Below are 57,671 nucleotides of genomic sequence, written 5' to 3'. Positions count from 1 at the left end.
CCCTCAGATTGGTAGAACGTCTTTATACGGTCATAAATCGCGTAAAAATGGAATTTTGGCTCGATGGGATGTATATCGTAGCTTAAAATCTGCACATCGATATTCTGAAAGTAATTCACAAGACTTGGGTCGTCGAGATAAACTACTGGCAGGACCACCGCCTTAAGTTGATTGTTCAAGAAAATTGGTGTCTCAGATTGTACCTCAATGGAAAACTGCCGGTCATCAAACGAAGGCTTCTTTGGATCGAGCGACAACTTGTGTAGTGCGTGAATCTCTGCATCAAGCGGCGAGAGTTCGAAAATCTCAAAGAACTCCCTGTCGGAAAGACCACGAAAGTCCATGTAGTTTTTCGCATTTCCAAAAAATGCTCCGATTATTCGCTGCGCCGCCTCTGAAACACCGGCAGCATCAAAAAATGATACCTCCATTTCATTAACAAACTGTGGCATTCTTTTTTTCGCAAATCCCCCTGAATCAAAGGGGAATAGCCGTTTAGCACGCACGGCATCAAAGTCAAATACGAATGCTGTGGGTAGCATCCAATGATCTGTGCCATCTTCTACATCGTACTTATAAGATGGTCGACCCACGAAGAAATAGTTTAGCTTCTCTCCGATGAATACATCACAGTCCTGAGCTTCAATACTCGATGTTTCAATGATTTTGCGAAGTCTAAAAGATCGGGTCGTGTGAACGAGCGGCAGCGTTTCGGAAGTTTCAATGGCATTGTGGCGTAAGAACTCTGTGAATGAATTCATATCTCAAGCCTCCCATCTCCTCACGTGCACCTTAGCGGTACGCGAGGGAGATGACGATCGCGATTTCCAATCTGATTCGCTAGGGTTCCGACTGGTACCCTCACTGCTCCGGCACCAAGATCTCCCGCTTGCCCACATGGTTCGCCGGGCTGACCAGCCCCTCTTCCTCCATCTGCTCCACCAGACGGGCGGCCTTGTTGTAGCCGATGCCGAGCTTCCTTTGGATGTAGGAGGTACTGACCTTGCGGTCCTTCAGGACCACGGCGACGGCCTGATCGTAGAGCGCATCCTCGCCGTCGGTATTGCCGCCGAGGCCGAGGACGAGGTCGATGTCGGCCTCATCCTCCTTGTCGGGGCCGTCGACGACGCCGGACATATATTCCGGCGGGCCGAAGGACTTGAGATGGGTCACGATCTCCTCGACCTCCTCGTCGGAAACGAAGGGCCCGTGGATGCGGGTGATCCGGCTGCCGCCGGCCATGTAGAGCATGTCGCCCATGCCGAGGAGCTGTTCGGCGCCCATTTCGCCGAGGATGGTCCGCGAGTCGATCTTTGAGGTCACCTGGAAGGAGATGCGGGTGGGGAAGTTCGCCTTGATCGTGCCGGTGATGACATCGACCGAGGGGCGTTGGGTCGCCATGATCAGGTGGATGCCGGAGGCGCGGGCCATCTGGGCGAGGCGCTGGATGCAGGCCTCGATCTCTTTGCCCGCGACCATCATCAGGTCGGCCATCTCGTCGACGATGACGACGATGTAGGGGAGTTTCCGGGGCTCGATCTCTTCGGTCTCGAAGATGGGATCGCCGGTTTCCTCGTCGAACCCGGTCTGGACGGTGCGCTTGAAAAGCTCGCCATTGTCGAGCGCCTCCTTCACGCGGCCGTTGTAGCCGTCGATATTGCGGACGCCCATCTTCGACATCTTGCGGTAGCGCTCCTCCATCTCGCCCACCACCCATTTCAGCGCGACGACGGCCTTCTTGGGGTCGGTGACGACGGGGGAGAGGAGGTGCGGGATGCCGTCATAGACGGAGAGTTCCAGCATCTTGGGGTCGATCATGATCAGGCGGCAATCCTCGGGCGAGAGCTTGTAGAGGAGCGACAGGATCATGGTGTTGATGGCGACGGACTTGCCCGAGCCGGTGGTGCCCGCGATCAGGAGGTGGGGCATCTTGGCGAGGTTCGCCACGACCGGCTGGCCGGAGATGTCCTTGCCGAGTGCGAGCGGCAGCTTGTGGTTGCCGTCGCCGAAGTCGCGGGCCGAGAGGATTTCACGCAGGACGACCTTCTCGCGGTGGGCATTAGGGAGTTCGATGCCAATGACCGACCGGCCGGGGACGGTCGAGACGCGGGCGGAGAGGGCCGACATCGACCGCGCGATATCGTCGGCCAGGCCGATGACGCGGGAGGCTTTCAGGCCGGGGGCGGGTTCCAGTTCGTACATGGTGACGACCGGGCCGGGGCGGACCGAGGTGATGTCGCCCTTCACGCCGTAATCGTCGAGCACCGATTCCAGCATGCGGGCGTTTTCTTCCAAGGCCTCGTCCGAGAGCTGGTGGCGCTGGATCGTGGTGGGCGAGGCGAGAAGCGAGAGCGGCGGCAGCTCGTAGGCCGGGCCTGCCGGTTCCTCGAACTTCAGCCGCGGCTGGCTTTCGGCCTCTGCCTGGCGCGACGGCGCGGGCTTGCGGGCGGAATGGCGGATGACACTGCGCTTGGCGTCGGCGGCGGCGAAGCCGCCGGGTTGCGCAAGGCGGGCGGGCGCGGGCGCGTAATCCTCGTCGGGGTCGATCGAGAAGGCATCCACATCGGCCTCGTCCCAATCGTCGAGCGGCTCGTCGATAATGGCGGGCGCGGCGACCGGTGCCGCGACGAGCGACTGCACGGCGGGTTTCGACAGCGGCGGCTCGACCCGGCCCGACGGCAGGGGCGCGCTGCCGCGCGCCTTGACCGCGTCGGCGATGCGCGAGCGGATACGCTCGGCGCTTGGTGCCTCGGTCTGCCAGATCATCTCGGATGGCGCCTGTTCGACCAGTTCCGGCTCCAGATCAATGTCATCGACCGGATCGGGCGCGGTGAAGCGGCGGAGAAGTCCGGCGAAAAGGCCACCCTTTGCGGGCTCCGGCAGGGGCGCGGGCGCCGCTTCGGCAGGGGTAGCGCCAAAGCGCGGTTCCGCGCGCAGGACGGACGCGCGGCGGGCGGCGGGGGCGGCGGGCGCGAATTCCTCGGCCTCGGCCTCGTACCCGGCCGCTGCGGAATAGCGGGCGAGTGCTGCGGCGCGCTCGGCTTCCTGTGCCTCGCGCCGGGCGCGGTGCCTGTCTTGCAGGCCTTGCGCGGTGCGGGCCGACATTGCGGCGCCGGTCGTCAGCGCGCGCAGGATCCGGTCATAGGTGAGGATGGTCGCGAAAAGGCTGCGGCGGCCGATCTGCAGGAGTTCGCGCCGGTCGAAGCCGAGAACGAACAGCATCATGGCGGTCGCCAGCGCCATCAGGACAAGCCCGGTCATCGCGAAACTGACGTTGCCCGAAGCCGGGACCACACCCATGAGCGAGCCGAAGACCGTATCGCCGAACATGCCGCCATAGCCGAAGACCTGGTTCCAGTCGGCGCCCGGTTCGCGCGCGGCGAAGGCCACCGACAGGACGGCGATGGCGATGGGCGCAAAGATCGCGCGGCCCATGGCGCGTTCCTCGCCCCGGTGGGTCATGAAACGCACGCCCCAGGTGACAAGCACCAGCGCCACGCCCCAGGCACCGCGCCCGGCGATGACGTAAAGCGGCGCGGCGATGGCGGCGCCGATCCGGCCCAGAAGGTTCTGCACCGGCTGGTCGGACGCGGTGAACCAGCTTGGATCGTCGGGCGAATAGCTCACCAGCATCAACGCCACGACAAGGCCGAGGCCAAGGAGGGCCGCACCCATCAACTCTTTCCCGCGCCGTTCGATCGCGGCCTGGGTCTTCTGGTCGACCAGAGGATCGCGCCTGCGTGCCTGATAAGATGCCATTCGAAACGTCCCTACCTGTAAATGCAATCGCGGAGCCGCGTGAGCCCCTGCCGCATCTCTTCCTTTGGCGCGACCATGGCCACGCGGATGTAACCCTTGCCGGGATTGTCGCCCGCGACCTCGCGGGCGAGATAGGCGCCGGGCAGCACCCGGACGCCGGTTTCGCGCCATGCCTTCAGCGCCGCCTGTTCGCCGTCCTCGACGGGCAACCACAGGAAGAATCCACCCTCCGGGCCTTGATAGCCCTGGATGCCGGCGAAGACTTCGTCGGCGATGCGGAACTTTTCCTGATAGAGCGCGCGGTTTTCTTCCACATGCGCCTCGTCGGACCAGGCGCGGGCGCTGACCCGTTGGATGGGCAGCGGCAGGGGCGCGCCGCCATAGGCACGAAGCTGGCGGAAGCGGCGGATCGCCTCGGGCCCGCCCGCAACGAAGCCCGAGCGCAGCCCCGCGAGGTTCGAGCGTTTGGAGAGCGAATGAAAGACGGCGACGCGTTCGGGGTCGGTGCCCATGCGCGCCGCCACGTCGAGGGCGCCGGTGGGGGGCGCGCTGCGCCAGATCTCCGAATAGCATTCGTCGGAGAGAAGGGTGAAGCCGTACCTGTCTGCGAGCCCGAGAAGCCGTTCGAGATAGGCGCGCGGCGCGACCACTCCCTGGGGGTTCGCGGGCGAGCAGAGATAGACGAGCGCGGTGCGATTGAGGATCGCGGGCGGGAGGCTTTCGTAGTCGGGCAGGAAACCGGTTGCGGCGGTTGCGGGCACAAAGACCGGCTCGGCCCAAACGGAAAGGGCCGCCGCCGCATAGGGCTGGTAGAACGGATTGGGCATCAGGACGGCGGGGCGGCCGCTCTTTTCCTCGGGGCACAGCGCGAGGCAGGCATCGAACAGCCCCTCGCGCGTGCCGTTCAGCGCCATGATCCGGTCGGGCGCGACATCGGCGCCATAGCGGCGGGCAATCCATTGCGAAATGGCCGAAAGCAGCTCCGGCGCGCCCTCGTTCGGCGGGTAGAGCAAGAATTCCGAGAGATGCGCGTTCAACACGTCCGCCACGAAGGGCGGCATCGCATGGCGCGGCTCGCCGATGGTCATGGCAACGGGCTCGCCGCCCGGGGGATGGGCGTCGATGAGTTTCCGCAGACGCGGAAAGGCATATTCGGGCAGGTTCGAAAACCGCTCTGGAAACGCCATTCTTGCCTCAATCGCCGGGGTCGTCGCGCCCCGTTTGACAGGGACCTTAGCCAATGGCCCGGTGCGGGTCCAGAAAAAGCGATGATTTCGCGGCGCCTCGGGCGGCGGCCTGTGGCTTTTTGGCCCCGGAAGGCAGGCCTCGTCGTTGCCCTGCGGGCCTCCTCGGCCCCTGCCCTCCTCTTCCGTTTCCAAATATCCCGGGGTGCGCGAGGGGCAGCGCCCCTCGCACCCGAGCCCGAAGTCCAGGGAAGACCCGGGCAGGGCCGCTCTCGTCGCCGGGGACCGCGCGAAGAGGTCGCTTCAGGGACCGATGAGCGCCCCCTCCGCCGCCGCCCCGAGCCGCAGGAGCGGCTCTTCCCCCATCGCCCGTCCCATCAGCATCAGCCCGCAGGCGGGCATGCCGGTGGGCAGGGTCAGCGCGGGCAGGCCCATCAGATTGGCGATCCGGGTGTTGCGCAGCGCCAGGAGGTTCTCGGCGGTGAAATAGTCCGGGTCGGTCTGAAGGCGCTGTGCGTCGGGCGGCAGGATCGCCGCGGTGGGGGCCAGGATGGCGTCAAATCCGGCACAGCGGGTGGCCCAGTCGGCGCGGATCGCGCGGAGGCGGCGCCAGGCGGCGACGAAATCCGCGCCGCTATAGGCCGCGCCGGAGCGGAAGCGCTCGCGCACCGGCGGATACATCTTCTCCGGCGCGGCCTCGATCACGTCGCGCCAGATACCGTAGGCTTCAGTGGTGAAGAGCACACCGGCGAGCGAGAAGGCCTCGGTGAGGGCGGGGACGGCGATGTGTTCGATGCGGGCGCCGCGGTCGGTGAGCCGGGCGAGGGCCGCATCGAAAGCGGCGCGCGGCCCGTCGCGGCAGTCCTCGAGCGCCACGGTTTCGATCACCGCAAGGCGGGCGCCCTTGAGGCTCGCGCCGCCAAGATCAGCGGGTTTCGTCCCTTCGAGCGCGGCGAGCATCAGGGCCGCGTCCTCGACGGTGCGGGTCAGGGGTCCGACCGTATCGAACCGCTCGACCAGCGGCACGACGCCCCCCTTCGCGACCCGGCCATGGGTGGTCTTCAGCCCGACGAGATTGTTCCAGGCCGCCGGGATGCGCACCGACCCGCCGGTGTCGGAGCCCACGGCGGCGGCGGCGAGGCCGAAGGCGACCGAGGCGGCCGCGCCGGAGGAGGAACCGCCGGGCACCAGGGCTGGGTCGTTCACATTGGGCGGCGTTGCCGTCATCGGGTTGAGGCCAAGGCCCGAGAAGGCAAGCTCGGTCATATGGGTCTTGCCAAGGCAGACGAGACCCTGCGCCGTGGCATTGCGCAGGACCTCTGCGTCGCGGTCGGGCACCCGGCCTGCCAGAAGCTGCGAACCGGCTTCGGTCGCCACGCCCGCCGTATCGAACAGGTCCTTCCAGCTGACCGGCACCCCGTCGAGCGGCGAGAGGCGCAGTCCCGCCCTTGCCCGCGCCTCGGCGGCTTCCGCCTCGGCCAGCGCCCTGCCTTCCGTCAGACGGGCGTAGATCCGGTCGGCGGACGGGTCGGCATGGATTGCCGCGAGATAGTCCTCGACCAGCCACATGGGGCTGAGGTCCCCCCGCCCGATCGCCCGGCCCTGTTCCGCCGCGCTCATCCCCCGCCAATAGGTCATCCGCACCTCCGTATTCGCCATGACGGTAGCGGCAAGGCGGCGCATGGACAATCCCGCGCGGGCCGCGCCATAAGGGGATATGGATCATGACGTGATTATCATCGGCGGCGGCCTGAACGGCCCGGCTTTGGGCCTCGCGCTCGCCCGCGCGGGCCTGTCCGTCGCGGTCATCGACGCCCAGCCCGCCCGCGCCCGGGCCGAGGCGGCGTTCGACGGGCGGGCCTATGCGCTGGCCGTGGCCTCGAAGCGACTCCTGACCGCGATCGGTGTCTGGCCCGCACTCGCGGACAAGGCGCCGCCGATGCTGAAGGTCGTGGCCTCGGACGGGCGGCCGGGCGAAGGCGCCTCGCCCCTGCGCCTGACCTTCGACAGTGCCGAGATCGAGGAAGGCCCGGTGGGCTTCATGGTCGAGGACCGCCATCTTTACGCGGCCTTCCTCGCTGCCATGCAGGCGACCCCGGGCCTGACCCATGTTCCCGGCACCACGGTTACCGGCCATGAGCCTGGCCCGGCGGGCGTCATTGTCTCGCTTTCGGACGGTCGGCACCTGACCGCACGGATGATCGCGGCCTGCGACGGACGTGCCTCGCCCACCGCCGCGCGGGCGGGCATCCGGCGGGTCGGCCATGCCTATGGCCAGACGGCGCTGGTCGCCGCCATCGCCCATGAACGCCCCCACAAGGGCGAGGCGCATCAGTTCTTCATGCCCGCCGGGCCGCTGGCCATCCTGCCCTTGACCGGCAACCGGTCGTCCATCGTCTGGAGCGAGCGGGAGGAAAGCGCCCGCGCCATCGCGGCCCTGGATGACGAGGGGTTCCTGAACCTGCTGCGCCCGCGCTTCGGCACCTTCCTCGGCAAGATTTCCCTTGCCGGCCCGCGCTTTTCCTATCCGCTGACCCTGACGCTGGCCGAACGCTATGTGTCCCCCCGGCTGGCGCTGGTGGGCGATGCCGCGCATGGCGTCCATCCGATTGCCGGGCAGGGGCTGAACCTCGGGCTGCGCGATGTGGCCGCACTCGCCGAAGTGCTGGTGACCGCCCGCCGCCGGGGCGAGGATATCGGCGCGGAGGATGTGCTCGAGCGCTACCAGAGCTGGCGGCGCTTCGACGCCACCACGCTCGCGCTTGGCATGGATGCGGTGAACGGCATCTTCTCGAACGACAATTCGCTTCTGCGCACCGGCCGCGACCTCGGCCTCGGCCTTGTGAACCGCATCGCGCCCCTGCGCCGCGCCTTCATGCGGCAGGCGGCGGGGTTATCGGGGCAGACGGCGAAGCTGCTGGCCGGGGAGCGGCTCTAGCGTCCCGGATTGCAGGAAGAAGGGGCTCCGCCCCTCCCCCGGATGAATCCGGGGTTCACCCCGGGATATTTGGACCATAGTGAAAGCGGGTCTTCTTCTTTGTCCAAGTACTCCACAGGGGGTCCGGGGGACGTGAAGTCCCCCGGCCTCTCAGGACAGATCGCGGGCCTCATCCACCAGCATGATCGGGATGCCTTCGCGGATCGGGAAGGCGAGCCTGGCGGCGGGGGAGATCAGTTCCTGCCGTTCGGCGTCATACTTCAGGGGGGCTTGCGTCAGGGGGCAGACGAGGGCCTCCAGCATGCGGCGGTCGAACTCGGGGCGGTCGGTCATTGCACTTGTCCCTCGCCGTCGGCGCGGAGCGCGAATTCGATCAGCATCTGCAGCGTCTCGCGCCTGAGGGGCAGGGTCGGCGCCTCGAGAAGCGCCTGCTTGTCCTCGGGGTCGAAGGGGCAGAGCATGGCGAGCGCGTTGATCAGCACCTCGTCGGGCGCGTCCTCCAGTCCCTCCCAGTCGGTGGCGAGCTTCTTCTGGGTGAAGAAGCGGCGCAGGAGGTCGAGGAAGCTTTCCCGGTCGAACCGTTCGTCGATCTCGGGCTGGCCGAGGTCACGCTCGAACCCTTTCCAGCTGACTTCGGCGCGCAGATAGGGGGTGAAGCCGGTCACCTCGCGGGTCAGGCGGAAGCGGCTGATGCCCGAAAGCGCGATCATATAGCGGCCGTCCTCGGTCTCGTTGAACGAGGTGAGGCGCCCGGCGCAGCCGATGGCGGACAGGCGCCTTTTCCCTTCGGGAGCGGGGCGGGGCTGGATGATGCCGATCAGCCGTTCGCGCGATTTCAGCACGTCATCGAGCATGGCAAGATAGCGCGGCTCGAAGATATGCAAGGGCAGCCGCCCGCGCGGCAGGAGGAGCGCGCCCGGCAGCGGGAAGAGCGCGATCACCTCGGGCAGGTCAGCGGGCTTGAGAAGCATGGGACCTCAGACGAAGACCATGGACGACAGCTTGCGGCGGCCTTTCAGCACGATCGGATCATTGGGTTTCAGCGCGTCGAATATCCTGAAAAGCTGGCTTTTGGCGGCGCCCTCGTTCCACTCGCGGTCGCGGCGGAAGAGTTCGAGAAGTTCCTCGACCGCGCCTTCGACCTTGCCTGCGGCATGAAGCGCCAGCGCGAGATCGTAGCGGGCCTGATGGTCATCGGGGGCGGCCAATGTCCGGTTCAGAAGCTCGGTCACCGGACCGGCGCTTTCGGCCTGGCGGGCGAGGTCGAGCTGGGCGCGGGCGGCTTCGACCTCCTGCGCTTTCGCGATCTTTTCGGGGGCGGCCTGCAAGAGCCCCTCGGCCTGGTCGAGATTGCCCATGGCGAGATGCGCGCGGACGAGACCGCCGTAGGCGGCGGCACTTTCGGGTTCCTCGCCGAGGATGGCGGCGAAGGTTTCGGCCGCATCGACGGCGGCGCCTTCGGCGAGCATTTCCTCGGCCGCGGCAATCGCATCGCCAAGGCCGCCGTCACCGGCGAGGCTGGCGAGTTTCGCCACGAATTCCTTGATCTGCGACCCGGGGATCGCGCCCTGGAAGCCATCGACAGGCTTGCCCTGCCAGAAGGCATAGACGGTGGGGATCGACTGGATGCGCAATTGCGCGGCGATCATCTGGTTTTCGTCGACATTGACCTTGGCCATGCGCACCTTGCCGCGCGCCGCCGTCACCTCGGCCTCGAGCGCGGGGCCGAGCGTCTTGCACGGGCCGCACCAGGGCGCCCAGAAATCGACGATGACGGGAACCTCGCGGCTGACTTCGATCACATCCTGCATGAAGGTCGCTTCGGTGACGTCGCGGATGAGGTCGCCTGCGGAAACGCCTTCGGGCGCGGCGGCGGGTTTCTGGCCGAATTCAAGCATGGCTGTCCCCTGAGAGAGTTCGCCCCCTATATGCGCATTCCGGCCGGAAAGGCCAAGGGGCAACGGTCAGGGTGTACAGCGGGCGAGCCAGGCTTTCGCGCGGTCCGACAGGGCAGGGCCGATGCGGCGGGCGATGTCGGCGTGATAGGCCTGAAGCCAGGCGCGTTCGTCCGTGCCAAGCGCGGCGAGGTCGAGAAGATCGGTCTGGAAGGGCACGAGCGTGAGCGAGCGGAAGGCGAGGAAACCGTCGGGCTCCTCGACGATCTCGACGGTATTTTCCAGCCTTATGCCGAAGCGCCCCTCGCGGTAGAGGCCGGGCTCGACGGTCATGACCATGCCGGGCTGAAGGTCCACGGGGTTGTATTTGCGCCCGAGCCGGGCGGGATGTTCGTGGACCGACAGGCAGTGGCCGACGCCATGGCCGGTGCCATGGTCGTAGTCGGCGCCGATGTCCCAGAGCGGGCGGCGGGCGATGGCGTCGATATGGTGGCCCTGTGTGCCGCGCGGGAAGCGCAGGGTGACCAGCGCGTGGAAGGCGCGGAAGACTGCCGCCCAGGCGGTACGGTAGCCATCGGGCAGCGGGCCGCCGAAGGTGAAGGTACGGGTCGCGTCGGTGGTGCCGATGTCATATTGCGCGCCCGCGTCCAGAAGGTAGGGCGTGCCGGGGCGGAGGGGTGCGCCGCCGGAGGCCGGGGCGTGGTAATGGCACATGGCGGCATTGGCGCCCGAGGCCGAGATCGTGGCGAAGCTTTCGCCGAGATAGCCCTCATGCGCCGCCCGGAAGGCGGCGAGCCGTTCGGCAGCTTCATCTTCGCGAACCGGGTTGCCGGTGGCGGCGCGGGCGGGAACCGCCTCGGCCAGCCAGGCGGAAAACTCGGTCCAGGCGATGCCGTCCGACATCTGGCAGGCGCGCATGCCCGCAAGTTCGGCCGCATGTTTCACCGATTTGACAGAGGTGATCCAGCCGGGTTCGGCCAGAACCTCGGCGCCCTGTGCCTGAAGGGCCAGGCGGACAGCGGCGGGCGAGCGGTCGGGGTCGATCAGGGCGCGGGTGCCGGGCGGGGTGGTCCCGACATGGGGCAGGAAGTCGGCGGGTGGCGCGAGGGCAAGGTTCTGGGGTAGGTGATCGGCCAGATCGGCGCCGATCTTGGCGGGATCGACGAACCAGCTGATATGGCCGGTCCGGTCGACGGTCAGGAAGGATTGCGGCGCGGGCAGGAAGCGCGTGTCGGCGCCGCGCACATTCAGGAGCCAGGCGATATTGTCGGGCTGGGTCTCGACATAAAGCCCAGCGCCGCGCGCGGCCATATGGGCGAGAAGCGCGGTGCGCTTGTCGGCGGCGCTCAGGCCCGCATATTGCAGCGGCATCGGCCAGACCTTGCCCTGCGGCGCTGCGGGCCGGTCGTGCCAGATCGCATCGACGGGGTTCTGATCGAGCGGGACCAGCGCGGCCCCGGTCGGCGCGAGCGCCGCCGCGAAACGGTCGTGCCAGGCGGGCGGCAGAAGCATCGCGTCGAAGCCGACGCGCCAGCCGGGCCGGACGGCGGCGGCGAGCCAGGCCTCCGGCGGCGCGGCCTCGATATGGTAATGCTGGAAGAGGCGCGGCGGGCATTCGGCCTGCGCCTGCACCCGGTAGCGGCCATCGGTGAAAAGCGCTACGGTGTCGGCAGTGACGATGGCCAATCCCGCCGTGCCGGTGAAGCCGGTGACATGGGCGAGCCTTTCGTCGCAGGGTGCCAGATATTCGCCCTGATGGGCGTCATAGCGCGGGACGAGAAAGGCATCGAGCCGCCGGGCGGCCAGTTCGGCGCGCAGGGCGGCAAGGGTCGCGGCGGTGCGCGCGGGCGGGCGGGACAGATCGTCAGCCATTGAGGGCAATCTCTTCGGCATGGTGGCAGGCGACTTCGCCGCGCGCGGCGACGCTGCGAAGGTCGGGGCGCGTCTTGCGGCAGATGTCGGTGGCGCGCGGGCAGCGCAAGTGGAAGGGGCAGCCGGGCGGGATATTGAGCGGCGAGGGCAGTTCACCCTGCAGCCGCGCGCCCCTGCCCCGGTCGGTAGGGTCGAGCGAGGGCGCGGCGGAAAGAAGCGCCTGCGAATAGGGATGAAGCGGCGCGGCAAACAGGCTTTCGCTGTCGCCGATCTCGACAATCCTGCCAAGGTAGATGACCGCGACGCGGTTCGACACATGGCGGACGAGCCGCAGGTCATGGGCGACGAAAAGGATGGTGAGATCGAGCCTTTCCTGCAGTTCGAGAAGCAGGTTCACCACCTGCGCCTGGACCGAGACATCGAGGGCCGAGACGAGTTCGTCGGCGATCAGCACCTCGGGTTCGACGGCGAGCGCGCGGGCGATGGCGATCCTTTGGCGCTGGCCGCCGGAAAATTCATGCGGCAGCTTGCCCGCCGCATCCTGCGGCAGGCGCACGAGGTCGAGAAGTTCGGCCACGCGGGCGGGAATTTCGGCGGGCGGGCGCATCTGGTGGACGCTCAGCGCCTCGGTCAGGATCTGGCCGCAGGTCATGCGGGGGTTGAGCGAGGAATAGGGGTCCTGAAACATCATCTGGACCCGGCGGTTGTACGTCCGGTCCCGGCGGTTTCCGGTGGCGAAGACGTCGTCGCCGTCGAAGCGGACAGTGCCCGAGGTCGGGCGGTAGAGCCGGACGATGGCGCGGGCAAGCGTCGACTTGCCGCAGCCGGATTCCCCGACGATGCCCAGCGTCTCGCCACGCCTGAGGTCAAGGTCGATGCCGTTCAGCGCGCGTACGGCGCGGCCGGGGCGGCGGGCGATCAGGTCGGCAAGGCTGCGACCGAGCGGGAAGGCAAGATGCAGGTCGCGGATTTCGAGGACCGGGGCGGTCATGCCGCGTCTCCCTTCGCGAGGCTTACCGGATGGTGGCAGGCGGCAAGGCGGCCGGGGGCGAGGCGGCTGAGTGCCGGATCGGCCGCGCTGCATTGGGCGCTGGCAGAGGGGCAGCGGGGCGCGAAGGCGCAGCCCATGGGCAGCGCGTCGAGCGCGGGCGGGGTGCCCGGGACGGAATAGAGGGAAGTGCGCGGTGCAACCCCTTCGGGGACCGACCGCATGAGGCCCATCGTATAGGGATGGCGCGGATCGGAAAGGAGGGGGGCGACCGGTGCCTCCTCGACGATGCGGCCTGCGTACATCACCGCGACCCGGTCGCAGGTCTGGGCGACGACGCCGAGGTCATGGGTCACCAGAAGGACGCCCATGTCATATTCGCGGGCAAGGCCGAGGATCAGGTCGAGGATCTGCGCCTGGATCGTCACGTCGAGCGCGGTGGTGGGCTCGTCGGCCAGCAGAAGCTCTGGCCGCGCGGCGAGCGCGATGGCGATCATTACGCGCTGGCGCATGCCACCGGAGAACTGGTGGGGGTAGTCATCGAGCCGCGCCGCCGCCGAGGGGATGCCGACATGGTCGAGCATCTCTACCGCGCGCTTGCGGCGCTCGGTGCGACCAAGGTCGGTGTGGGCCTTCAGCACCTCGGTCAACTGCAGCCCGACGGTGAGAAGCGGATTGAGCGAGCTCATCGGCTCCTGAAAGATCATGGCGATCTCTCGCCCGCGCACGGTGCGGAGCTGGCGTTCGGACATAGGCGCGATGTCGCGGCCCTTCCACAGGACCTCACCGGTAACGGTGCCGTAATGGCGCGACAGGCCGAGGATCGAGCGGAGCGTGACCGACTTGCCCGAGCCGCTTTCGCCGACGAGCCCCAGCACCTCGCCCCGGCCAAGGCTGAAGGACACGTCGCGCACCGCAGGCAGGACGCGACCGGCGCGGGTGAAGGTGGTGGTGAGGTTTCGCACCTCGAGGATCGTGTCGCGGGTCATCTCAGCCCCTCGGCCTGAGAAGGTCTGCCATGGCGTCGCCCAGAAGCGAGAAGCCGAGGCCGGTCAGAACGATGGCGATGCCGGGCATCAGGCTGAGCCACCAGGCGGTGGTGATGAAATTCCGCCCCTCGGCGATCAGCACGCCCCATTCCGCCTGCGGCGGCTGCGCGCCGAGGCCGAGATAGCCGAGCGAGGAGCCGAGGAGGATGGCGAGCGCCATGTCGGTCATCCAGTAGACGATCACGGGGGTGATGGCGTTGGGCAGAAGGTGGCGGAAGATGATGCGCCGGTCGGAATAGCCCATGACAAGGCCCGCGGCGGCATAATCATTGCCCATCTGGCCGATGATCTCGGCCCGCATCAGGCGGGCATAATAGACCCAGCCCACCAGCGTGATCGCGATATACATGTTGATCAGCCCCGGCCCCAGAACCGCGACGACGGCGATGACGAGGACGAGGAAGGGAAAGGTGATGATCGCATCGACGAAGCGACCGAAGATCATGTCGGCAACGCCCCGGTAGTAGCCCACAAGCGCGCCGACGGTCACGCCGATGACCAGCGCGAAGACGGTGGCAAGGATCGCCATCTGCATGTTGATCCGGTAGGCCCAGATCACCCGCGAGAAGGCGTCGCGCCCGAGCATGTCGGTGCCGAACGGATGGGCGGCCGAAGGCGGCTGGCCCACCGCCGTATAGTCGATGAAATTCGGATCATAGGGCGCGAAGAGACCGGGGAAAAGCGCCAGGAGCGTCGAGAACCCGATGATCGCCGCGCCCAAAAGGAAACCCGGTCGGCGCAGCGCCAGCCCGAGGCGCGAGCGGCTTTTCGGCAAGGATAGGGTCGTTTCGGTCATGTCAGCCGCATCCTGGGGTCAAGCCAGCTTTGCACGAGGTCGGTCAGAAGGAAGACCGCCGAGACGAGGACGGCGAAGGTGAGCGTCAGGCCCTGGATGAGCGGATAGTCGCGGGCGAAGATCGCCTCGAGCATCAGCCGCCCGACGCCCGGCACGGCGAAGACCGTCTCGGTCACCAGCGTGCCGCTCATCAGGTTGCCGATCGAGAGGCCGAGGAGCGTGACGGTCGAGATCAGCGCGTTCCTGAGCACATGGCGGCCGAGGATCAGCCGCGAGGACAGGCCCTTGGCGCGGGCGAACTGGACATATTCGGCGTCCAGAACCTCGATGATCGAGGCGCGCAGGTTCCGCATCACGATGGCGGAAGTGTAAAGCGCGATGGTCATCGCGGGCAGGAAAAGCTGGTGGAGGTTTTCGAAGAAACCATGCCCGATGCCGCCGACCGGGAAGAGGCGCGCGCGGGCGGCGAGGAAGGTCAGAAGGACGAGGCCGATATAGAAGACCGGCATCGAAAGCCCGACCTGAAACACCGCGCGGATCGCGGCGTCGGGCCAGCGGCCACGATTGAGCGCGGCGACGAAGGCCAGAGGCCCGGCGATGAGCAGCGAGAGGGTCACGGCGTAGAGCGTGAGGAAGGCGGTGGTCGGCAACCGGTCGAGGATCACGCCGAGTGCGGGCGCCTTCATCAGGATCGAGCGGCCGAGATCGCCCTGCAACGTGTTGGTGAGGAACAGCCAGAACTGCACGAGCAACGGTTCATTGAGGCCCAGCCGTTCGCGGATCGCCGCAAGGTCGGCGTCGGAGGCCTTGTCACCGGCGATGGCGATGGCCGGATCGCCGGGCAGCAGACGGACCAGCAGGAAGATGATCACCATCACGATGGCAAAGGTCGGCACCATCAGAAGGAGCCGCTTTGCTATGTAGGCCAGACTTTGCATGGAACCTCGGGGAAAGGGGGCGCCGCCGCGGGGGGCGTTCGGGGGAACGGTGCGGCGGCGCTTGCGGTCAGCCTCAGCGGCTGACCGTCGCCTCTTCGAAGACATTGGCGCCGAGCGGGGTCTGGACATAGCCCGAGACCTCATTCGACACAGCGACCGCGAAGGGGGTTTCGTACATGAAAAGGAGCGGCGCGGCCTCGGCATAGATCTTCTGCATCTGCGCGAATGCGTCGGTGCGCTTGGCCGGGTCCATCTCGGTCTGCGCCGCTTCATAGAGGCCGTTGAAGGTCGCATCCTCCCAGCCGGTGCCCACGGCGTTCGCGGTCGGCGTATGGCCGAGCCAGCCGACGACCTGGCTGGCGTCGTTCACGTCGTTGACCCAGCCGTAGGTGTGGATGTCGAACTCGCCCGAGCGGTTCTTGGCGCCGCGGGTCGGGCCGTCGACCTGCTCGACCACCAGATCGATGCCGAGGGGTGCCCACATCTGCTGAAGCGCGGCGAAGATCGTCGCATCGTCGGCGGAACCGGCAAGCGTGGTGAAGGTGATCTTCGTGCCCTGGGGCAGACCGGCCTCGGCGATCAGCGCCTTGGCCTTTTCGAGGTCATAGCCATAGAGCGGGTCCATGTTGACCGCATCCTGCGTCGCCGCCGCCATCAGGGGCGAGGACATCGGCTTGCCCGCGCCATGGAGGACAAGGCCGATGAGCGCCGCCTTGTCGGTCGCGTAGTTCAAGGCCTGGCGGACGCGGACATCGGCGAGCGGGTTGGGCGAACCGTCGGCGCGCGTGGCGCGGACGTTGATCGGCGAATAGATGATCCGGGTCGAGGGGAAGAGCTCCATATTGAGCTTTTCGTCGGCCTTGAGTTCCGCCACCCGGGCGAAGGGCACGAACTCGGCCACATCGACCTCGCCCGCCTGCAGCTTCAGGATGCGGGTCGCGTCATCGGGGATGACCTGGAAATGCACGCCGTCGAGATAGGGCAAGGGCTTGCCGTCGGCGCCCTGGCGCCAGTAGCCCTTGTTGGCGCAGAAATCCATCGTCGCGCCCTGTTCGAAGCCGCAGAGATAGAAGGGGCCGGAGCCGACGCCCGGGCCGCCCTTGGCGAAGATCGCGGCGGATTTTTCCTGGTCGGTCGCGCCGGGTGCAGCATCGAAGGCGGCCTTCGAGACGATGGCAGTGTTGAAGGTCGCGAGCATCGTCAGGATCGTCGGATCGGGGGTCTTCAGCGCGATGGTGATCCTGTCTCCATCAGCGGCCACGCTGTCGATCGAGCCGATGAGACCGGCCCAGGACGACAGATCCCCATTGCGCGCCCGGTCGAGCGAAAAGACGACATCGGCCCCGGTCAACGGGCTGCCGTCGGCGAAGGTCAAGCCGGAGCGCAATTTCAGCGTCACGCTCTTGCCGTCGGCGGCAAGCTCGTAGCTTTCGGCAAGGCCCGGTTCCACCGATTTGCCGTCGGCGCCGAGGCGCAGGAGCGTGTCGAAGAGGCTGCCGACCATCCAGATGTCGGGGTTGCGGTCGGCATAGATCGGATCGACGAGCTGCGATCCGTCATAGCGCGCGAAGTTGAGGATACCGCCGCGGTCCTGCGCGGCGGCAGGGGTGCCGAGGACGGCGGCAAGCGCGAGGGCCGAGGCGATGCGCCGGGTATTCATGGTGACCTCCCAGTCGTTTTGGTTGTGTTGATTCGACTTTGTGTAAGCCTGAATAAACGACTTCTGCAAAATACTATAATTTTTTTTAGTGTTGATACAGAAGAAGTCAGTGGCCGGGCCGGACCACCCCGCCCCGTGGCAGTCAGGCGCATCGGCTGGAACCGATTTCTTGAAAGAAATCGGACCGGAGCCTTCGAAGGCTCCGGACGGAGTTTTCGAAAACTCCGTCTGCCTTGTGGCGGGGTCGCGCCGGGCTCAGGCCTTCTGCGCGGGCCTGCGCACCGGAGAGGTGGTCACCCAGAGCTCGACCGATCCTTCATCACCGAGCACGATCGAATGATGCGGGCGGGTCGTGTCGTGGTGGATGCAGTCGCCGGGTTCGAGCAGATGGGTCTCGTCGTCCAGACGATATTCGAGCCGCCCGGAGAGGAGATGCAGGAAGGCCTCGCCGGTATGGCACATCTTCTCTGAGACGTGGCCGGCCGGGCGATGGACGATCTGGGGGTGCATGAGCGCGCCCGCGAAACCGGGGCCCAGCATCTCGTAGAACCGCCGCTCGGCCCCCAGAGTGAAGGTGCGGCGCTTGTCGTGCGGCACATGGGCGGCGAAATCCTCGGGCACGCTGACAAGCTGTTCGATCGTCGTCTGCAGCGCCGCCGCGATGGCCATGAGCGACGACAGCGAGGGCGCGGACAGGCCGCGTTCGACCTGCGAGATGAAGCCTGTCGTCAGTTCGGCGGCCGAGGCCACCGCTTCGAGCGTCATGCCGAGCACCTTGCGGCGGTGGCGGATCGCGCGGCCGAGCGGCGGCACCTCGGGCGCCTTGCGCGGGCGCTTCGCCGGTTTCTGGTCCATCTGCTCCTCCCCGAGCGGTCCGGCCAACAAGCAGGCCACTAAAACTGATTTTAGTATATCTAAACTGACCCTGGCGGAAAGGTAAAGGTGAAGCTGCGCAGACCTCTTGCGGGCGCAGCGCACTTCGCACAGGGTGCCGCGGCAAAGCGGGAGGGGACGATGGCGGCAGGTCTGGTGTGTCTGGTGGCGGCCTATGTGCTGAGCCAGTTCTTCCGCACGTTCCTTGCGGTCATGAGCCCGGTTCTCGGCGCGGAGGTCGGGGCGGGGCCGGACGATCTGGCGATGGCATCGAGCCTGTGGTTCATCGCCTTTGCCGCCATGCAGTTTCCGGTGGGCGCCGCGCTCGACCGGGTCGGGCCGCGGCGCACGGCGGCGGTGCTTCTGGCCGCGGGCGGCGGGGGGGGCGCGCTGGTCTTCGCGCTTGCGACGGCACCCTGGCATCTGTGGCTGGCGATGGTGCTGATCGGCATCGGCTGTTCGCCCGTGCTGATGGCCTCTTATTTCATCTTCGCGCGGGTCTATCCGCCGAAGATGTTCGGGGCGCTTGCCGGGCTGACGGTCGGGGTCGGATCGCTGGGCGTGATCATCGGGTCGGCGCCGCTGGCCTGGATCATCGGCGCAATCGGCTGGCGGGCGGCGCTTGGCGCGCTGGCGGTGATCGCGCTTGCGGTCGCGGGCGGCATCTTCCTTCTGGCGCGCGACCCCGAACCGGCGGCCGACGCGCGGGCGGAGACGGGCACCTTCGGCGAGCTTTTCGCCATCCGCGCGCTCTGGCCGGTGGCGGCGCTGATGTTCGTGGCCTATGCGCCGGCGGCGATGATCCGCGGGCTTTGGGCCGGGCCCTATCTGGGCGAGGTCTACGGCGCCGATGTGGCAGGCATCGGCTGGGCGACATTGGTGATGAGCCTCGCGATGGTGGCGGGCAATCTGGTGATCGGGCCGCTTGACCGGCTGGTCGGATCGCGGAAATGGAGTGTCGTGGGCTGCGTCAGCCTGTCGGCGCTGGCGCTCGGCACGCTTGCCTGGGCCCCGGCGGCGGGGTTCTGGACGGCGGCTGTCCTGCTGGCCGTGCACGGCTTCTTCGGCGCCACCTACCCCGCGATCATGGCCCATGGCCGCAGCTTCCTGCCGCCGCATCTGATCGGACGGGGGGTGAGTTTCATCAATCTCTTCTCGATCGGCGGGGCGGGGGTGATGCAGTTCGCCTCGCGCCCGGTCTATCGCGCGCTGGAGGGCGGCAGCGCCGAGGCGACCTTCCGGGGCCTCTTCCTCTTCTTCCTCGTGCCGCTTCTCGCCGGTCTGGCGATCTACCTTTTCAGTCGCGACGAACGGGTCTAGTCAGGGGGGATGCAAAGCCCGCCCCTCCGCGACATCGCCGTCATCGCCCCGAACCTGAAACGCCGCCTGTCGGGCGTGACGACGACCGTGGTGCGGCTTCTGCCCTTGCAGGCGGGCATGATCGGCATCGTGGCGACGGGCCCGGGGCTACCCGCCCAACTGCCGCATCTGGCGCTGTGGCGGTGCTTCCTTGTCCCGCGCGACCGCTGGCGTGTGTGGCACGCACGGCGGAATACCGAGATGGCGCTGGGGCTGATCTTGCGCCACCTGTTCCGGCGAAAGCTGAAGCTTCTCTTCACCTCGGCCGCCCAGCGCCACCACAAAGGTTTCACGAAATGGCTGATCCGGCGGATGGACCGGGTGGTGGCGACCTCGCCGCAGGCGGCATCGTATCTTGAAGTGCCCGCAACGGTGGTGATGCATGGCGTCGATTGCGGCGTATTCGAACCGGCGGCGGACAAGCGGGCCCTGCGGCGCGAGCTGGGATTGCCCGAGAATGCGTGCCTCATCGGCTGTTTCGGGCGGATACGCGCGCAGAAGGGTGTCGATCTGATGGTCGATGCCGCGCTCGCGCTTCTGCCGGAGCGACCCGATGTGCAGATGATCTTCACCGGTCGTGTGACGGACGATCAGAAGGGCTTCTTCGAGGAACAGCGGGCGCGGCTGACAGCCGCCGGTATCGCCGACCGTGTGCATTTTCTGGGCGAGATCGACTGGGACGCGGTGGCGAAACATTACCGGACGCTCGATCTGTTCTGCGCGCCCGCGCGCTGGGAAGGGTTCGGGCTGACGCCCTTGGAAGCCATGGCTTCCGGCGTGCCCGTCGTCGCCTCGCGCGTCGGTGCCTTCGAGGCGCTGATCAGGCCGGGCGAGACGGGCACACTGGTGCCGCCCGGCGATGCGGCGGCGCTGACCGAGGCGATCCGCGACTGCATCGACGATCGCGTGCGGCTTGCCGCCGCCGGACCGGTCGCGCGGGCGCATGTCGAGGCGAACCACCGGATCGAGAGCGAGGCCGAGCGGCTGGTCGCGATCTATCGCGAGATGCTGGCATGAACCGGCTGTCGTTCCTTCTGGCGCGCACGCTGAGGCAGGAGGCGCCGCTGAGGGCGCTGTCGGCGGGGCGGGCGAGCCTGATGGCGGAGCTTGACGACAAGCGGGTGGCGCTCGTGGGCAATGCGCGGTCGCTGGCGGACGCCACCTTCGGGGCCGGGATCGATGCGGCGGATATCGTGATCCGCATCAACCGGGCGCCGATGCCCTCTGCCGCCTCGCATGGCACGCGGACCGACTGGCTGGCGCTGGCGACCTCGATCGGAGCAGCGGACTTGGCCCGGGTGAAGCCCGCGCGCATCCTGTGGATGTCGCACAAGAGGAAGCGGCTGTCGTGGCGGGTGGCCTCCTCGCCGGGCTTCTACCTGCATCCGCTGGAGGAGTTCGGGCGGCTGAAACAGGCGCTTGGCGCGCCGCCGACGACCGGGCTGATGATGATCGACCTTCTGGCGGCGAGCGGCTTGGCGCAACTCACGCTCCATGGATTCGATTTCTTCGCCTCGCTCTCGCTGACCGGCAGCCGGACGGCAGATCAGGTGCCGCATGATTTCGCGGCAGAGGCGGCCTTCGTGGCCGATCTGATGGCCCGCGATGGACGCATTTCGCGGCAGGGTTCCCACGGGTAACTTCGCAAATGCCGCGCTGCCGCATCTTTCGCTTTTATTGCCCAAACTGATCGGATAAGGGGCCTCTTTGGAAGAAGGAGAACCCCAGATGGGCTACAAGGTCGTTGTCGCCGGCGCCACGGGGAATGTGGGCCGTGAAATGCTGAATATCCTCGCGGAACGGGAGTTCCCGGTGGACGAGATTGCCGCACTTGCCTCGCGCAAATCGCTCGGCACCGAAGTCAGCTTTGGCGACAAGACACTCAAGACCAGGGACCTGGACACGTTCGATTTCACCGGCTGGGACATCGCGCTCTTCGCGGTCGGTTCGGACGCGACGAAGATCTATGCGCCGAAGGCGGCAGCCGCGGGCTGTGTCGTCATCGATAACTCGTCCTTGTACCGCTACGACCCCGACGTGCCGCTGATCGTGCCGGAGGTGAATGCCGATGCGATCGAGGGCTACCGCAAGAAGAACATCATCGCCAACCCCAATTGTTCGACCGCGCAGATGGTGGTGGCGCTGAAGCCCATTCATGACCGGGCGAAGATCACCCGCGTGGTCGTCGCGACCTACCAGTCGGTGTCGGGCGCGGGCAAGGAAGGGATCGACGAGTTGTGGGATCAGACCAAGTCTATCTACAACCCGGTTTCCGAAGTACCGCCGAAGAAATTTTCCAAGCAGATCGCCTTCAACGTCATTCCCCATATCGACGTCTTCCTCGACGATGGCTCGACCAAGGAAGAATGGAAGATGGTGGCCGAGACCAAGAAGATCCTCGACAAGTCGATCAAGGTCACCGCGACCTGCGTGCGCGTGCCGGTGTTCGTCGGCCATTCCGAGGCGGTGAATGTCGAGACCGAGGATTTCCTCGACTGGCAGGAAGCGCAGGACATATTGCGCGAGGCGCCGGGGGTGATGGTCGTCGACAAGCGCGAGGCGGGCGGCTACATCACGCCCATTGAATGCGTGGGCGAATATGCGACCTATGTCAGCCGGGTGCGGCAGGATTCGACCATCGACAACGGCCTGTCGATGTGGGTCGTGTCGGACAACCTGCGCAAGGGCGCGGCGCTGAACGCGGTGCAGATCGCGGAATTGCTGGGCAGCCGCTGCCTGAAGAAGGGCTAACCTTTCGTTAACCAGAATCGGATGAGGGTTTCGGTCATGGATATGGCCGAGACCCTTTTCTTGTGCGACCGCGGCCAGTGGCAGCGCTTCACCGCGCTCTGCCGCGATGCCGACCAGACACCGGGCACAGTTCTGCGCGACCTCATCCGGCTGGAAATCCAGCGGCGGGAGCGCAGGGCAGCGAGGAGTGACGAAGTCATCGACGAGCGGCTCCTCGGGCGCCTTCGGCTTCTCGTCGCAGAGGCCCTTGTGGAGGCAAGCAGTTGGGCAGAGGCGCAGGCGCGCCTTCGGGCGCGCGGCCTCGGCTATGCGCCAAAGGGTGGCGGGCTTGTCCTCATCGACGCGGAGACGGGCGAAGTGCTCTGCAAGGGATCCGAGGCCGGGCCCGGTTATCTCGACCTCGTCCGCCGGTTCGGCGCGGGCTTTCCGGACCACCCCAGACCGGGGCTCGCGCTGACCGCGCTCCTTCAAGGCCGGAATACCCGACCGGCGGGTCCGCAGATCAACGTTGCAACCGGGAGAGAAACAACCAAGATCGGCGCATCGCCGCGCGTCTGACCTTCGAGCCCTTCAGGCAACGAAGGATCGGGGCGCGGCTCACGCCACCGGTCACGAGGTTTTCATGCGTCCGCTTTTTCTCCCGCTCATCCTCCTGCCGCTGCCGCTTCAGGCCGAGACCCTGTCGCGCCTCGCCGATCCGGCGCGCGCCACGGTCTACCCGATGGGGGCGAGTGTCGTCTGGCAGGTCGAGGCCGATCTTGCCGAAGGCGCCAACCGGCTTGCCGTCACCGGCCTGCCTGCCGACACCGACCCGCTGACGCTCAGGATCGACGCGCCCGATAGTGTCGCGCTCGGCCCGGTGACGCTGGCGATGGAACGTCTGCCGGACCTGCCCGAGGACGCAACTCTGAAAGAGTTGCGCGCAGAGGTCGCAGCATTAGAAGACGCTCTCGCCAAGAAAGAGGCAGGTGTCAACGCGATCCGGGCGCGGGCGGATGCGGCACGCGCGCAGGTCGACTTCCTGAAGGGCCTCGGCAATGCCGGGATGCCCGGCGCCAGTGTGGAGGCTTTGGCGGCGGCAACTGCGCTGGTGGGCGAGAAAGTGCTGGCGGCTCGCGAGGCGGCGATTGCCGCGGAAGAGGAGGCCCGTCAGGCGGATCGCGCGCTGACCCCGGACCGCGAGGTGCTGGCGGCAGCGCGGCTGGCACTGGAGGCTAAGCTCGCCGAGCCTGCCGACGGCGGCCTTCTGACGCTTGACGTGACGGCGGCGGCGGCCGGGCCTGCGGTGTTCGAAGTCACGACCTTCGTCGGCGACGCTGGCTGGCTGCCGGTCTATGACCTCTTCCTGACGAGTGGCGGCACTCCCTCGCTGGCCATCGAGCGCGGGGTCGCGGTAACGCAGATCAGCGGGCGGGACTGGGCGGGCATCGACCTCACGCTCTCGACCGCCCAGCCCGGGCGCCGGGCGGAACCGTATGGCATCTGGCCGGACCATCGCCAGATCGTCAGCGAGGAGGCGCTGAAGGCTGCGATGGCAGACGACTATGGCGTCGGCGGCATGGCAGCGCCGGTGGTGGAAGAGGCGGTCGTCGAGTACGATCGCTCTGGAAATCCGATGGTCGGCTATCAGGGCGCGACGGTGGTCTATCACTTCCCCGGCCAGATCGACCTGCGCAGCGGCTCGGACGCGCTGCGGCTGCCGCTCGGGCAGATGGTTGCGACACCGGAGTTGTACGCCGTCGCCGTACCGCTTCGGGAAGAAACGGCCTACCGCTATGCCAGCTTCCGCAACGAGGGGACCGAGCCTTTGCTGCCCGGCAGTGCCGCCCTTTATCTCGACGGTGCCTATGTGGCCGACGGCGCCCTGCCGATGATCGTGCCCGGCGGCGAGGTCGATCTGGCCTATGGGGTGCTTGACGGCATCACGCTCGACCGCACGATGCCCGACCGGATGGAGGGGCAGGAAGGCCTTCTCACATCATCCAACCACCGGGAAGAGGCGGTGACGATCACGGTCGAGAACCTGACCGGCGAGGCCTGGCCCCTGCGGCTGTATGATCACGTGCCCTATTCGGAACAGAAGGACCTCGCGATCAGCTTCACGGCCGATCCCGCGCCCACCGTCACCGACGACGAGGGCAAACGCGGCATCCTGCGCTGGGATTTCGATCTTGCGGCTGGGGCGAAGCAGGTGATCAGCCTCAAGGCCTCGCTGCGCTGGCCGGACGGATATGTGCTGCAATAGGCCCTGTGCGCGGCCGCTCTTCGCCCCTCGCAGGGCTCATCGCTTCAGCGAAGAGAGCCGCAAGGCTCGATGAGCGGCCCGGCCGGGTGTACGGAGGGCGCAGGCCCTGCTCAATCCCGCAAGAGATCGTTGATCGAGGTCTTCGCCCGTGTCTGGGCGTCGACCTTCTTCACGATCACCGCGCAGTAAAGGTTGATACCGCCCTTCGAGGGCATGGACCCGGCCACGACGACCGACCCGGCGGGCACCTCGCCGTACATCACGTCACCCGTCTCGCGGTCGACAATCTTGGTCGACTTGCCGATATAGACCCCCATGCCGAGGACCGCGCCTTCGCGCACGATGCAGCCTTCGACCACTTCGGAGCGCGCGCCGATGAAGCAATTGTCCTCGATGATCGTGGGGCCCGCCTGCATCGGTTCCAGAACGCCGCCGATGCCGACGCCGCCCGACAGATGCACGTTCTTGCCGATCTGCGCGCAGGAACCCACCGTAGCCCAGCCATCGACCATCGAGCCTTCATCGACATAGGCGCCGAGGTTGACGAACGAGGGCATCAGCACCACGCCCCTCGCGATATAGGCCGAGCGGCGGACGATCGAGCCCGGCACGGCGCGAAAACCCGCCGCGCGCCACTGGTTCTCGCCCCAGCCTTCGAATTTCGAAGGCACCTTGTCCCACCAGGTGGCCTTGCCGTTGCCGCCGGGGATGACCTCCATGTCATTGAGCCGGAAGGACAGAAGGACGGCCTTCTTCGCCCACTGGTTCACATGCCAGTCGCCATTGGCGCGCCGTTCGGCCACGCGCAGCGTTCCCTTGTCGAGCGCCTCGAGCGTCGCCTCGACCGCCTCGCGCACCTCGCCCTTGGTGGTCAGGCCGATCGTATCGCGCGCCTCCCAGGCGGCTTCGATGGCACTCTCCAGCGCTTCATTCGACATGGGCGGTCCCTTTCCTTCACGTAGCGGCAAATTGGCCTATAGTGATGCGGGGGGCGGAGATCAATGCGACCCTTCCTGCAAAGGATCCGGCGCGGGATTGGCACCGCAGATCAGGACGGCAAGCCGCTCCTCCGGCGCGGGCCGGTAGGCGCCGGACAGGAGCGCGGCCAAAGCCGCGGCGCCTGCCGGTTCGACCATGAGCCGCAATTCCTGCCAGAGAAGCCGCCGGGCGGCCAGGATCGCGGCATCGCTGACCAGAACCGACTGCACGCCCGCCGCCTGACACAGGCCATAGGAGATGCGGCCGATCTGTCGGGCGCCCAGCGCATTGGCGGCGACGCCGGACACTTCGACGCGCGTCTCGGGCCCCTCAGCAAGCGCGCGGTTGAGCGTCGGCGCCAGGTCCGGCTCGACCGCGACGATGCGGCGCGCGCGCCCGAACCAGGCCGCCGCCCCGCCGATCAGCCCGCCGCCGCCCACCGCGATCAGAAGCGTGTCGGCCTGAAGCCCCTGATCCTGCCATTCGCGGAAGAGCGTGCCCTGGCCCGCCACGGTCGCGGGCGCGTCATAGGCATGGATCTGGATTGCACCGGTCGCGGCCTCATGCGCCTCGGCCGCCGCCAGCGCCTCGGCATAGGTGCCGGGCACGACGGTCAAGGTGGCGCCGGTGCGGCGCACGAGGTCGATCTTGGCCGGTCCCGCCAGTTCGGGCACGAAAATATGGGCGGGATGGCCCAGAGAATGGGCCGCATGACCGACCGCGGCGCCATGATTGCCGCCCGAGGCCGCGACGACGCCCGCAGGCGGCACCGGCAACGACAGCAGCGAATTGAAGGCACCGCGCGCCTTGAACGATCCGGTGTGCTGCATATGCTCGAGCTTCAGGTCGGCCGGCCGGTCAAGGCCCGGCAGCGTCACGGCCATCACCGGCGTCCGCCGGACATGACCCTCCACCCTTTGCGCCGCCGTCTCGATCTCTGCCCGCCAGTCCATGCCTGCCCTCCGCGTCCGAATTTCCTCTGGACCCTAGCCTGCCTTTCACGCCTCTGCGAGGGGCGTTGCGTCCAGAAGCGGAATGGCATCACATGGGCAAAAGGACCGAGGACAAACATGAAAGACGACCAGCGCCGCCATCCGTTCCGTGACAGCCATCAGGACGCGGTGGCCGCCGAACGCATTCCCGACACGCCCCAGACCCGCGCGCCCGCCTACCGGCTGGCCTTCATGGACGATGATTTCCTGACGCGGGAAGAGCTTCGGCCGGTGCGGCTGCAACTGGAACTGCTGAAGCCGCAGATGCTTTTGGACGAGCGCGGGATTCTCTCGACCATCGTGCTTTTCGGCGGCGCGCGCATTCCCGATCCGGCGCACAGCCACAAGGCCCGGACCCCGGCGCTGGGGGAACTGTCGCACTATTACGACGAGGCGCGGCGTTTCGCCAAGCTGATGACCGAACGGTCGCTCGACAGCTACGGGCGGGAAAATGTCATCGTCACCGGCGGTGGCCCGGGGGTGATGGAGGCGGGAAACCGCGGCGCGCACGAGGCGGGGGGCCATTCGATCGGCCTCAATATCGTCCTGCCGCACGAACAGGCGCCGAACGACTATGTGACGCCGGACCTCTGCTTCAACTTCCATTATTTCGCCATCCGCAAGATGCATTTCCTGATGCGTGCCAAGGCGATCTGCATCTTCCCCGGCGGCTTCGGCACGATGGACGAACTGTTCGAGGCGCTGACGCTGATCCAGACCGGCCGCATGAGCCGTATTCCGGTCCTGCTGTTCGGCCGGGCGTTCTGGGAGAAGGTGGTCAACTGGCAGGCCTTGGCGGACGCGGGCACGATCTCGCCCGAGGACCTTGATCTGTTCAAGTATGTCGAAACCGCCGAGGAGGCGATTGCCGAGATCGACCGGTTCGTCTTCGTGCCGAAGACCGAAATCCCGATCGGAAACGGCGGGCGGCAAGGCCCTGTTCAGCCGGAATAGACTAGGTTTCTGACCCGCCCTGCCGCCGCCAGACCCGCATGGCGGCCGGTGGCGAGGCAGGCGGTCAGAAGATAGCCCCCCGTGGGCGCTTCCCAGTCAAGCATCTCTCCGGCGGCGAAGGTGCCGGGCAGCGCGGTCAGTTCCAGATCGCCGGTCAGGCTGTCGCGACGGATACCGCCCGCCGATGAAATCGCCTCGGCCAGCGGGCGTGGCCCGGCGTGGCGGACGGGCAGGCGTTTGAGCAGCGCGGTAAGCACATCGGGCGCCTCGGGCAGCGGCCGCCCCCATTCCTGCAGAAGGGCGAGGCGCGGCGCGTCAAGCCCCGCGGCCTTGCGCAGCTGGTTCGATAGGGTTTCGCGTCCGCGTGGCCGGGCGAGGCGTTCGGCAAGCGCTGCCAGCGGCCGGTCGGGGGCGAGATCGAGCGTAAGCGTGGCGCCGTCGCGCACGGCGGCTGACAGGGCATAGACCCCGCCGCCCTCGATCCCGCGCGCGGAGATCACGAATTCGGCGCGAACAGTCTCTGTTCCTGCGGAAAGCGCGCAGCCTTTGACCGGCTGACCGAAGTGTTTGCGCATCGGATCGGACCAGTTGACGGCAAATCCAATATTGGCCGGCCGGAGGGGCGCAACCCCTACTCCCTTGCCGGCAAGCCACGGCACCCAGGCGGCGTCCGAGCCGAGCCTTGGCCAGCTGGCGCCGCCAAGGGCGAGGATGGTCGCGCCCGGCGCGACCAGACGGGAGCCCTGCGGCGTCGCGAAGCGGAAAGCCGCCCGACCCGGCGTTTCTTCAAACCCCTCCCAGCGCCAGCGGGTGCGTATCTCGACGCCTTGCGCGGCGAGGCGCGCGAGCCAGGCGCGCAGAAGCGGCGAGGCCTTCATTCCGACCGGAAAGACCCGGCCCGACGAGCCGGTGAACAACTCCTGCCCGAGGCCGCGTGCCCAGTCCTGCACCGCCTCCGGCCCGAAGGCGCCGACGATCGGGCGCAGCCACTCGGCACTGATCCTTTCAAGGAACGGCGCCAGCGGCTCGTCCTTGGTCAGGTTCAGCCCCGACTTTCCCGCCATCAGGAACTTGCGCGCCACTGTGGGTTTGGCCTCGCAGACCAGCACCTTCACGCCCGCAGCCGCCAGCGTCTCGGCCGCCATCAGCCCGGCGGGCCCCGCGCCGATGACGAGTGCCGGAACCTGTTCGGGCGCGCTCAACCCTGCGCCCCGCGCATTTCCACGACGCGGCGCGGATAGGGCATTTCGATCCGCTCGGCCTTCAGCGCCCGCCAGATCGCGAACAGGACCTGGCTTTGGTATTTGTTGCGCCCGTCGTCGATGCCGTTCACCCAATATTCGACGGCGAAATCGACACTACTCTCGCCGAATGCGCGCAATTCGCAATCTGGCGCATCCGGCGCCTTCAGCACGAAGGGCAGCTCCCCCACCGCACGCTCGATGATCGCGGGCAGCCGGTCGATATCGGTTTCATAGCTGACCGAGAAAGGCGCCTCATAGCGGTTGGCGCTGCCCTGATCGGAATAGTTCACCACGCGGGTGGTGATGAAATGCTCGTTCGGCACCACGATCCAGCGGCCGTCGAAGGTTTCGAGGATGCAGGCTCGCGCCGTCATCTTCACGATCGTGCCCGCCTCGCCGCCGTCAAGCTCGACATAATCGCCGACCGTCGTCTGGCCTTCGATCAACAGGATGATGCCGGAGATGAAGTTTGCGGCGATCTGCTGGAGGCCCAGACCGATGCCGACGCCCAGCGCACCGCCGAGAAGCGCGATGGTGGTCAGGTCGATCCCCATGATGTTGAGAAGCAGCAGGAAGGCCGCGCCGAAGATCACCACCTCTGCCGCCTTGGCGGCGAGTTCGCGGGTGGCGGGGCGCAGTTCCTCCTGCGCCTTGATATAGTCCGCACTTTGCCGGTTCGACCAGGATCCGAGCCAGAAGAGAAGGCTTCCCGCGATCAGACCGCGCAGCAGCGCCATGACCGAAAAGGTGATGTTGCCCATCTCGACCGTCAGGCTTTCGAGCCAGGCCGACACCGGGGCGAGGAGCCCAAGAGCATTCAGTGCCGCGACGGGGATCAGCACATAGCGGCCGAGGAGTCTCAGGAACGGATCGGCCAGTACATGGGCGACGAAGAGACGTGCGGCGAAGAACAGGAACAGCCGTTTGCCAAAGGCGATGACGGCGCCTGAACCGAAGACCTGGCGGGTGAAGGCCTCGCCCACCGCCGTGAAGCCATAGGCCAGAAGCGGCAGGACCATCGGCACGAAACGCAGGGCAAGGCGCAGCAAGGCGCCAAGAAGCCCCGCGCCTTCGGTGCGCGGCCGCACCCAGGCCTCGATCCGGGGCACGATCTTGCGCGTGGCAAGGGCCGCCGCGCCCCAGGCGACGATCAGAAGCGCGAACTGCGACCAGGCGGCGGGGCTGGTCGCCCAGCCCATCGCCAGATCGCGCCCCTGATCCAGATAGCTGCTGATCGTCTGCAAAAGGCTCTCTTCGCCGTTCATCCCGTCCCTCGCGGCTCTCTACCGTCTCTGGCAAGATTGCAGGCGGCTGGCAAGGGAGAGGCGGGCATGAACTGCACGCCTGCTTTGAATGGCCCTTAGCCCAGGAGACCCGGTCGAGGGTCGCGGCCCGACCCACCAGATGCCGGGACCTCAAACCTAACTGGCCTTCTGTCTCTGGCCTTCCGCGATGCAGATCTGGTCACCCTCCTTGACGGTCATGCCGGTTGGCACAGAGACTGCCCTGTCCCACAAGACCTGTTGTTTGGTATACAACTGGCACACCACCGGGCCCTTCGGGCTATTCACCGTGACCGGGGTCGTTTCGTAATCTGCGGGGCTCACGCAGGCTGACAGAACCGCCACGCCCAGAAACCCCATAAACAATTTGTTGCTCATCTCTTCACCTTCTCATTGCTTTCATTTCACTCGCCATCAGCAATTTCGCCTCGTAGGCCTTCAGAACCAGACGTGCCGTATCGCCGTATTCAGCAAAACCGGTCGTTTCGTCCAGTTCGGGGAACAGGCGCAGGATCTCGTCCCGGGCGTCCTGTTCCAGCGCGCTCCACCCCTGTTCGCCGGGATGAAAGCTTTCCGAGAGCGCGCCGTTCGACCAGACGATCTCGTGCGTGTCGAACAGCATGTGGTAATAGTCGACGCTGCCGCCTTCCTCGCGCCGGATGGTCCGGCCGTTGATCAGCGAATGCGCCGGTGCAAGCACTTCGGCCTCGCCGAACTGCAGCACGGCCATCATGCCGGTCAGCAACATGCGGTGCTGGGGCGACACGCGCAGGTCGCGATCGTTGCCGAGCGTGCCGGCCTTGATCAGGATCGGCGCGTCGCGCCCGATCGCCTGACGGGTGGTCGAACCGATCCAGCGGATTTCCTGATAGCCGTTGTCGCGGGTGATCACCTTGTCGCCGACGCGCAGGGATTCCACCGGAAGCTCGCCGCGGATCGTGCAGATCAGCGTGCCGCGGGTGAAACAGGGAACGCCGGTGGTTTCCAAGGTCAGGGCGGAGGCATCCACCGGTGCCCCGCCATTCTGGATCGTCAGGTTGATGTCGCCGATCTGGGCCGAGTAATCCACACCGCCGATCACACCGTCGATCACACCGTCGGCATGGTCCGCGCGCAGCATGTCAAGCGCGGTGGCAAAGTCATTGTTCGGGTCGGCATCGGCGTTGTTGACGGCATCCAGCGTCGTGGCGTTATAGAACCCGCTGAGGTCGACAAAGTCGTTGTTGGTCGGGTCGCCATCGCTGGCATTGGTGCTGCCGGCGCCGAAATCGGTGATCGTGTCATTCCCGGCCGAGGCGACAAACGTGTCATTGCCCGTGCCGCCGGTCAGGCTGTCATTGCCCGCGCCACCGTCCAGCGTGTCGTTATCCGCCCCGCCATCCAGCGTATCATTGCCCATCTCACCATAGAGCACGTCATCGCCCAGACCGCCGATCAGGTTGTCATTGCCGGCGGCGGCGGTTTCGGCAATCGTGCCTTCGTTCAGGCGGACGTTATCGATGGCGGTATAGGTCGCTGTAAACACCGACCCGGTACCGGTTCCGGCGAGATAAATATGCGTGAAATTTCCGCTCGCTGTGAACTCAACTTGGTAGGTCTTCAGATCGGGGTATGACCCGTCGGTGGAATCGACAGTGATCGTACCCAGCAGAACAGACGGGCCACCTTCGGTCACCTGGCCAAAGACCCGGACTGTGTTACTGGAAGCTGAGGTGTAGGTACTACCATTGGCAGTGGCCGCATCCAGCGTGAGCGTATAGGTCTTGCCGCTATCTAGTGGCGTGGCCAAGGCGGTCCGGGCGGCCTCCGTAGTACTACCAAACGAATACAGGCCGAGATAGCGGTCACCATCGGTAGCATCGATAGCCAAATTGGGAGCTTCCCAACCCGCGTCATCGTTGATGTCGGGAGTACCGACGTGCGAGGTCCAGCCCGTGGCAACCATTTGTGTCCAGTTGGTCGCCTCTGGCCCGTCTTCAAAGCTGCCATTGCTGATCAGGTTGGGGCTGTCGCCGTGCAGCACGTCATTGCCCGTGCCGCCGTCGATGGTGTCGTCGCCCGCCTCGCCATAGGCAAGGTCGTCGCCGTCGCCGCCCTGCACGGTGTCATTTCCATCGCCGGCCCGCACGGTGTCATTGCCCGCCCCGGCGTCGATGCTGTCATCGTCAGACCCCGGTGCGCCGATGCCAGCCGTGGCATCGTTATTGTCGACCATGTCGCCATCCGGATCACCGGTATAGGCGGCATTGATCACGTCGCCCGCCGCTGTGCCCGAAACGATCCCGTCCGGAACCGGGCCATCGACGCCGGTGGTTTCGACGTTCAGCGCATCGCCCGTCACCGCGTTGCCGGCACCATCCTCCAGCCGCAGGTCGATAGTGCCGATCTGGGCCGAGTAATCGACGCCGCCGATCATACCGTCGATCTTGCCATCTGCCGCGTCCTCGCGCAGCATATGCAGTTCCGAGGCAAAATTGCCCCCCGCCGCATTCACAGCGGCCAGGGTCGTGGCGTTGTAGAACCCGCTCAGGTCGACGAAATCGTTATTCGTCGCATCGCCATCCGCGGCCAGCCCGCCGACATCGTTGCCGAAATCGGTGATCGTGTCATTCCCGGCCGAGGCGACAAACGTGTCATTGCCCGTGCCGCCGGTCAGGACGTCATTGCCCGCCCCGCCGTCGAGCACATCGTTATCCGCCCCGCCATCCAGCGTGTCATTGCCAAGCTGGCCATAGAGCATGTCATCGCCAACGCCGCCGATCAGACTGTCAGCGCCATTCGTTTCGGCAATCGTGCCCTCGTTCAGGCGCACATTGTCGATGGAGGTATAGGTCGAAATCCCAGCGGTGCCAACCGTCGCCAGCGAAAAATACTCGTAATTGCCGGCCGCCGTAAACTGGACCTGATAGGTTTTCAGGTCGGGGAACGACCCGTCGGTCGAAACGACATTGATCGTGCCCAAAAGGGTGGTTGGGCCGGTTGGGGTCACCTGCCCATAAACCGAAATTGTCTGATTGCTCGCGGTAGAGGGCGAAGCTCCATTGCAGGTGGCCGCGTCCAGCGTCAGGGTATAGGTCTTGCCACTTTCAAGCGGCGCAGCCAGGGCCTGCCTGACAACTTCATTGGCAGAAGTACCGCTTGTCGCCAGACCAAGATAGCGGTCGCCATCAGTGGCGTTGGTCAAGAAAGTCGCCGGCTCCCAGCCGGCATCGTCATTGATGTCGGGACTATTAGCGTATGTGGTCCAGCCCGTGGCGACCATCTGGCTCCAGTTGGTCGCCTCTGGCCCGTCTTCAAAGCTGCCGTTGCTGATCAGGTTGGGGGCGTCGCCGTGCAGCGTGTCATTGCCCGTGCCGCCGTCGAGCGTGTCAGCGCCCGCGCCGCCATAGACCAGGTCGTCGTTGTCGCCGCCCAGCACCGTGTCGTTGCCCGCGCCGGCATAAACGGTGTCATTGCCTGCACCGGCCTCGATGCTGTCATCGTCGGACCCCGGCACGCCGATGCCCGCCGTGGCGTCGCTGTTGTCGACCATGTCGCCATCCGGGTCACCGGTATAGGCGGCGTTGATCAGGTCGCCCGCCGCGGTGCCCGAAACGATCCCGTCCGGAACCGGGCCATCGACCCCGGTGGTTTCGACGTTCAGCGCGTCGCCCGTCACCGCGTTGCCAGAGCCATCCTCCAGCCGCAGGTTGATGTCGCCGATCTGGGCCGAGTAATCGACGCCGCCGATCACACCGTCGATGGTGCCATCTGCCGCGTCCTCGCGCAGCATATGCAGTTCCGAGACAAAGTTGCCCCCCGCCGCGTTCACATCGGCCAGGGTCGTGGCGTTGTAGAACCCGCTCAGGTCGACGAAATCGTTATTCGTCGTATCGCCATCCGCGGCCAACCCGCCGACATCGTTGCCGAAATCGGTGATCGTGTCATTCCCGGCCGAGGCGACAAACGTGTCATTGCCCGTGCCGCCGGTCAGGACGTCATTGCCCGCCCCGCCGTCGAGCACATCGTTATCCGCCCCGCCATCCAGCGTGTCATTGCCAAGCTCGCCATAGAGCACGTCATCGCCAACGCCGCCAATCAGGTTGTCGGCGCTGGTTGCCGGACCGCCTGCGGTCAGGGCCACCTCGTCCAGCGCGACCGCTACATTGAGGCTAATGTTAGCCGTCCCCGCGATATAGAGTTTGTCAACCGCAAACGGTGCGGTGAAGGTGAATTGGTAAGGTTGTAAGTCAGGGAAGTTTTCTGCCGTGCTGGTGACGGTGATAGTGCCAATCTGAACCGGGGTCGTCGATCCGGCCACAGTCCCAAGAATTCGCATTGTGTGGGTCCCGGGATTCGTGAAGCCCGAGCCACCCCAATCGGCCACAGCCGCCTTGAACGTGAGTGTGTATTCGGAACCGGCTGTCAGATCCTCGATCAGCTGTGTGGAGATCGATTCTGCGGTAGACCCCGCGGCTGCGACCACCGCATAGCGATCCCCATCAGATGCATCGAAGGACGCCGACCAGGTTGCCTCGTAACCTGCATCGTCCATGACATCCGGGCTGGCGCCCTCGTTTACCCAACCGGTCGCGCGATCGATCTGACCGGCTGCCGTCGCCTCTGGCCCGTCTTCAAAGCTGCCATTGCTGATCAGGTTGGGGCCGTCGCCGTGCAGCGTGTCATTGCCCGTCCCGCCGTCGAGCGTGTCAGCGCCCGCCTCGCCATAGGCAAGGTCATCGCCGACGCCGCCGTCGATGGTATCGTTGCCTGTCCCGCCCAGCACGGTGTCGTTGCCATCGCCCGCAAGGACGCTGTCATTGCCCGCCCCGGCCTCGATCCGGTCATCGTTCGACCCGGCGACGCCGATCCCGCTGGTGGCATCGTTATTGTCCACCCTGTCGCCATCCGGGTCGCCGGTATAGCTGGCGTCGATGGTGTCATCGCCCGCGGTGCCCGAGACGATGCCGTCGGGCGGCACTGTGACCGTGCCGATATCGGCATAGCGAATGGTGGCATTCGAGCCGCCGGAAGCCTGCGAAACCTGGCTGACCTCGGAAACCGTGTTTCCGGTAAAGTTGTTATCCTTGTCGAAGACCCAGTACCAGGTGCCATTGAGCAACATGGCATGGGCAAAAAACTGTTCGCCATTTTCGTTCTGGACGACATGAACGGATGTCGGTCTGGCCGTGCCGCTGCCCGCAACCCCGTTGATCGACACAACCTGCTGGTTGGTGTAGTCCCCCGCGTTGGTTTCCGCCGCCGTTACGCCGGTAAAGCTGGTCGAGGGGACGGGGTTGGGTTGATCGTCGTCAAATATCGTATCGCCGACACCGTTTTCGTCGCGAATGACGATGGTTTCGACTGTGGTATTGTCGACGTTGAATGTGGTTCCATCCGTGACACCCGCAAAGGTCGCTGCATCAAGGCGAATGGCCTGGAAGGTGTATTCGTTACGGACGCCGGTCGTTTCAGCCGAAAGCGTCGCCGCCGACCCGCCATTCTGGATGGTCAGCGTGTTGTCGGCATCCCAGCCCGCCGCCGTGTCATTCAGGACGCCATCATCGGCCTGATCGGCCTGCATCCATTCATAGGCGTTCGCGATTGCCGTCGGGTCGATATCGCCATTGGCGACGGCGGCGTCGTAATTGGTCTGGTTGTAATGACCGGTCAGATCGACGAAATCGTTATTGGCCGAATTGCCATCGGCGGCATTGGTGCTGCCGGTGCCGAAATCGCTGATCGTATCGTGGCCTTCGGAGACGGTGAACCGGTCATCCCCCGCCCCGCCGGTCAGAACGTCATCGCCCGTGCCGCCATCCAGCGTGTCATTGCCCGCCTCGCCCAGCAGGGTATCGTTGCCCGCCTCGCCCGACAGGTTGTCATTGCCGTCGCCGCCCGAGACATAATCGTCGCCCTGACCCGCCAGCACGGTGTCATTGCCCGCGCCTGCCAGCACCACATCGTCATTGGTGCCTGCGGCATTGTCATTGGCGTCGATCCGGTCGCCCTGCGCATCGACATAGTTGGCGTCGATCAGATTGGCCGCCGCCGTGCCATCGACATAATCGGCCGTCGCCAGATCAGCGCCATAGACCATGGCGTTGTTGAGCGTACCGCCAGAACCATCTGCCGTCGTGGCCGTTTGCACAGAGTAGGTCACACCGGCCTTTAACGGCTCCAGCGTCGCCCAGCCGTAATTCTGGTCGACTGTACCGTCTCTGTTGGTATCCTTGACCAGAAAAAACGCAACGATGCGCGATCCGTCGCTGCCCACAAGCACACGGTGTTCGACCGAGGCAACACCAACACCGACGGGAAGATTGGCCACCGTCGATGCACTGACCGTCTGGTCAATAGTAGGTCTGCCGTCCGGGTCGGACGAGGTGTTGGTCGATAACGCAGACTCAGTCCAGAAATTTGGATTGCTTGAGTCATGCAGGATGCCATCGTTTTTTTCGGTGATGGTTATGTCACCGACATATTGGCTCCCGGTAAAGGTAAAGGACGTGAAGCCGAAATCGTAAACCGAGAAACTGTAGCTCATGTCCGAGGTGACGCCGGTCGTCTCTTTGGTCAGCGCCGTTCCCGCCACCGCCACGCCGCCATTCTGGATGGTCAGCGTGTCATCCACCGTCCAGCCGGCATTGGTGTCGTTCAGCACGCCATCGGCCTGATCGGCGCGCAGCCATTCCAGCGGGTTGCGGATGGTCGCGGGATTGATATGCCCGGCATCGACCGCCGCCTGATAATTGGTCTGGTTGTAATAGCCGGTCAGATCGACGAAATCGTTATTGGCCGAATTGCCATCGGTGGTATTGGTGCTGCCGGTGCCGAAATCGGAAATCGTGTCATGGCCTTCGGAGACGACAAACCGGTCGTCATTCGCCCCGCCGGTCAGAACGTCATTGCCGGTGCCGCCGTCGAGCGTGTCGTTGCCAGTGCCACCCTCCAGCGTATCGTTGCCGTCGCCGGCATGGATCTGATCGTTGCCACCAAAGCCCTGAATCATGTCATCCTGCGAGCCGGGCGTCCCAAAGCCGCCGGTGGCGTCGCTGTTGTCGACCCTGTCGCCTTCGAAATCGCCGGTATAGCTGGCGTCGATCACGTCATTGCCCGAAGTGCCCTCGACAATACCGTCAAGCGCACCGGTATTCTGGACGGGCAGTTCTTCGATGACGGTGGTTGTAAAGTTGGTGGTGATTACCGGTTGACCCACTTCAAGCTGGTCCGCACCGTTCACATTCGTGTATAGCCTGTATGTCGTGCCACCCGCTGACCAGTCAATCTGGTGGAAGTTTGACGTCTGCGTCAACTGAAAGGCGAGCATGCCGATTTCCGGCTGACTGATGGAAGTCGTGCTTGCGGTGTTGTCCATCATCAACACATTGCCGACATAGGCGGCGAACAGCGGATCGCTGACAGCGGTGATGGTCGGCCAGACCCCGGTTTCACCCTTGGGCGAGTTGTCCGAACCAAGGCCCAGCGCATCGTCGGGGTCGTTTACCGTCATCGTAAAGACGCCCGTGATCTCCGATGAGGTGTTCGGACGGTAGTAAACGTCGAAAACATACGTGGCCATTATGCGTGTCCCCGTTCAAAAGCGCTTGCGTTGCGGGCGGCCGTGGCGCCCTGCTGCGTGACGGTGCGGGGGGCGGAAAGGCCCGCCTCGCCGATCTCGATCATCCGGATGTTGAAAGTTGCCATACTCGTTATCTCGCCTTAGGGTCGCGCCTTGCGCATCCGATTGTTGAAAGCTTCATGTTCGATCAGGATCTTGGTTCTGCGGCATATCCGGGCGAACGGGCCGTCAGTGCCCGCGGGTCAGGATTGACCTCATGACCCTGTCGAAAAGGAATACAGCCCGCCGCCACCGGACCGGTAAGCGCGTCGGTATAGGGGAGCGGGATTTCGGTCAGGAACGGGGATAAGAGCGAGGCGCCGCATCCGGCAGCGCCGGCTACGCCCCTGCTGCCGCCGCAGGTCCACTGGCCTGCGCCAAGCGCCGATTGCGTCGTGAAGGTGACAGGACCTCCACCGATCATATCCGCGCCGTTCAGCGCGTTGCCCCCACCAGGGGAGGCCTGATAGCCGGTGGGCATCATCCAAACCCTTTACAAAACCAATCGTTACCTTCGGCACACCAAACCACTCAGAGGTGCCGCCTGCGCGGATATTGCGAAGAGAAGGCAAGACTATGGCGCGACTTGGGTTTTTGAGTGATGAATTCCTGAACCAGCCACCAGAACCAACGGGCGAGCACATGTTACTTAACAAATTCTTCATGAGGGGCTGAATGTTGACACCACAGGCGTTGCATATTGCGAAAAAGGCTTGGCGGCGCGGCTGGACCGGATTGCTTTGCCGACAGAGGCCGGGGGACCGACGCAGCCCGCAGCGGATCGGGCGGGCCCGGCAGCCCCGATGATGCGACCGCCCCCGACGGCATCGATGTGTAAAGCCGGGGCTGCGAGGATCCGCAAAGGTAAGCGGCAACATCATCAGATCGGCGCTCACCAGACCGCACTGCCGGAATACTCGGGCACCACGAACGGCGCCGATCGGGCCGTGATATCCGTTTCTGGAAGTTTCGGGGCAGTAACGACCGGTTGTGTCTCGGGGTATTCCCAGCTGCCGGGATTGCAGCTGTCATATTGCACGCCCGTCAGATCCGCGATCAGGGCCAGGGTGCTTTCTTCCAGGATTGCCCGGATCCCCAGTTGCAACGGTTCCTGGCTTTTTTCGCCGGCATAGGCATCGAACAGGCGGCTCTTGTTGCCGATATCGAAAAAGCTGAACAATTCCAGGTCGCGCTCGTAGCCGACGAATTGCTTCTGCAGGCTCACTGCGGCAACAACCTCGAGCGAGCTTGTCCGAACCAGGCGCAGATCGGCCGCGACATTGATCGTGTACACGCGCTGCCGACCGCCAATCTGATCGATCATCAGCGATGCACCGCCAGAGCTGAGATTGTAGTTGACCTCGGTTATCCCGCCGAGAATCGTATATTCGGATTGCCGGATCGAGCCGCCGAAATAGGGCAGCCAGGGGACCTCGACGCCACCGTTGTCGTGGGTATTGCCGTCACCGAGGTATTTGTTGTTCATGTACTGAAGCTCGGCCTCGGTGACGCGCGGATCGACACGATCATGCACGGTCACATTGTCGCGCAGCTTCATGAGGGCCGATATCACCATGAGGGACCCGCCTTGCGTGATGTCGACACGCTCGGACGTCAGCGCGCGGGTGGTGAAATCCTGAATCTGGCCAACCGCGATATTCAATGGCGGCGCCGAAGCCTTCCCCTTGGTTCGGGATTCAGAAAGCTTCCGATCATAGCATTGATAGACTGGCTCCAGCGGGGTCAGGTTCTTGCGGGTCGCCGGGCCAATGATCACTGGCGCCTCGCCTTCGACAATGACTTTGGACGCAGGGATGCCCGAACAGGCGGCCAGGCCCAGAAGGCCGACGAGCGGGAGGAATGAAGTGGCTGGAAATCTCATTGGTTGTCTCCGGAATTGAGCCCGCCATCAACCGACCCCGTCGTGCTGTTGGTGCTGGTGCTGCTGACGTCATGGACGATCATGCTGTCGCGATTGCCTTCAATCTGGGTGAAGCTGCAGGCTTGGCTGTCGTTGATCGCCGCGGTGACAGGACTGTCCGTCAGGCCTTGGGTCGAATTGAGGACCGGAGAGGTGTTGCCGCCGGTGCCCCCGTCAAGCGAATTGCTGATGCCGCTGTCGTTGACTTCAGCCGTCTGATCGCCGTCATTGTCCTGCGTCGTCGTGATCGTCTGAGCGCCGGCGTCGCTGAACCCGTCCAAAGTGCTGGTGCTGCCGGTTTCCAGGTCGCCGAAAGAGTTCGAGCCGCTGAACGTTCCGCCCTGCTGCTCGCCCGAGTTTCCATTGCCTGCCGAATCCGCAGCGATGCTGCCCCCGTCCGACACTTCATTCCCGATTGAGCGACCGTCCTGTGTCGCGCTGCTGGTATTGCCGGCCGCGCTGGACGTCACATTGCAATTGATCATGTCGCCGGCGATGTTGTAGATCGTGTCGCCTGGGCCGAAACTGCCGTTTTGTTCCCTTTCACGCAGGCCAAGGGCGGTCAGCTGGGCGATGAATTCTTCATCTGTGCGAAACTGCCAGTGGGCGTTTTCTCCGAACCCGTTGGCCAGGGCAGCCTCCGGCATAAGGGCAAGCGCAAGCCCGATCGCCGGTATAACGGTCGAGAAGCGGAAATCCGACTTTTTGCCGGTTTGGTGTGCGAGTAGCCTACTCATAATCTTTTTCCTCAGTACAGAAAGGCTGCGCGGCGGCCGCGCTCATCGCGTTTTCAGCGACAGGGTTCAGCTCAGCAAAAGCCGAAGGAGCGTCGCCAGATCGAGCACCCCGCTTTCGGGCAGATCATTCTTCTCCTGATAGGCCCGAAGGGCGCTTTCCTGAGGGACGGTGGTGCCCTCATCCTGTTCAAACCCGGCGGCGGCCAGCTTGGCGTTGACCAGGACCAGGGTGCCTTCACGGAACCGGCGCGTCTTGCCGTCCACATCCAGTTCCGCCACCGGCGTTTCCGCGGTCAGCGCGGCTGCCTTGGCCAGTTCTTCGACGATGTTGAAGGCGACCGTCTCGACCAGCATTTCGGGTTGGCGGCGGCATTGGGTCAGCAAAACGGCCAGGACATCGCTTTCTGTCAGGATCGGCATCACCTCATAGGCACTGGTGGTGACGCGATTGAGCGAGCTGACATAGCCCGACATCCAGGAGGAGTAGACAAGGATCGCATCGCGCTTCTGCTCGGCATCGTCCGAGTCGATCACGCTGGCCAGGTTTTCGCAGCTTTGCGCTCCAGCGCCTCGGACCGCGTACTTGCCCTCGGTGTCGGCGGCATGTGCCGCAAAGGGAATTAGGCAGCCAAGAGCCAGAGGGATAAAAGAAAAACGCATCGGTTCTCTCCTGTGATTATGCATGCCCTTGTCGGGGCATGCGCTGTCTGTTGCGTATGGGTGTGTCGAGTTTCGGGGGGTGTCCCTGGCACCGAGAAGCGCCAGGGACGGTCTTGTGAGTGGTGGTTAGAACGAGCCTCCGCGCAGGACGCTGACATTCACGTTGCCCTGGGCCACCGACGTGATCGAGTTGTCCGCGATCCCCATGGAGCCGGTCACACCGGTTGTCGCCGCTCCGCCGACGCTGAGCGTCAGAGCAGAGCCGGTAACCACCGACGAGATTGCAGCGGTGTTTTGCTGAACGCTCGCCATGACCAGATCGGACCGGTCCGAACCCACCGCATCGACCGTCAGACGGTTGTCCGCGACGTTGCCGGCGGCCGAGGCCAGGATGACATTGTCCTGAACCCGTGCGGTGCCGTTGATCGAACCGGCGGCTGCTCCCGTGTTCAGAGCGGCCGAGATGACCGTACCTTCCACGAGTGCGTTGGCCGCTGCCGCGTTGCGCTGGCTGTTGAGAACCAGCCCGTCGCCGGTTGCACCGCCAAGGGTGCCCTGAAGCGAAGCGGTAGCCGTTCCGGTCACAGACCCGATCATCGAGGATCCGTTGAGGGTCATGTGGTTGAACGCCTGGTTCTGGGTCGCATTCGCGGTGACGCGATTGTTCTCGACAATCGCCGCACCGGTCAGGCTGCCCCCGCCGTTCAGGGCCATTCCGCCACCGGAGACACTGGAGTTCAGAGCCGCCGTCTGCGAGGTCGATTGGCTGTTGACCATGCTCGCCGGGGCCTGCAGCTGCCCGCCCAGATCGACCTGCATGGTGTTGACCGCATAGTTCGACCGCGCGTCGCTGTTGATCGCGTTGCCGTCCAGATGCAGCGACCCCGTGGTGGTCCCGGCAACCGAGATAGCCGTTTCCACATCCGTAACGGAGCTGGTCACCGCCGCAGCGCTTGCCTGGTCGTTGAGAACGGACAGGCTGGAGCTTGCGATGCTGACGTCCCCGGTTGCCGTATTGACCGACGCGGTGCTGACAGCCGTGTTGGTGGTGGCATCGCCCACACCGTTGGCCGCATCGACCATCAGGCTGTTCTGCGCCAGGTTGGTCAGGGCCGTGGCCTGCACGAGGTTGCTTGTGGCATCCACCGACCCGGTGACAGCGCCCGCTGCGGTGATCCGCATGGTCTCTGCACCTGCAGCGGCCGAGCCGGTCACGGTCGAGCTGAGCGAGGCAGCCACCTTGGCATCCTGCGCGTTCAGGACCGCCACGGCAGAGTCAAGCGAACCGGCAGTGGTCAGGGACGCCATGTTGGTGGCGGAGTTGGCCCGTGCCGTGGTGGTCAGGGCGTTGTCCGCCAGTGTCAGCGATCCGCCCACCGCGCCCAGCGCCTTCACGTTGACATCCGCCAGGGACGCCGTGGCCACAACATCACCCGCACTGATCTGGCTGTTCGCCACCGACAGGTCACCCGCAGCGATCTCCAGATCACGGGTTGCCCCGTCAAGATCCAGCGATTGCAACTGGTTGGTACCGATCGAGCCGATCGAACCGGTCACATCCAGGGCAAGGCGGTTGGACGCCTCGTTGGACTGAGCCGTCGCCGCGATCCGGTTACCGTCAACTGAGACCGAGCCATCGACCGTGCTGCGCGTCTCTGCGCCGATCGACAGTGTGTTCGTCGTGTTGATGGCAGCGGTTTGCGTGACGCCGCTTGCGGTTTCCTGCGAGTTGATCAGTGCCACGGCCGCATCCATGTCACCGCCGACAGTGCCGGCGATCAGGCTCGACGCCTGGTTCCCCCGGTTCTCGGCCGTCAGGCTGTTGTCGCCCACACGAATGGACCCTTCCAATGCCCCCGTCGCCGTTGCCTTCACATCGACAGCGCGGACTTCGGACGTGCCGCTTCCTGCATTGTACTGACCGTTGATCAGCGCCGTGCTCGTCTGCGAGGCAACCATGCCCTGGTTCGCCGCCGTCACAACCACACCGCCAGCGTCGTTCGTGCTGTCATGGGTGTAGGAGTTGCCGCTTTCAATCGACAGCCGGTTGTCCACAGTGTTCGACGCGGCTTTGGCCATGACCTGGTTCTGCTCGACCGAAAGGGTGCCGTTGACCGCCGCACCTGCCAGGATCGACAGGCCTGCCCGGTCGGTGGCCTCGGTGTTGACGAAGGCGTTGGTGGCCGCACCTTCATTGGACTGAAGGCTGACCAGAGCCGAGCCGACATCGCCGATGGTGTTGGTCGCCGCGGCCGATATCGCGTTGGTCGCGGTCAGGCCGTTCGACTGTGCCAGAACCATGTTGCCGTCGACCGAGGCCGAGCCGTCCAGAAGGCCGTCCTGCGTGATGGACATGCCGAACGCCGTGCCGGAGACACCGGTATTGCCGGTGACAGAGCTGGTGACTGCTGCGATGGGATCGCGGGTTTGCGCGTTCATCAGGGCAAAGATGTAGTCAGGCTGAACAGTGTCGAGGTTGATCGACAGGTTGCCTGTCCCGTTCACGCTTGCCTGCGCCGTGCTGGCCGGCTGCATCGACGCGACACCGAAGGTCATGCTGCCCGAGCTGTTCACGATCGAGTTGGTGGCCGAGCCGCCGGTCGCTGCCGCGACGAAGGCGTTGCCGTCCACCGCGAGCGATCCGCTGAGAGCGCCGTCGTTGTTGATATCGACGGTGCCGCCAGCCATCTGCGCAGACACGGCGCCGCCAACCATCTGGCCGTTCGAGATCGTGTGGTTCGCGCCCTCAAGCAGGGTGCCCACCTCGGTTTCGATGCTGTTGGCCACACGGGTGCCGTTTGCGATGGCCCGAAGGCTGTTGTCGCTTGCCGTCACCGTGCCATCGGTCACGCCGCCAGCGGCGAGGTCGATGGACACACCGGTCGAAGCCGAGCCCGAAGCCGGTGCAATGGTGCTGGTCGTCGTCGCGCCCACAGCGGTCTTCTGCTGCGATGCGATCTCGTAATCCCCTTCGCTGTGCGAAACCATGTCGGTCCCGTTGAAGGCCAGCGTCGCATGGTTTGCGCCGCCGCCGCGGGTTGCCGTGCCGACCGAAGAGGTGATGGCATTGCTGGCAGCAATCGATTCCGAGTAGGCCAGCAGCTTGTTGCCATCCGCCGAAACGCTCGTTCCGCCCACGGCACCATCGAGGGTCGTGGAGATGATCGTATCGGTCACGTCCGCCGCGGTGGATGCGGTTGCACCGGCCACCTGGGCATTCGCGATCTGGACCGAGTTGCTGCCGCCAAGATCGGCCAGAACATCGGATTGCGATGTCAGGCCGATCAGGTTGGACGTGGTCATGCCCACAGCCATGGCCTCGACGGTGTTGGCATCGTTGATGACCGATGCGTCCGTCACCGCACCTGCCACATCAAGCGTGATGCGGTTCTGTGCGGCATCGGCGTCAAGCGCACCTGCGCTGCGCTCTTGCACGTTGGCCACGGTGAAGAAGCCGTCTGTCGTGATCAGGCCGTTCGTACCGCTGGTCGAAAGCTCGATCTTCTCGTTCGTGCCAGACGCCTGGTTGCCCGACATGGCGCCGCCTGCGGCGAGCAGCGTGTTGGACGAGCGCAGCCCGGTCGACGAAGCCGACAGGATGTTACCTGCCACACCGACCGACGTGTCGCTCAGCGCGCCGCCCAGATCGACCGACAAGGTGCTCGCAGTGACCTCTGCGCTTTGCACGTTGTTGGTTTCCTGGTTGGCCAGGATCGCCGAGTAGGCCGTGTTTTCCGTCTCGGCCGTGTTGGTCAGACGGTTGGTCACGGTCGCACCGGTCGACGCTGCCGACACGACGTTACGGTTCAGGTCGACCGCGCTGTTGGCGGTGACGGCACCCGTCACGTCAATGCCGATCACGGTGCCGACCGTCATCGCATCGGTCTCGTTCGCGCCCGCCAGATTGATCTGGTTCGAGGCGATGACACGGTCACCGGTCACGGTCGAAGAGCCGCTGGTCGAGCCGACATTCACAAACGCCATCTCGTCGCCAAGAATGCCGGTTGTCGCCTGCGACGTCGCCGCCGTGCCCGAGCTGCTGTCAAGCGTGTTGCTTGCCGACATGACGGTGCTTTGCGACTGCACACGGTTCTCGGAAGCCGAGAGCGTGCTTGCCGTGGCCGTTGCACCCGCGTTGATCGTCAACTCCTGGAACCGGTTGTCCGAAACCACGCCCTGCTCGGACCGCTGTGAGGACAGGACACCTGCCGTCAGATCGGTGGCCGAAGCACCCGAAGCAATGGTCTGGCTGTTGGTGGTGGCCAGGCCCTGGCCCACCGCGGTCACGGTGTTGCGGTCGGCAATGACCGAGCTGCCCGAGATCGCGCCGTCGATGGTCACGTTGGCCGTGCCCATGGCACCGCCATAGTTCCGGGCAAGCACTTCGGTCGCGTCGTCATCCGCCAGCACCTGGCTGGCCGACAGGACCGAGTCGGCCTGGAAGGCCACATCGGCAGAGACGCTGCCACCCACCGAACCTTCGAAGGCGAACTGGCCTTCGCTGTTATTGTCGCCGGTGATGGTCACATCCGCATCCAGAACCTGACGGTTCACGCTTGCGAATGCCGTGGCTGTGGCACTGGCCGTGTTGCCGGACAGTTCGACCTGGCTGTCGGTTACAGTACCGTCGATATCAATCATGTGATTGGGATCCAGCACTTCGCCGACAATTTCCGCACCCCCCCGCTGCGCCGCGATGAGCGTCTGGTCGGGGCTGTCAAGCGCACCGGCCACCTGGGATTGCGTGTTGGTCATCGTACCGCCGGTGGCAGTTGCCACCGTGGTGTTGCCAGAGACACGGGCCGCATCGCCGTTCAGGCCACCCGACGCGCCATTCTGATCGATGACGAAGTTGCCTCCGGTCCGGCTGTTGCCGGCGGTTACCGACCCGTCAACGGTTTGCAGTGCCATCAGGGACGACGTATCGCTCGTGTCCAGAAGCGGCGTCGCCGCGTCAAGATTGACGGTCGAGGTCACATCGCCCGTATTGCCGGTGATGGTACCTGCGCTCGCCACCGACAGGGTGTTCGACGCTTCGGCGCCGATGGCCTCGGCCGAGGATGCGTTTCCGGTAACCAGGATCGAATCCGCCGTCGTGCCCGTTGCACTGCCGAAGGTTGCCCGTGCGCTCAGGTTCTGGGCGGTTGCAGAGATGGCGCCATCGCTTTGCTGATCGGACAGAAGCACGCTTTCCGCTGCGACACTGGTATCGCCCGACTGGGCCAGCGTCGCGGTCGAGCTGTTGACCAGGGCACGCGCAATCATCGTGTTGTCGGTCACGCTGAGGGTCGATCCCGCAAGGGTCGTGGCGCTGGCCTCCAGCTCGGACGCAGTGGTCGACGCCATGACGTCGATGCCCGCATTCTGCCGGGTCGCAAGCGCATAGCCGCTGTCCGTGATGGCGGCAAAGCTCGAGGGATTGCCGTCGTTGATGGTGCTGTCTGCCGTCAGATCGGCCTGTCCGGCCAGGCTGTTGGCCGCATCCAGCGTCAGCGCAGCATTCGACCGGTTCACAGTGGCCAGCGTGGCCAGCGTGTTGCCATCGACCGAGATCGAGCTTCCGGCAACCTGCGCGGCACTCACCGCATCGGCCGACAGTTGCACGTCCTGCGTGCCAAGCGTCACGTCCCCTGACGCCTTGTCCTGCGACACGGCAAGCTGGGCGCTGCTGTCGATGTTGTTGTAGTCGAGCTTGGTCGAAGCGATCGCGACGTTGCCGCGGCCTTCGTTCACGACGGTGTTGCCGTCAACGCTGATCGTCGATCCGGAAATCTGGCCGGTCGTCGTGGCAGATGCCGCAACCTCGAACGGCTCGGCACCGACACCGCCGGACGACCCGATCGCGCTGTCGATCGAGGCGCTGTTGCTTTGCTGCACGCCGTTGGCCATGGCCACGTCGCTTGCGACGATCTCGCCTTCGGTCACGCCGGTGATGTTACCCACCTTGAGGCCGGTCGTCGCGATGCCGCCGCCGGTCACCAGTTCGTTGCCGGTGCCGTCGAACGTCGAGGTCGCCGTGTTGCCGGCGGTATAGGCCGTCACACGGTTGCCGCTGGCGCTGATCGATGTGTCGGCAATCGCACCCGCGCCGCTCGTCACGGTCGAGGCGATTTCGGCCTCGCCAGCACCGGCAGAGGCGATGATGTCGGCTTCCAGCGTGCTGTTCGCGTCGATCAGCTGGCTGATGCCCGTGGCCACGACACCCGCGGTTCCGGCAGCACCGCCTTTCGCGGCAGTCATGTCAAGGCGGTTGGTATCAAGCTGAAGGTCGTTCGTGGCGACGTTGCCCTGGGTCTGGGCCGTGATCCGGTTGCCATCAACCGCTTGCGCCACGTTCTGGACCGACTGGCCGGTCGCTGTGAGCGAGGCGGCAAGGGTCGGGTCAGAGACGGTAGCGTCAAGGTTGACGCGCGACATGACCTGTTCGGTCAAGACCGAACGCTCGGCAATGGCCGAGGACGTATCGGGCATGACCGCACCGCCAAGATCGAGGTTGTTGACGCTGCCCGAATAGGTGCCGCTCAGAACCGTGTCGGTGCCGGCTTCGCTGGTCAGCGAGGCTCGGCTGGTCTGACCGGTGGCTGCGGCGATGATGCTGTTACCCTCGAACAGGCCATCTGCAAGGTTGTCGTCACCCACAACGATGTTCAGGTTGTCGGCGCTGCCACCCGTGCTGTTCAGGGTTGCGGTGAAATCGGTCCCCGATTGGGTGGCCGCAATATTGGCACGTTCGATCTGCTGGGCCGAAACGGCGGCTACCGAGCTGTCGATCGACGTATCTGCAACCACATCGACACTCACGCCCGCCTCGTTGCCCGTCGCGAAGGACTGGGCATCGTTGCCGCGAAGCGAGGCCGAGACGTTGGACAGATCCGTGCCCGACGTTGCTCCGGCCACGAGCTGTGCGCCGCTGCCGGTCATCTCGGAGGTCACTGAAACCGCAGTCGCATCGCCGCGCAGGGCCTGACCGCTGATCGCGGAAATGCCTGCGTCGGCACGCAGGATGCCGTCATCCGCGAGGTCGCTGCGCGCCAGAGAAGTGCCCGCCGCGCCGTCATCGGTGACCGACGTGGACGCAACCGACACCGACTGCGAATTGGTGTTGGCCGATGCGATCGATGCAAGCATGTTGTCGTCAGCGCTGATCGCACCGTCGGTGATATCCACGCCTGCCTTGCTGGCGCCGCGCGCCAGAACGTCGGCATTGGTCACCGTCGACGAGATTTCGAGCGTGCCGCCATCGCCACTGCCGACCTGAACGGCCTGCATGGTGTTCGAGGCAACCGCCGCGTCAAAGCTGTTCGAGCCACCGACGCCGATCGATCCCGATGCCGCGTTGCCCGTGGCTGTCGCGCGCAGCACGTTGCCGTCGGCGTCAATGCCCGAACCGCTCATGCTGTCGTCAACTTCGGCACGAACCGCCGCCGTGTTCGCATCGCCCGTCAGGACGGAGGCGACATTGGCGTTCTCGACCAGCTGACCGGTCGAGTTGAAGAGCCCGCCCTCGGCGGTTTGCGTCAGATCGGCCGAGTTCATGTCTGCCGTGTTCGACTGGCCCTGCCCTGCGGGCGCATCGACACGGATGCCGCTTTCCAGCGCGATGCTGTTGCTGGCAGTGTTGCCGCTGCCATCGGCAGCAACGGTATTGCCGCTGACCGAAAGGGACGAATTGTCGAACGTCCCTGCGGTCGCACGCGACACATCGCCCGAGACCAGCGATTCGCCCGTACCTGCCGTGACGGTCGCCGCCTCGACACCCGCCGCGCGCGTGTCGGTAAACGCCTGTGCGCTCGTCACACCGGCGGCCGAGTCAAGGACGTTCTTGCCACCCGCTTGCAGGATGATGCCGTTCGTCGTGCGGTTGGCATCGAATTCAGCAGTCAGGGTGTTGCCCGTCACAGCAATGCTCTGATCGGCGCCATAGTTGCCGTCGACAGCCAGGCTGATCGCGCTGCCGCCTGTGACAGTGGCAAAGCTGGTGGCAGCGCTGTCGTTGGTGGTGTTGGCGCTCAGGCTGTCGGCAACCTGCGCCGAAACCACAAGCAGACCCGCATCCGCAGCATCGACCATGTCGATCCCTGCCGGCGGGTCCAGTCTGACCGTACCGCCGGTGCCGGCATCGGTGTTGGCGAACTGGTTGTTCAACTGGCCCTGGATCGTCTGCGACCCGGTGTTGCCCGCCAGATCGGCGCTGATGGTATTGTCGGTCACTTGCGAGGAAGACCCCGCACCCGGTTGGGTCAGGGACAGCGAAGCATCGACATTGTTCACTTCCGCCGAAATCGGCTGGCCGGTGATTTCCTGAGCGCCCGCGACCAGAATGTTACTGTCCGCGCCGCTGGTGCCTGATACGCTGGCGTCGGCCAGAACGGTGTTTTCGTTGCCAGAGGCCGAGGCCAGCGCCTCGTTTGCGTCGACCGTCGTCGTCGCCGTGCCGCCCGCCGCGTTTTCATCCAGGATCATGCCGGCCGAAGCGCCGCCCGCGTCGATGATCGCCTCGATCTCGGCCTGGGCCCGCTGGAACGACTCCACCACATCGGACGCACCGATCGCTGCGATGCCCGATCCGATGCGATAGTCGACCTGTGCGCGCGCCGGCAAGCCGGTTGTCAGCCCGAGGGCGAGAGCGCTGCTCGATAGTAACAACGCGTAGCGCGCTGATCTTTTTGATTTTTGCATTGGGTAACCCTAACCTTGTTTACTACACAACTCGTCACGCATGGGTTGGCCGCTCAAACTACAAACGAGCGACTCCGTATCGCGGAAGTAGGAACAGGTTAGAAATCGCTTCGGCTTCACGCGATGCAGCAAGGGCATAAATCGGCCTGCTGATGGATCACCGACTATCCGAAAGGCTGTGACTTTTGCATCCTTGGGATATAATTCGCTTGCCCTGGCGGCCATGTGTACCTGAAAGGGGCGCTGTCTTCCCGATGAAAAGGAAGGGTGTGTCGATGGAGGAACATCGGCACAGCTGGCACTGAACTGAGCAAAGATGTGACAGTTAAAAACGGGTCGTGGTCCGGCCTTATTCAGAAGGTCGGATTCAGAATAATAGTGTCCGGATAGATATCTTCCTGGACCTGTGCTTTTTCCTTAAGGCAATCTGCCCCTGAATTGCATGCGCATTCAGGATCCGGTCCATTTCCCTGATCGACCTCAAAGCGGATCGTGACGCATCAGATCGCTCTCGGCATTCACCGCCCCCCCGAACCACAGACTGAGGTACACTGTGGCCAGGGGGACGGGACCGCAAAAATCGCATCACTGGTTAACCTTTATTCAGGCCTACTCATAAACTCGCGATTTTTTGCCGGACTTGACGGATAGTGGCCTTGCATCGCCGCCCCTATCCGATTTCATCGATTGCTGACCCTAACCGTGACTGCATCACGGTCTTGCGCCGCGGAAACGGGGGCGACGCTACGCCCCCGCCCTGGTCGCGTCAGTAGGTAACGGTGAGTGTGACCACGTCACTGTAGCTCCCGGAAATCGCGCCAGCATTCACGGTGCTGCCGACCTCGCCATAAAGCGTGGCACTGATGGCAGAGCCGGTGCCAGTCGCCGTCTGCCCGAAGGTGCCGTTCGAGTTGATCGTCGACGCATAAGAGAAGGCGCCGTTCGTATCGTCCAGCATGTATTGCAGGAAGGAGTTGGCCGTCGAATGCTTCATCTGGCGGCGGAATTCGTTGTTGGAGCTCGATCCTGTGGTGGTCGAATTGTTTCCGTTTCCGACGGTGACAGTGAAAGGCGTACCGTTGGAGCAGGTAATCGACACGTTAGACGATGCCGTCTTGAGCGTACCCGGAACAACGATGCCAAAGGCCATGTCGGTCGCGGTGATCGCGCAGGTCGAGTTGACGGTGGCGGTCACGTTCATCGTGTCGGTGGCGGTGGCCGCAAACCCGGCTGTCGCTGACAACATGACGGCTGCAACCGGCGCGAGGAGTTTGAGTTTCTTCATTTTCAGTTTTCCTTGGGTTGATCTAGTTGAGAGTTTCAGTAGCTCATGGTCATTGCGACCAAATCGGCTGGTCTTCCGGCTTTTGCACTGGCATCCGCGCCAGGGTCTGCGAAACGGCAGACTTTCAGCGAACGGAAGGCCGATGCGGCGATTACCGCCGACACTGACAGCGCAGAGGACGTTGCGACTACCGTTCCAAGCATCTGGCGGTTTTTCATCGTCCTTGTCCTTTTCTCTTCGACCGATGCCACAAAAGGAGCCGGTAAGGTTAGCGAAAGTGGGGGGCTTACGCGAACCCACCGGCCAAAGTTTGAGTTGCACCATTTCCAGGCATGAAATGGTCATGAGCACCGATGCTGGCACCCACATCTTTTGGTAGGCCGATTCCAGTCAGAAATCCCACTGCGCGGAAGTATCGGTCCCGCCCTCGTTCGAGACAGAAAAGAGCGGATTTACCTCGAATGGTCAGTCAGACCACGCCATTCGTACAGCGCAATAAGCCCTTGCGCGTCAAACTGGCCAATAGGGTGCTCGCTTTGACCATCTGAATTCCCGATTTTGATAACGAACGCGAACGAGACCGGCTTCTGACCTTCTTCGCGTGATCGCCAGGTCAGGCAAGTCCCGGTTTCTCATGGCAATAAGGAAGGATATTACAATGATACTCAGACAATTGTGCAAAGTGGCGACGGTTCTTGCGTTTGCGGCATCGCTGTCGGGAATTCCGACCTCGCCGGTCCATGCCAATACTGCCATTTCGCCTGTCATACTGGATGTCGATGCCAGCGGGCGCGCCAGCGTCGCCATCACCAACCTGCGCGACCGACCCGTCCTTTACGAAGTCACTCCGCTGAGCTGGACGATCGAAAACGGCAAGGATGTCTATGGCGACACCAAGGAGTTCATCGCCAGCCCTCCGTCCTTCCGTCTGTTGCCCGGCCAGAAGCGCGAGATCCGCGTCGGTTACCGCGGCGCCCGAAGCCAGAACGCCGAGCAGGCCTTTCGTCTTCGGATCGCGGAAATACCCTCGGAAATTACCGATTTCGAAGGTGCCATCGCTGCGATCGCCTTCGCACATCTTCTTCCGGTCTATGTGGCACCCCGAAATGCCGTTCCTGCGCCCATCCTGGACTGGTCGGTCCGGCGCGAGGGCGATGTCATCATCGTCCGCGCGACGAACAACGGCAACATGCGCAAGACCGTCCACAGCCTCGGGTTCCAGCCTGATCCGGATAACGGCGGCCTGCCACGATACCGCGCAGAAGAACTGGTCCATGTGCTTGCCGGCAGCTGGCGGGAATGGCGCATCGCGGCGCCCGCCGGAACCGAAGATGGGGCGCTGTTCGTGAAGTATCTGGAATTCGAAAGCACATATCAGCCCGTGCGCAAATAGACCGACGCGCGTTCCAACCTTCGTCTGCCAGCACTGGAACGAACACATGCGACGCGGTTTCATCATCATGTTTTCGGGATTGCTGTCTCTTGCATCGCCACTCCGCGCGCAAGAGACACCGCCCCCGCCGATAAACCGGCTTGGCGTGCATCAGGATCTTGTCGATGCGGCCACCAAGGTCGGCAACAGGCTGGGCTTCGATCCCGAATATCTGCTGGCTTATGCCGCCTTTCACACCAAAGGCCGTTTCGAGCCGGATCAGTCAAATCAGGTATTCGGGACCATTGGCCTGTTCGGCTTCGATGCGGATATGGCCGAACGGCTGGAAACGGATCCGGACAAGATCCGCGTCATGACCGCGCCCGAGCAGATCGCGCTCGCGGGGCGCGCACTTGACCTGGCCGGTTTGGGCCAGCAGTCCGGCCGCTCGCTCGCCCAGATGCTGGTCGCGCTTGTCGCGCCGGATCGGCTTGGCGCAGGGGATGACGAGACGCTGTTCTCTGCGCAATCCGGGGAGGACGGTTACAACCGCTACGCCGGGTTCGACACCGATCTGGATGGCGTGATTCTGGTGGGCGAGGCCGCCGAGGCGGTACGCGCCTTTTGGTATGACCTCGCCAGTCCGGACGAGCTTTCCAGCGATTTTTACGATGTGTTCATCAACGGTTTTACGTCGGGCCTGTTCTTCCTGGTCGAGATGCGCGACGGATCGGCCTACATGAACCCAGAGGATTTCAGCCAGCTGGGCTTTACCATCACGCCCCCGGTCGTCGACCTGGACGGGGTGGAAATGGTTCCCCTGAACCAGATTGCAGGTCTTTCGGTCTATTTCGCGGACCGCGACCCGGTGATGTATCTGGAGGCCGATGCGCGCCTTTACGGAGCACAGCACACGAATGTCGCCCTGGGCGACGATTTCGCGGTTGCGGACACCACGCCCAGCGTCTTGCTGAGCTACCGACTTGGCGGAAGCTACCTGCAGGGCAATCACTTGCGGCTGAGCGCCGAAGGGCGCTTGAGCTGGGCCACGGAAAAGGGGCTGCTCGAGACGGGCCTGGGGCTGGGTTTTGGCCCCGGCGATTTCAGCGTCACGCGATCGCCCATTCTCTACACCATGTATCAGCCCGACAAGGATCGCTCCATTCGCATCGGCGAACAGAGTCCTCCCTCGGCGGGGGGCGTGAACCCGATGAGTTTTCTCGGGTACAGCATCACAAGCGATTTCAGCTTCAAGCCCGATTATACCCCCTACCCCACCTATTCCTTCTCGGGCGGCAGCGGGCTGCCGGGGCAGATCACCTTCCTGATCGACGGCAACCCGCAAGCCGCGGCCGTGGAAGTAGAGGCCGGTACCTTTCAGCTTGACGATCTGCCGGTCATCAACGGCGAGGGCGAGATCGACATTGTCTTTACCGACGCTCTCGGGCGGCAGAGAACGCAGTCCATCCCCTTCTTCCGCTTCCCGGAGGTCTACCGGAAGGGCGTGCATGAATATTATTACGGGATCGGACTGTCCGGGTCGCCAGAGCTGGGCTATGGCGGGCCCATGGCCAGCACCTGGCACCGCTACGGCTGGCGCGACAAGACGACCCTCACGGGCACCGCTACGCTCTGGCAAAAGGGGCTGACCGCCGGTGCAGAAGCCAACCACGTCATCGGGCAATCTCTCGTCCTCACCCCTCAGCTCGGGCTCAGCCTGTCCGAGGGCCTTGGATACCGCCTGGCGTTCGATCTGACCCCGCGCGCGAGTCAGGACCCGGAAGATGACGTTCGCTGGGGAATTTCCCTTTCACATCAGTCCGCGAACTGGCGCCAGCCCGGGCAGATGTCCACCGGCGATCACCAGCGCACTTCGCTCAATGCCTTTTACAGCAACGAGGTCAATGGTTTTGGGCGTCTCAATGCCGCTTTCTCCTTTCTTGACACATGGGAGAACGAGCGCCGCGCCAGAGTGTCCGTGGGATTGCAGCGCCCTGTCTTCAAGGACTGGCAACTGAACGTCAGCCTGACACGGTCACTCGACGACGCCTCCGCCAGCCTGACACTGTCTCGGAACCTCGGAGATGATCGGCGTATCGAGGCGGGAAGCTCCTATCAACGCAACAAGCAAACCTATTCCGTTCGCCAGGACTGGACGCCGGAAGGGACAAGCGACAGCTACTCGCTTGCCGGGAACTGGGCGACTGGCGGGACATACGGGGTCCAGGGTCGATACAGTTCAGAGCGCGACCTCGGACTGCACCGGCTTGATCTGGACTTTAACCGCGACAGCGGGCTGTCTGCACAATATGGCTTCGATGGCATGATCGCCTGGGTCGGGGGGCAAAGGCTCATGGCGCCCGACCTTTCGAACGGACTGGCCTATGTCACGACGGGCGATGCGGGCGATATACCGGTCTATCTTCAGAACATCGAAAGTGGCCGCACGGACAGCGCAGGCGATCTGATCCTGACCGGGTTGAACGACGGCCTGCCCACAACCTTCAGCATCAAGCCAGAGGACGTGCCATTTGAATATGTCACCGGCGACACTGAGATCACGGTCATCCCCCATCCCTATGGGGCCTCGCGCATCGACCTTTCGGCCCGACGTCGCCAGGCCGCGGTTGTGATCCTGGTCGATGCCGAGGGCAACCCCTTGCCTGCAGGGGCCGAAGCCGGATTTCAGGGTGCCGAATGGCCAGGCTATGTCGGGCGCGATGGCGAAACCTATTTCGAGGACCTGCCAGACCAGGTCACATTGCAAGTCGAGATCGGAGACGAAACCTGTGAAGCCTCTTTCTCCTATCCCCAAACCGATGACCCGCAACCCACGATCGGTCCGGTGCCCTGCATCTAGAACGATCTTCGCACCGGCGCTCGTCAGGTCTGTCTTCAAATGCATTGCACGAATGGCGACATGCCTGGTCCTGATAGGCGCGGGCATCGCCGGGCAGGCGGAAGCCGAACCTCTGTCGCCCGCCCGGTGCACGATCCTTTCCGCCGAACTCGCATTTGGCACGGTCGATCCCGTGACCAACAGTGCAAGGCGCGGTGTCGGGCGTGTCGAACTGGATTGCCGGAACCCGAGCGACGCACCTGTACAGGTGATCGCGGTTCTGAAGATTTCCCAAGGGAAGAATTGCAACACTGTGATCGGCGACGACAGGACGAGCCTCGTCTTTGGCCAGAACGGACGCTTTGAGCAGGAGAAGGATCGTTCGGAACTGCGCTATCCCCTCGAATTGGCCGCGAATACACGACGCAAGATCACGCTGCCGGTTGAAGGCTTCTTCAGGGCATCCAGCAAATCTCCTGCCGGTCTGATCGACATGGAATGCGAAATCGCCCTCACGCTGGAAGAACCGGCCTGAAGCGTCTATTCCCCCTTAAGCGCATGGGCCTGTTCGCCGAGCGCACGGATCGTCCCTTCGCGCTGATCTGACCAGGTCTCGCCGGAAAGATGCTCTATGGTCTGAAGCCGACGGTACAGCTTGTCCTCGCCCAGAACCGCTGCGGAACCGGCGAGCCTGTGCGACTGCGCGCGGAGTGCTTCCGACAGGTCCGGACTGTCGTCCATGTCACGGGCCAGTTTCTCCAGTTCGCCGGCAAGGTCATTCAGGGCCGCCCGATAGCGGTCATGACCAAACCGCGCGATGAACGAGTGCGCAGGATCATCTGCCGCCGCAGCGTCAGCGGCAGGCGCGGACTTGCCAGCCACCCGTCGGAGAACCTCGAACAGCCGCGACATCTCTATCGGCTTTACCAGGATCGAATCGAAGGGCGCAGTCAGGATCGTCTGGTGGTCGCGCGGCAAGGCATTGGCCGTCACGGCAACAGCTTGCAGGTCGCGCCATTCGACATCCAGCGCACGGATCCGGTGCAGCGTTTCCATCCCGTCGATGCCGGGCATGGAAATATCGAGAAACGCCAGATCGAACGGCCTTTCCCCGACCAGCCCGATCGCTTCGAACCCGTCCGCGGCTTCGGTCACCTCAGCCCCGTGTTCCTGAAGGATGTCCGACAGGATCATTCGATTGATCTGGTTGTCATCGACCACCAGGACCCGGTAACCGGGCGGAATCACATCACGCGAGAGCGCCTGCTGCGCCTGAGCGCCCCCAACGGCGGGGGCTTTTTGCGGGCTGACTGGCACCCTGATCGTGAACAGGCTGCCTTCGCCCAAGATGCTGTCCACATGAATTTCGCCGCCCATGCTTTCGACCAGCCGCTTGGTGATCGCCAGGCCGAGGCCGGTGCCGGAATTCTCCCTGTCATACGAGGCATCGATCGTAACGAACTCCTCGAAGATCCGGCTGATGTTTTCCGGCGATATGCCACGTCCGGTGTCGGATACGCGCAACTCCATCATGCCGCCTTGGCATTCGACCTCAATCTCGACAGAGCCGCTACGGGTGAACTTGATCGCATTCCCCACAAGATTGACAAGGCATTGCTGTATAGCCGTCTTGTTGCCCCGGACGCGATCGAGACCCTCTGACAGGAAAGTCGCCTTCAGGTCGTTCCCGCGACGGGTCGCGTAGGCAGAGAGGCTATCGGTGATCGCAGTGACCATGGCGACCATGTCGAAATCGACATCCTCGCTTTCCGCCGGTCGGGATTCCAGGCTGGACAGATCAAGCACGTCATTGACATGTGTCAGCAGCAGTTCCCCGGAAACGGCTATCGAGTTCAGATGCCGTTTCTGGCGATCGTTCAGATTGTCCGTCTCGATGAGGGCGAGAGATCCAAGGATACCGTTGAGCGGCGTGCGCATCTCGTGGCTCATCACGGTCAGCAGATCGGACTTGGCCTTCTCGCTTTGCCGGGCCGTGTCGCGTGCGGTTCGCAGGTCTTCCTCCGCCTGCACCTCCGGCGTGATGTCGCGCACGAATGATACGAAAATCCGCTCTCCATCGGCTTCGGATACAGACACGGTCAGTTCGACGGGAAAGCGCTCGCCGGACTTGCGTCGCGCTTCCAGACGAATGCGGCCTGCCCCGATCACGGTCTTCTGGCCGGACTTGAGGTATCTTTCCATTCCGTGTTGATGGGCCTGACGCATCTCTTCGGGGATGATCATCTCTGCCATCTGGCCGCCGATCGCCTCGTCCCGCGTGTAGCCGAATACGGCCTCGGCGGCTCCGTTGAATTCCGTGATGCGACCTGCCGTATCCACCAGAAGAACCGCGTCGAGAGACGAGGAAACAGCGGCTTCGAACCGGGCGCTCATTGCCTGATGGGCCCGCGCGCTGCTTTGTACCTGACGGAAGAGCTTGATCAGCACGCCAACCGCCGCAAGAAGAAAGGCCAGCAGAACGACGACGGCACCGGCCAACTTGAGAAGTGTCATGAAAAACTGTGCCCGCATGGCCGCGGATTGCTTGGCAAAGCTCTGAATACCGGTCAGTGACAGGGTGCGAACCTTGGGGTGCAGGGCATCGACGTCCGCAACGATTTCGCGCATATATGCCCTCAGGTCCTGGTCAGAGCCATCTACGACCGGGGTCGTCTTGTTAAGGAATCCCCGCACATCTGCAAGCAAGGGCTGAATCTCGGGCGTTTCACGAATATGCGTGAGGAGGGAGCCTTCCATGGCATTGTTGCATAAGTCACCCTTGAGGAAAGATAGCCCCTTTCCCCTTCATTATCAGCCCAC

At 64.5% G+C, this 57,671-nt stretch carries 38 protein-coding genes (1 of these 38 running past the window's edge); 11 read left to right on the top strand and 27 right to left on the bottom strand.

Translation table 11 applies throughout. The features are described from left to right. The 4 genes from P0645_RS06695 to P0645_RS06680 all read right to left on the bottom strand — a co-directional run. On the bottom strand, positions 1–761 hold the 5' portion of the coding sequence (locus P0645_RS06695) for a hypothetical protein (protein WP_284163806.1). The gene continues 10 nt to the left of window position 1, outside the view; the window shows 761 of its 771 coding nt (coding positions 1–761); its start codon is at positions 759–761; the stop codon falls past the left edge of the window. Between the two features lie 100 nt (positions 762–861). After that, complete coding sequence (locus tag P0645_RS06690) at positions 862–3,759, bottom strand: DNA translocase FtsK (RefSeq protein ID WP_284163805.1); 2,898 nt, start codon at positions 3,757–3,759, stop codon at positions 862–864. 11 nt (positions 3,760–3,770) lie between these two features. Next, on the bottom strand, positions 3,771–4,946 hold the full coding sequence (locus P0645_RS06685; RefSeq protein ID WP_284163804.1) for an aminotransferase class I/II-fold pyridoxal phosphate-dependent enzyme: 1,176 nt from the start codon (positions 4,944–4,946) through the stop codon (positions 3,771–3,773). A gap of 300 nt (positions 4,947–5,246) precedes the next feature. Continuing rightward, positions 5,247–6,581: an amidase gene (locus P0645_RS06680; protein WP_284163803.1), complete on the bottom strand. Its 1,335-nt coding sequence runs from the start codon at positions 6,579–6,581 to the stop codon at positions 5,247–5,249. 79 nt (positions 6,582–6,660) lie between these two features. Here P0645_RS06680 and P0645_RS06675 point away from each other — a divergent pair, with 79 nt between their 5' ends. Next, entirely contained in the window at positions 6,661–7,881 is a 1,221-nt protein-coding gene (locus P0645_RS06675) for an FAD-dependent monooxygenase (protein WP_284163802.1), read from the top strand. Positions 7,882–8,031: 150 nt separating this feature from the next. Here the strand turns inward: P0645_RS06675 and P0645_RS06670 are convergent, their stop codons facing one another. From P0645_RS06670 to P0645_RS06625, 10 genes are all read right to left on the bottom strand, one after another. Further along, positions 8,032–8,214 carry a Trm112 family protein gene (locus tag P0645_RS06670; protein ID WP_284163801.1) on the bottom strand — a complete coding sequence of 61 codons (183 nt, stop codon included), beginning with the start codon at positions 8,212–8,214 and terminating at the stop codon, positions 8,032–8,034. Then, positions 8,211–8,852 carry an LON peptidase substrate-binding domain-containing protein gene (locus tag P0645_RS06665; protein WP_284163800.1) on the bottom strand — a complete coding sequence of 214 codons (642 nt, stop codon included), beginning with the start codon at positions 8,850–8,852 and terminating at the stop codon, positions 8,211–8,213. The genes P0645_RS06670 and P0645_RS06665 overlap by 4 nt, the downstream gene beginning before the upstream one ends. A 6-nt stretch (positions 8,853–8,858) precedes the next feature. After that, the gene (locus tag P0645_RS06660; RefSeq protein ID WP_284163799.1) at positions 8,859–9,779 is read right to left on the bottom strand and encodes a thioredoxin family protein; all 921 of its coding nucleotides are present in this window, start codon (positions 9,777–9,779) and stop codon (positions 8,859–8,861) included. 66 nt (positions 9,780–9,845) lie between these two features. Continuing rightward, positions 9,846–11,648: an aminopeptidase P family protein gene (locus P0645_RS06655; RefSeq protein WP_284163798.1), complete on the bottom strand. Its 1,803-nt coding sequence runs from the start codon at positions 11,646–11,648 to the stop codon at positions 9,846–9,848. Beyond that, positions 11,641–12,639: an ABC transporter ATP-binding protein gene (locus P0645_RS06650; RefSeq protein ID WP_284163797.1), complete on the bottom strand. Its 999-nt coding sequence runs from the start codon at positions 12,637–12,639 to the stop codon at positions 11,641–11,643. The genes P0645_RS06655 and P0645_RS06650 overlap by 8 nt, the downstream gene beginning before the upstream one ends. Further along, positions 12,636–13,625 (bottom strand): ABC transporter ATP-binding protein, encoded by a 990-nt coding sequence (locus tag P0645_RS06645; RefSeq protein ID WP_284163796.1) that lies wholly within the window; start codon positions 13,623–13,625, stop codon positions 12,636–12,638. The genes P0645_RS06650 and P0645_RS06645 overlap by 4 nt, the downstream gene beginning before the upstream one ends. Position 13,626: 1 nt before the next feature. Beyond that, positions 13,627–14,481 carry an ABC transporter permease gene (locus P0645_RS06640; protein ID WP_284163795.1) on the bottom strand — a complete coding sequence of 285 codons (855 nt, stop codon included), beginning with the start codon at positions 14,479–14,481 and terminating at the stop codon, positions 13,627–13,629. Beyond that, a complete protein-coding gene (locus P0645_RS06635) occupies positions 14,478–15,419 on the bottom strand; it encodes an ABC transporter permease (RefSeq protein ID WP_284163794.1) in 942 nt (313 codons plus the stop codon). Before P0645_RS06635 ends, P0645_RS06640 begins: the two co-directional genes overlap by 4 nt. Positions 15,420–15,492: 73 nt before the next feature. Then, positions 15,493–17,079: an ABC transporter substrate-binding protein gene (locus P0645_RS06630; RefSeq protein WP_284163793.1), complete on the bottom strand. Its 1,587-nt coding sequence runs from the start codon at positions 17,077–17,079 to the stop codon at positions 15,493–15,495. Positions 17,080–17,334: 255 nt separating this feature from the next. Then, complete coding sequence (locus P0645_RS06625) at positions 17,335–17,934, bottom strand: helix-turn-helix domain-containing protein (protein WP_284163792.1); 600 nt, start codon at positions 17,932–17,934, stop codon at positions 17,335–17,337. A gap of 159 nt (positions 17,935–18,093) precedes the next feature. On the opposite strand from P0645_RS06625, the gene P0645_RS06620 reads away from it, so the two are divergent. The 6 genes from P0645_RS06620 (at position 18,094) to P0645_RS06595 (ending at position 24,307) form a co-directional block, all read left to right on the top strand. Then, complete coding sequence (locus P0645_RS06620) at positions 18,094–19,272, top strand: MFS transporter (RefSeq protein ID WP_284163791.1); 1,179 nt, start codon at positions 18,094–18,096, stop codon at positions 19,270–19,272. A 9-nt stretch (positions 19,273–19,281) separates the two neighbouring features. Further along, positions 19,282–20,328: a glycosyltransferase family 4 protein gene (locus P0645_RS06615; RefSeq protein ID WP_284163790.1), complete on the top strand. Its 1,047-nt coding sequence runs from the start codon at positions 19,282–19,284 to the stop codon at positions 20,326–20,328. Further along, positions 20,325–20,951 carry a glycosyltransferase family 29 protein gene (locus P0645_RS06610; protein WP_284163789.1) on the top strand — a complete coding sequence of 209 codons (627 nt, stop codon included), beginning with the start codon at positions 20,325–20,327 and terminating at the stop codon, positions 20,949–20,951. Before P0645_RS06615 ends, P0645_RS06610 begins: the two co-directional genes overlap by 4 nt. Positions 20,952–21,039: 88 nt before the next feature. After that, complete coding sequence (locus P0645_RS06605) at positions 21,040–22,062, top strand: aspartate-semialdehyde dehydrogenase (RefSeq protein ID WP_284163788.1); 1,023 nt, start codon at positions 21,040–21,042, stop codon at positions 22,060–22,062. Positions 22,063–22,104: 42 nt separating this feature from the next. Continuing rightward, entirely contained in the window at positions 22,105–22,620 is a 516-nt protein-coding gene (locus tag P0645_RS06600; protein WP_284163787.1) for a hypothetical protein, read from the top strand. 64 nt (positions 22,621–22,684) lie between these two features. Beyond that, positions 22,685–24,307, top strand: a complete 1,623-nt coding sequence (locus tag P0645_RS06595) for a DUF4139 domain-containing protein (protein WP_284163786.1) — start codon at positions 22,685–22,687, stop codon at positions 24,305–24,307. A 110-nt stretch (positions 24,308–24,417) separates the two neighbouring features. Here P0645_RS06595 and dapD read toward each other — a convergent pair whose 3' ends face one another. Both dapD and P0645_RS06585 read right to left on the bottom strand, forming a co-directional pair. Continuing rightward, a complete protein-coding gene (gene dapD, locus P0645_RS06590; RefSeq protein WP_284163785.1) occupies positions 24,418–25,245 on the bottom strand; it encodes a 2,3,4,5-tetrahydropyridine-2,6-dicarboxylate N-succinyltransferase in 828 nt (275 codons plus the stop codon). 60 nt (positions 25,246–25,305) lie between these two features. Next, the gene (locus P0645_RS06585) at positions 25,306–26,238 is read right to left on the bottom strand and encodes a threonine/serine dehydratase (RefSeq protein WP_284163784.1); all 933 of its coding nucleotides are present in this window, start codon (positions 26,236–26,238) and stop codon (positions 25,306–25,308) included. A 117-nt stretch (positions 26,239–26,355) separates the two neighbouring features. Between P0645_RS06585 and P0645_RS06580 the strand changes: the two genes are divergently transcribed. Then, the gene (locus P0645_RS06580; RefSeq protein WP_284163783.1) at positions 26,356–27,231 is read left to right on the top strand and encodes an LOG family protein; all 876 of its coding nucleotides are present in this window, start codon (positions 26,356–26,358) and stop codon (positions 27,229–27,231) included. Here P0645_RS06580 and P0645_RS06575 read toward each other — a convergent pair. The 10 genes from P0645_RS06575 to P0645_RS06530 form a co-directional block, all read right to left on the bottom strand. Then, positions 27,219–28,433, bottom strand: a complete 1,215-nt coding sequence (locus tag P0645_RS06575) for a TIGR03862 family flavoprotein (RefSeq protein WP_284163782.1) — start codon at positions 28,431–28,433, stop codon at positions 27,219–27,221. The genes P0645_RS06580 and P0645_RS06575 overlap by 13 nt on opposite strands. Continuing rightward, a complete protein-coding gene (locus tag P0645_RS06570; protein WP_284163781.1) occupies positions 28,430–29,740 on the bottom strand; it encodes a mechanosensitive ion channel family protein in 1,311 nt (436 codons plus the stop codon). The genes P0645_RS06575 and P0645_RS06570 overlap by 4 nt, the downstream gene beginning before the upstream one ends. 156 nt (positions 29,741–29,896) lie before the next feature. Continuing rightward, positions 29,897–30,136: a hypothetical protein gene (locus P0645_RS06565; RefSeq protein WP_284163780.1), complete on the bottom strand. Its 240-nt coding sequence runs from the start codon at positions 30,134–30,136 to the stop codon at positions 29,897–29,899. A gap of 4 nt (positions 30,137–30,140) precedes the next feature. Then, positions 30,141–37,319: a Hint domain-containing protein gene (locus P0645_RS06560; RefSeq protein ID WP_284163779.1), complete on the bottom strand. Its 7,179-nt coding sequence runs from the start codon at positions 37,317–37,319 to the stop codon at positions 30,141–30,143. Between the two features lie 931 nt (positions 37,320–38,250). Further along, positions 38,251–39,240 (bottom strand): CsgG/HfaB family protein, encoded by a 990-nt coding sequence (locus tag P0645_RS06555; protein ID WP_284163778.1) that lies wholly within the window; start codon positions 39,238–39,240, stop codon positions 38,251–38,253. After that, positions 39,237–40,016, bottom strand: a complete 780-nt coding sequence (locus P0645_RS06550; RefSeq protein WP_284163777.1) for a hypothetical protein — start codon at positions 40,014–40,016, stop codon at positions 39,237–39,239. The genes P0645_RS06555 and P0645_RS06550 overlap by 4 nt, the downstream gene beginning before the upstream one ends. A 66-nt stretch (positions 40,017–40,082) precedes the next feature. After that, positions 40,083–40,700 (bottom strand): hypothetical protein, encoded by a 618-nt coding sequence (locus P0645_RS06545; protein ID WP_284163776.1) that lies wholly within the window; start codon positions 40,698–40,700, stop codon positions 40,083–40,085. 102 nt (positions 40,701–40,802) lie between these two features. Then, the gene (locus P0645_RS06540) at positions 40,803–49,277 is read right to left on the bottom strand and encodes a beta strand repeat-containing protein (protein WP_284163775.1); all 8,475 of its coding nucleotides are present in this window, start codon (positions 49,275–49,277) and stop codon (positions 40,803–40,805) included. An 844-nt stretch (positions 49,278–50,121) separates the two neighbouring features. Continuing rightward, positions 50,122–50,640: a Csu type fimbrial protein gene (locus P0645_RS06535; RefSeq protein ID WP_284163774.1), complete on the bottom strand. Its 519-nt coding sequence runs from the start codon at positions 50,638–50,640 to the stop codon at positions 50,122–50,124. Between the two features lie 35 nt (positions 50,641–50,675). Continuing rightward, positions 50,676–50,858 carry a hypothetical protein gene (locus P0645_RS06530; protein WP_284163773.1) on the bottom strand — a complete coding sequence of 61 codons (183 nt, stop codon included), beginning with the start codon at positions 50,856–50,858 and terminating at the stop codon, positions 50,676–50,678. A 440-nt stretch (positions 50,859–51,298) separates the two neighbouring features. Here P0645_RS06530 and P0645_RS06525 point away from each other — a divergent pair, with 440 nt between their 5' ends. Genes P0645_RS06525 through P0645_RS06515 form a run of 3 tightly spaced genes read left to right on the top strand, consistent with a single transcriptional unit; the run spans position 51,299 to position 55,386 of the window. Next, positions 51,299–52,033, top strand: coding sequence for a fimbrial biogenesis chaperone (locus tag P0645_RS06525; RefSeq protein WP_284163772.1), 735 nt, complete (start codon positions 51,299–51,301; stop codon positions 52,031–52,033). Positions 52,034–52,079: 46 nt separating this feature from the next. Next, positions 52,080–54,872 carry a fimbria/pilus outer membrane usher protein gene (locus P0645_RS06520; RefSeq protein ID WP_284163771.1) on the top strand — a complete coding sequence of 931 codons (2,793 nt, stop codon included), beginning with the start codon at positions 52,080–52,082 and terminating at the stop codon, positions 54,870–54,872. Positions 54,873–54,924: 52 nt separating this feature from the next. Continuing rightward, on the top strand, positions 54,925–55,386 hold the full coding sequence (locus P0645_RS06515) for a hypothetical protein (protein ID WP_284163770.1): 462 nt from the start codon (positions 54,925–54,927) through the stop codon (positions 55,384–55,386). 5 nt (positions 55,387–55,391) lie between these two features. On the opposite strand, the gene P0645_RS06510 is transcribed toward P0645_RS06515, so the two are convergent. Next, positions 55,392–57,608 carry a hybrid sensor histidine kinase/response regulator gene (locus P0645_RS06510; protein ID WP_284163769.1) on the bottom strand — a complete coding sequence of 739 codons (2,217 nt, stop codon included), beginning with the start codon at positions 57,606–57,608 and terminating at the stop codon, positions 55,392–55,394. Positions 57,609–57,671: the final 63 nt, after the last annotated feature.

The sequence above is a fragment of the Frigidibacter sp. SD6-1 genome (assembly GCF_030143255.1).
In the GTDB taxonomy this organism is placed as follows: domain Bacteria; phylum Pseudomonadota; class Alphaproteobacteria; order Rhodobacterales; family Rhodobacteraceae; genus TMP-24.
The sequence above is the reverse complement of the archived record's forward strand: the minus strand, read 5'-3'. Positions and strand labels throughout refer to the sequence as shown.

Excerpts from the sequence above, each read along its gene's own strand:
- P0645_RS06690 (WP_284163805.1), bottom strand. The coding sequence starts at position 3,759 with ATGGCATCTTATCAGGCACGCAGGCGCGATCCTCTGGTCGACCAGAAG.
- P0645_RS06685 (WP_284163804.1), bottom strand. The coding sequence starts at position 4,946 with ATGGCGTTTCCAGAGCGGTTTTCGAACCTGCCCGAATATGCCTTTCCG.
- P0645_RS06680 (WP_284163803.1), bottom strand. The coding sequence starts at position 6,581 with ATGACCTATTGGCGGGGGATGAGCGCGGCGGAACAGGGCCGGGCGATC.
- P0645_RS06675 (WP_284163802.1), top strand. The coding sequence starts at position 6,661 with ATGGATCATGACGTGATTATCATCGGCGGCGGCCTGAACGGCCCGGCT.
- P0645_RS06670 (WP_284163801.1), bottom strand. The coding sequence starts at position 8,214 with ATGACCGACCGCCCCGAGTTCGACCGCCGCATGCTGGAGGCCCTCGTC.
- P0645_RS06665 (WP_284163800.1), bottom strand. The coding sequence starts at position 8,852 with ATGCTTCTCAAGCCCGCTGACCTGCCCGAGGTGATCGCGCTCTTCCCG.
- P0645_RS06660 (WP_284163799.1), bottom strand. The coding sequence starts at position 9,779 with ATGCTTGAATTCGGCCAGAAACCCGCCGCCGCGCCCGAAGGCGTTTCC.
- P0645_RS06655 (WP_284163798.1), bottom strand. The coding sequence starts at position 11,648 with ATGGCTGACGATCTGTCCCGCCCGCCCGCGCGCACCGCCGCGACCCTT.
- P0645_RS06650 (WP_284163797.1), bottom strand. The coding sequence starts at position 12,639 with ATGACCGCCCCGGTCCTCGAAATCCGCGACCTGCATCTTGCCTTCCCG.
- P0645_RS06645 (WP_284163796.1), bottom strand. The coding sequence starts at position 13,625 with ATGACCCGCGACACGATCCTCGAGGTGCGAAACCTCACCACCACCTTC.
- P0645_RS06640 (WP_284163795.1), bottom strand. The coding sequence starts at position 14,481 with ATGACCGAAACGACCCTATCCTTGCCGAAAAGCCGCTCGCGCCTCGGG.
- P0645_RS06635 (WP_284163794.1), bottom strand. The coding sequence starts at position 15,419 with ATGCAAAGTCTGGCCTACATAGCAAAGCGGCTCCTTCTGATGGTGCCG.
- P0645_RS06630 (WP_284163793.1), bottom strand. The coding sequence starts at position 17,079 with ATGAATACCCGGCGCATCGCCTCGGCCCTCGCGCTTGCCGCCGTCCTC.
- P0645_RS06625 (WP_284163792.1), bottom strand. The coding sequence starts at position 17,934 with ATGGACCAGAAACCGGCGAAGCGCCCGCGCAAGGCGCCCGAGGTGCCG.
- P0645_RS06620 (WP_284163791.1), top strand. The coding sequence starts at position 18,094 with ATGGCGGCAGGTCTGGTGTGTCTGGTGGCGGCCTATGTGCTGAGCCAG.
- P0645_RS06615 (WP_284163790.1), top strand. The coding sequence starts at position 19,282 with ATGCAAAGCCCGCCCCTCCGCGACATCGCCGTCATCGCCCCGAACCTG.
- P0645_RS06610 (WP_284163789.1), top strand. The coding sequence starts at position 20,325 with ATGAACCGGCTGTCGTTCCTTCTGGCGCGCACGCTGAGGCAGGAGGCG.
- P0645_RS06605 (WP_284163788.1), top strand. The coding sequence starts at position 21,040 with ATGGGCTACAAGGTCGTTGTCGCCGGCGCCACGGGGAATGTGGGCCGT.
- P0645_RS06600 (WP_284163787.1), top strand. The coding sequence starts at position 22,105 with ATGGCCGAGACCCTTTTCTTGTGCGACCGCGGCCAGTGGCAGCGCTTC.
- P0645_RS06595 (WP_284163786.1), top strand. The coding sequence starts at position 22,685 with ATGCGTCCGCTTTTTCTCCCGCTCATCCTCCTGCCGCTGCCGCTTCAG.
- dapD (WP_284163785.1), bottom strand. The coding sequence starts at position 25,245 with ATGTCGAATGAAGCGCTGGAGAGTGCCATCGAAGCCGCCTGGGAGGCG.
- P0645_RS06585 (WP_284163784.1), bottom strand. The coding sequence starts at position 26,238 with ATGGACTGGCGGGCAGAGATCGAGACGGCGGCGCAAAGGGTGGAGGGT.
- P0645_RS06580 (WP_284163783.1), top strand. The coding sequence starts at position 26,356 with ATGAAAGACGACCAGCGCCGCCATCCGTTCCGTGACAGCCATCAGGAC.
- P0645_RS06570 (WP_284163781.1), bottom strand. The coding sequence starts at position 29,740 with ATGAACGGCGAAGAGAGCCTTTTGCAGACGATCAGCAGCTATCTGGAT.
- P0645_RS06565 (WP_284163780.1), bottom strand. The coding sequence starts at position 30,136 with ATGAGCAACAAATTGTTTATGGGGTTTCTGGGCGTGGCGGTTCTGTCA.
- P0645_RS06560 (WP_284163779.1), bottom strand. The coding sequence starts at position 37,319 with ATGGCCACGTATGTTTTCGACGTTTACTACCGTCCGAACACCTCATCG.
- P0645_RS06555 (WP_284163778.1), bottom strand. The coding sequence starts at position 39,240 with ATGAGATTTCCAGCCACTTCATTCCTCCCGCTCGTCGGCCTTCTGGGC.
- P0645_RS06550 (WP_284163777.1), bottom strand. The coding sequence starts at position 40,016 with ATGAGTAGGCTACTCGCACACCAAACCGGCAAAAAGTCGGATTTCCGC.
- P0645_RS06545 (WP_284163776.1), bottom strand. The coding sequence starts at position 40,700 with ATGCATAATCACAGGAGAGAACCGATGCGTTTTTCTTTTATCCCTCTG.
- P0645_RS06535 (WP_284163774.1), bottom strand. The coding sequence starts at position 50,640 with ATGAAGAAACTCAAACTCCTCGCGCCGGTTGCAGCCGTCATGTTGTCA.
- P0645_RS06530 (WP_284163773.1), bottom strand. The coding sequence starts at position 50,858 with ATGAAAAACCGCCAGATGCTTGGAACGGTAGTCGCAACGTCCTCTGCG.
- P0645_RS06525 (WP_284163772.1), top strand. The coding sequence starts at position 51,299 with ATGATACTCAGACAATTGTGCAAAGTGGCGACGGTTCTTGCGTTTGCG.
- P0645_RS06520 (WP_284163771.1), top strand. The coding sequence starts at position 52,080 with ATGCGACGCGGTTTCATCATCATGTTTTCGGGATTGCTGTCTCTTGCA.
- P0645_RS06515 (WP_284163770.1), top strand. The coding sequence starts at position 54,925 with ATGGCGACATGCCTGGTCCTGATAGGCGCGGGCATCGCCGGGCAGGCG.
- P0645_RS06510 (WP_284163769.1), bottom strand. The coding sequence starts at position 57,608 with ATGGAAGGCTCCCTCCTCACGCATATTCGTGAAACGCCCGAGATTCAG.